Genomic DNA, 57,671 nt, shown 5'->3' on the forward strand with positions numbered 1-57,671 from the left:
TGGTCTACCGGCTCGCCAAGGGTTACTACGTCGTTTGCAACGCGTCCAACCGTGAGCGGGTGGTCGCCCAGTTCCAGGAGCACCGCGAGGGCTTCAAGGCCGCGCTCTCCGACAGGACCGCCGACACGGCCATGATCGCCGTGCAGGGGCCGTCGGCCGCCGCGACGGTCCAGGCGATCTCTTCCGTGACGTTTGACGGCCTCAAGTATTATCACGCGACCGAGGCCAAGTTGCTCGACGGCGTCGCGGCCCTGGTCAGCCGGACCGGCTATACGGGCGAGGACGGTTTCGAGCTGATCGTCCCCGCCGCCGACGCCGCGAAGGTCTGGATCGGGCTGATGGACGCGGGGGCCCCGTTCGGCGTCGTCCCCTGCGGGCTGGGTGCGAGGGACACGCTGCGGTTCGAAGCCGCCATGCCCTTGTACGGGCACGAACTGACCGACACCACGAGCCCGTTCGCCGCCGGCGTGGGCTGGGCCGTGAAGCTCGACAAGGGGGACTTCGTGGGTGCCGAGGCCCTCCGCCAGCAGGCGCAAAGCCCGGGCTCGACCCGCGTCGGCCTGAAGCTGGAAGGCAAGCGGATCGCCCGCCAGGGATCGTCGGTGACCTCGGATGACCGCTCCCTGGGACTGGTGACGTCCGGGACGTTCGCCCCCACCCTCCAGGCGAGCCTGGCGATGGCCCTCATCGACCCCGAGTTCGCCGCGCCGGGCAAGAAGGTCGTCGTCGACGTCCGCGGCAAGCCCGAGCCGGCCGAGGTGGTCCCCCTGCCTTTCTACAAGCGTCCCCGGCCGCAGTCCCAGACCTGATCCGGCGAGGCCGGCCGCGTCGCCGCCTTCCCCTTCTCATCGCAGGCGTTCCCCGAAGCCGCAAGGACCCCGAGACATGGACCCCAAGAAGCTCCGCTACTCCCCCACCCACGAATGGGTCGACGTCGAGGGCGGCACCGCCGTCGTGGGCCTCTCGAAGTTCGCCGTCGATCAGCTCACCGACCTGTTGACGATCGAGCTCCCCAAGGTGGGCGACCGCCTGACGGCCGGTAAGAGCTTCGGCGAAGTCGAGAGCGTCAAGTCGGTCAACGACCTCTACGCGCCGGTGAGCGGCGAGGTGGTCGAGGTCAACCAGGCCCTGGCCGACGACGTGCAGATCCTCTCCGAAGACCCCTACGCCAAGGGCTGGCTGGTCAAGATCAAGGTCGACGACCCCGCCGACGCCGAGAAGTTGATGGATCACACCGCGTACGAGACGAAGATCGCCTCGGACGATCACTGAACGCGACCCGCCGAGGATCCGGCCGCGACGCGTTCATCAAGCTGGGAGCAACATGGCTTACATCGCTAACACGCCCGACGACGTGCGCGTCATGCTGGGCGCGATCGGGCTGGACTCGCTCGATCAACTCTTCGACATGATCCCGCCGGAATACCGGCTCGACCGCGACCTCCGGATCCCCCCCGCCCTGACGGAATTCGACCTGACCCGCCGGGTCGGGGCGTTGCTCGCCCGCAACGAGGGCGCCGACCGCCGCGTCTGCTTCCTCGGGGCCGGCAGCTACGACCATTTCATCCCGGCCGTCGTCGACAGCCTCGCCTCGCGCGGGGAGTTCTACACGGCTTACACCCCCTACCAGGCCGAGGCCAGCCAGGGCACGCTCCAGGCGACGTTCGAGTACCAGACGCTCATGACCCAACTGACGGGCATGGACGTCTCGAACGCAAGCCTCTACGACGGCGGCTCGGCCGTGACCGAGGCCGTCCTGATGGCCCTGGCGACCAACCGTCGCGCGGGGCGGGTGGTGGTCGCCGGGACCGTGCATCCCGAGTATCGGAAGATCCTGGAGACCTACCTGACGCACCTGGACTCCGAGGTCGTCACGGTCCCGCCCCAGAACGGCGGAGTCGACCCGAGTGCGTTCGCGGCGGCGATCACCCCCGATACGGCGGCCGTCGTCATCCAGCACCCGAACTTCTTCGGCCGCCTCGAAGACGTCGCCGCGCTGGTCGACGCCGCCCACGCGCACGGCGCGACCGCGATCGTCAGCGTCGACCCGATCTCGCTCGGGGTTCTCCGGCGTCCCGACGCCTACGGCGCGGACGTGGTCGTGGCGGAGGGCCAGGGCCTGGGGAACCCGATGTCGTTCGGCGGCCCCTATCTCGGCATCCTCGCCTGCCGCCAGGATTACCTCCGCAAGCTGCCCGGGCGGATCGTCGGCCAGACGGCCGACCGCAACGGCAAGCGATCGTGGGTGCTGACGCTCCAGACCCGTGAGCAGCACATCCGCCGCGAGAAGGCGACCTCGAACATCTGCACCAACCAGGGTCTGCTGGCCCTGCGTTCGAGCATCTATCTCGCGGCCATGGGCCCGCGCGGGCTGCGCGAGGCCGCCGAGCTGAGCACTCGCAAGGCCCACTACGCGGCCGAGGCTCTCGCGAAGGTGGACGGCCTCTCGCTCGCCTTCCCCGGGCCGTTCTTCAAGGAGTTCGCGATCCGCTGCGACAAGGACCCGAGAGCCGTGCTGGAGAAGGTCGGCGCCGCCGGCTTCCACGGCGGCGTAGGCCTGGGTCGCTGGTATCCCGAACTGGCCGACCACATCCTGGTCGCCGTGACCGAGAAGCGGACGAAGGACGAGATCGACGGCCTCGCCGACGCCTACCGGGACGCGCTCGCCGCGTCCTGAGAGCCGGGGGCCGCCGACGTCGCAGCGAACGACACCTCAATCGCAAGAATTTTCATGTATAAACTCGACCAACCCCCGCTGCTGTTCGAAGCGAGTCGACCCGGCCGGAGCACCGCGATCCTGCCGCCGTGCGACGTGCCCGTCGTCCCGCTGGATTCGCTGATCCCCGCCGAGCATCTCCAGAAATCGGCCGTCCCGCTCCCCGAGCTGAGCGAGCTGGACGTGGTCCGTCACTACACGAACCTCTCGTCTCTCAACATGTCGATCGACGGGAATTTCTACCCGCTCGGATCGTGCACGATGAAGTACAACCCCAAGCGGAACGAGCGGCTTGCGGCGCTCCCCGGACTGGGGGCCCAGCATCCCTACCAGGACGACTCGACGCTCCAGGGGATGCTGGCGATCCTCCACGAACTTCAAAACGACCTGGCCGAGATCGCCGGGCTCGACGCGGTGAGCCTCCAGCCCGCCGCCGGCGCCCAGGGCGAGCTGACCGCCCTGTTCGTCGCCGCCGCCTACTTCCGCGATCAGGAGCCGGATCGGAAGCGGACGCAGGTCCTGATCCCCGACAGCGCCCACGGCACGAATCCGGCCTCTGCCCACCTGGCCGGCTTCGAAACCGTCACCGTCAAGAGCGACTCCCGCGGCCTCGTCGACATCGAGGACTTCAAGTCCAAGCTCAGCGACGACGTCGCCGTCTTCATGATCACGAACCCGAACACCGTGGGGCTGTTCGACCCCCAGATCGGCGAGATCGCCGGGCTGCTCCACGAGCGCGGCGCCCTGCTCTACCTGGACGGCGCGAACATGAACGCGATCCTCGGCGTCGTCCGCCCCGGCGACATGGGGGTCGACCTGATGCACTACAACCCGCACAAGACCTTCTCCGGCCCGCACGGCGGCGGCGGCCCCGGCGCCGGCCCGATCGCCGTCCGCGCCAAGCTCGCCCCTTATCTCCCCTCGCCGATGGTCGGCCGCCGCGAGGACGGCACCTACTTCCTGGACGAGGACCGCCCGCTGTCGATTGGCCGGGTCCGGGCCTTCTTCGGCAACACGGGCGTCCTCTTCCGCGCGTACTGTTACATCCGCAGCCAGGGGCCCGACGGCCTGAAGCGGGTGGCGCAGCATGCGGTCCTCAACGCCAACTACCTGCTGAGCCTCGTCCGCGACGTCTATCCCGTCCCATGCGGGCCGCGCTGCATGCACGAGTTCGTCGCGTCCTGCCGGACGCTGGCGAAAGATCGAGGTATCCGGGCGATGGACGTCGGCAAGCGCCTGATCGATTACAATTTCCACGCGCCCACGGTGTACTTCCCGCTGATCGTGTCGGAAGCCCTGATGATCGAGCCGACCGAGACCGAGAGCCGCGACACGCTCGAAGCCTTCGCCGCGGCCCTCCGTGCGATCGCCGCGGAAGACGCCGATTCGCTGCACGACGCCCCTTTCACCACGCCGGTCAGCCGGCTCGACGAGGTCAAGGCCGCCAAGACGCCCGTCCTGCGCTGGACGCCCTGATCCGGCCGGCCCCGTCGAGCCTCGGATCGCGGAGCCTCTCCATGAGTCACGACCCGGACGACCTCGATCCGAACCAGCCGAGAAAGCCCCGAGCGCGACGCGACGCGGACCCGGGGGGCCGACCGCCCCGCAAGCCCCCCGAGCACCCGCCCCGCGCCGGTTATGGAGAATCCGTCTTCCGGCCCAGCCCCGGCGGCGATCTCGATCCGGTCCGGCCGGGCTCGTCCCAGAGCGCCCGGAAGTCGGGCGATCCGACCAGCCGGATCGAGGCCGTCGAGCCCGGTCCCAAGTGGTACGAACGCATCCTCTTCGGCAGGGTCAGCTCAGGCCAGCTCTCCCAGTTCTGCCGCCAGTTCGCCTCCTATCTTAACGCCGGCGTCGACTACGACCGCGCCTTGTCGAGCCTCGGCCGTCAATTCCAGGGCACGGGGCTCGGGCCGGTGCTTGAGCGGATGCGGGGCCGGATCAGGGCCGGCTCAACCCTTGAGGAAGCCACCGCGCCCGAGAAGGCCGTGTTCGGCTCGATCTTCCAGAGCATGATCCGCGTGGGCGAGGCCCGGGGCGGCGTCCCCGAGACGCTCCGGATGCTCAGCAAGAGCTTCGAATCCCGCCAACGCCTGATCCGCCAGGCGCGCTCGGCGATGATCTACCCGGCGATCGTCCTGTTCCTAGCCTCGGCGGTCGCCTGCTTGATGGCGATCTTCATCCTGCCGATGTTCGCCTCGCTGCTGGCCGACATTAGCAAGAAGTCCCAACTCCCCTGGGCCAGCCGGGGGCTCATGGCGTTCAGCGGGTTCATCTCCTCGGGCGGCTGGTGGATCCTGCCCCTGGCCCTCTTCGGCGTGCCTTTCGGTCTCGTCCAGTGGTACAAGACCTCGGTGGGGAAGAACATCCTCGACCGGATCCTCCTGCGGATCCCGGTGTTCGGTTCGATCCTCCGGAAGCTCGACGTAAGCCGGTTCGCCCGGACCCTCGCCAGCCTGCTCGACGCCGGAGTGGACATCGGCGGCTCGATCGAGCTGACGGCCCAGGCCCTGGCCATGACGCCCATGCGGAACGCCGTCGAGTCGACGAGGCTCCCGGTCATGCAGGGCCGCGAGCTGAGCGCGGCCCTGGCACCCACCCGGCAGTTCGGCCCGGACGTGATCGCGATCCTGGAGTCGGGCGAGGAGACGGGCAAGCTTCCCGAGACGCTGGCCCACCTCGCCGACGAGTACGAGGAACAGGTGGCCTTCATGGTCAAGAACCTCGGCCACCTGATCCAGCCCCTGCTCGTGATCATCATCGCCGGGTTCGTCCTCTTCATCATCCTGGCGGTCTTCCTGCCCTACATCCAGCTCATCACGTCGCTGGCCGGCGGCTGACCGATCCAAGCAAGAACGCTTGGGGCCGGACCTCTCGGTCCGGCCTCCCGAATTCAACCCGAGTTCGAAACGAACCCGGGAGGTCGGATCTGACGATCCGACCTCCCGGGTCGTGGTTTCGCTCAGGGTCGTCGCGACGGCTCAGTTACCGGCGGCGAACCGGGGCGGGGTCCGCCGCAGGGTCGCGAGCCGGGGCCCGGCCAGCTCGGCGCCCGGCTGCACGCGGACGACCGGCTGGCGGACGCTGGCCTGGCGAGCGGCCCGCTGGGCGGCCATCTTGGCGGCGGCGGCCGCCCGGGCGGCGGCCCGGCTGTTGACGGCCACCGGGGTCGGCGCGGGGGCCGGCTCGGGGGTGGTCGGGGCCGGGGCGACGATCGGGGTCACCGGGGTCGCCGGGGTCTCGACGGCCGTCGCGGGGGCGGTCGCCGGCGCCACGCTGGTGGAGACGCCGACCGGAGTCGTCCGAGGGGGCGAGGTCCGGGGGGGCGTGGTCGGCGTGGTCGGGGTTGTGGGCGTCGTGGTGCCGGTCGGGATGTACTCGAAGGCTCCGACGTCGCGGGGGCCGAACCCGGGGAGCTTGAGCCCGCGGGTCGTGGGGTTGACGTTCTGGAAGTTGCCGAGGAAGTCGGTCTGCACGGCGATCGACGCCAGGGCGTTGTTGATGGCGGCCGAGTTGGCCGCGAGGCCGAAGTCGGCGCTCAGGTAGAAGGTCGCCGGGCCGTCCGACCCGGGGCGGGGGTCGATCGGCGAGATGAACGCCGGCCATCCCGTGAAGTTGCCCAGGTTCGCGGCGGCGTTGGAGGCGTTCGGCCCGAGTTTCGTCAGGTCGAAGCCGTTCCCGACGTTGTAGGCGGCCCACCAGTGCAGGCTGTCGCTCTGGCCGTTGCCGGAGAACATGTTGTTGTTGAGGATGAGGTGGTTCGGCGTCGCCGAGTACACCCCGAGGCCGTTGCGGCTGGCAGTCTGGTCGTGGTTCTGCCAGAAGATGTTGTTCGACAGGTTCGCCTGATTCGAACCCGTCGAGCCGCTGTTCTGGGCCCAGAGGCCGTAGGTGTTGAAGGCGAACGTATTGTTGATCAGGGAGTGGGTCGAGGTGGTCGGCGTGCCGCCCAGGTCGTTCAGGTAGACGCCGGTCGTGTTGCCGATGAACCCGTTGTTGGCGAACGTCGAGGCCCCCGGGCCGGAGGACGAGGTCTGGGCCAGCACGCCGATGCCGGAATTGATGAAGTAGTTCCGGTCGACGAGCATGGTCGAGTTGGTGAGGAGCAGGCCGACCGAGTTCAGGTTCTGGGACCCGAAGGCCGGGTCGCCGAGGAGCGACGAGGCGATCGTGAACCCGGCGAGTTCGGTCTGCAGGGCCGCCCCGGTGGTGGGGTCGAGATAGGCCGTGAGGCCGTCGGCGACCACGCTCATCGCGTTGGTCGCGGCGGGGGGCCGGATGATCGTCGTGAGGGCGTTCCCCCGCACCAGCGAGGCGTCGGTGCTGGAGACGCCGGCCGAGACCAGGCTGACCTGATTCCTCATGATCACGGACTCTGTGTAGAGTCCGGGCAGGACCGCCACCCGGTCGCCGAAGCCCGCCGCGAGGACCGCTTCGGAGATGGTGGCGTAGGGGTTGGCACGAGTGCCGATCGTCGCGGTCGGATCCGTCGCGTACCCGGCGCCCACGAAGACGCTCGTGGCGGTCGAGGGGCTGAAGACCGCGAACTGAGAGACCACGTCCGCCCCCGGCAGGTTGCCGGCGATGTCGCGGACGCCGTTGGCGCCCGTCCCCAGGATGGTCAGCTGGTAGAGGCCGTTGGTCAGGGTCGTGGAGGGCCGGAAGGTGATGCGTTCGCGGCCCTTGCCGCCGCCGCCGCCCTGGGCCGCCGAGTCGAGGAAGAGGACCTGGATGCTCGCGGGGTCGATCGTGATCGTCGTCCCGTTGGCGAACGTGCCGTCCGCCCCGGCCCGCACGAGCTGGATCTGCGAGGCCGTGAGGCGCGTCAGGTCCAGGTTCTTGTTGGCAGACAGCTGGAACCCGAAGTTCGCCGACGGGTTCGACACGACCGAGCCGTTGGTCGGCGAGTCGATGGTGACGACGAGCGGCGTCCCGGCCGAGGTCGGCTGGGCGTTGTCGACCACGAGGGTCGTCTGGGCGCCGGGCAGCGTGTTGTTGGAGATGTTCCCGCTCTGGTCGACGATCCGGACTCGGGCCACGTAGTAGCCGCCGACCGTGCCCGGGATCGGGATCAGGTTGCCGCTCGACCCGACGTTGTACGGCGAGGAGAGCAGCCCGGCGGTCGTCGGCACGAAGCCGGTGCGGGCGCCGTCCTGGCCCACCGTGACCGCGAACGACCCGTTGGCCTGGGTCAGCGCGGTCCCGGCGTTGGGACGGATGAACGCGGCCAGGTTCGCCGGGGCGGTGGCGGCGCTCCAGTAGGTCGTCGTGTTGCCGTTGCCGGCCAGGGCGACGACGCCGATGTCCACGATGGCGGTCTGGCCGCCGAGCGGGACCAGGGCGGTGTTGGGGTTGGTGATGGTGCCGGTGAAGGTCGGGTTCACGACGTTGGTGACCCGGTCGCCGACGATGTTGCTGTCGCTGGCCGCGGCCAGCTGGAAGCTCCCGGGGGCCAGCCCCGAAGGCACCGTGTTGATGATGAAGCTGCTGAAGAAGTCGCCGCCGGGGTAGCCGTCGCCCGAGGGGAGCGGGCGCTGGACGCCGGTGGCCGGGTTGTTGTTGTTGGTCAGGTTCTCGCCGTCGAGCGTGATCCCTTCCGGGTTCGCCAGGACGTTGGAGCCGTCGCCGACCAGCACGAAGCGATAGGCGTCGGTCCCGAGGTTGATGCCGGCGGCCGCGAGGCTGACCCGGATGAAGCGGCCCTGGACGTTGTAGCTGAGCAGGCCGGCGAGGCTGATGAACGTCCCCGCGACGTTGTTGCTCGTCACACCCAGGGCCTGGAGGCGCACCGTGTCGGCGTTGACGGTGTTCGGGTCGATGGGGCTGCTGAAGTTGAACTGGACGTAGTCGGGCGTCCGGTTCGACCCGGCGGTCCCGCCGACCGAGTAGAAGTTGCGGGTCTCCCAGACCCCCGCGGCGGCGGCGTAGATCGCGGTGACCGCCGTCACCTGGGGCGGGAAGAGGTTGACGTACTCATAGGCTCCGATGTCCGTGAACGGGTCGCTGCCCGTGCCGGCGTCCGGCGTCGTCGGCTCGTCAGCCCGGATGAACCCGAGCAGGTCGCGACGGCCCAGGAACTGGCCGCGGAGCGCCTCGTACTGCAGCGAGCCCGGGACGAAAGAAGGCCCGTTCGTCGCCCCGGCGGGGAGGACCAGGGTCGGCACGTAGAGGTCGGGGAAGCTGTAGGCGCCCGAGCCGGGGAGGGTCAGGATCTGGCGGGTGTCGAAGATGTTGCCGAATCCACCGGACACGTTCGAGGCGCCTGCCTGCTGGTTGCCGGTGAGCGTCCCCGGGTCGGTCCGGGGGCCGTAGGAGAGGCCGTTCGCCGGCGGCGTGACGGTCGGGTAGACCGCGTTGCCGGCCGGGTTGGGGCCGATCTCGCTGCGGCCGGCGTCGATCGCCGCCGACCCCGCACTCAGGGCGAAGTTGCGGTTGGCCGCGTCGACGAACCGCGGATCGCCGAACCGGGGGCTGACGTTCCCGCCGAAGCCGCCGTTCGCGTTCGTCGAGAGGACGTTCTGGACGTTGCCGAAGAACAGGTTGTTCTGCAGCTGGCTGTTCCACTGCATGCCCAGCAGGTTGACCGCCGTGTCGCTCGAATTGACGAAGATGTTGTTCATCGCCATCGTGTAGACGTGCGACAGCGAGTTCTGGCCGTTGAACGTCGGGGCGACGGTCGCGACCGCCGTCTGGGTGTTGTAGAACGTGTTGTTCAGCAACACCAGCATCATCGGCGAGGGGCTGGCGTCGTTGTTGACGGTCTCGGCGTTGACCCGGACGCCGACGGGCGTGTTCGAGATCGTGTTGTTGTAGAGGTAGAGCGTCACGCCCTGGCCGCGGAAGTCGGAGCGGACGCCGCCGACGATCGCGTTCGCCGAGGCCGGATGGGCGAACACCGCAGCGTCCGCGAACGAGTCGATGCGAGTCCCCGAGATCCGCAGGGCCATGCGGGCGTTCAGCTGGACCGAGGGGTCGAAGACGCCCGGCGCGGTCTGGACGTACCCGGACTTGACCTGGTTCGGGGCACCCGGGCCGGCGTCGACGATGCCGCCTCCCTGGACCTCGATCCGGGTCATGTACCGGAGGTCGGCGTTGTCGATCAGGCTCCCCTGACGCGGGTCGGTCAGGTTGTACGTGGTCGACGAGTTGCCGCCGATGTAGATGTAGCCGCCGTCGCCGGGCTGCGGCGTCGTCAGGCTCTGGCCCTGGTACCGCCCGAAGGGTCCGACCGGATAGCTGTTGAGGATGGTGTTGTTCACCACCCCTCGGGCCGACGTGCCGACCGTGGTGTCGCGGAGCGACGTGACGATGACGGGCACGCGCTGCTGCCCGGTGCTCTGGTTGCCCGGGATGCCGAGGATCCGGAGCTGCGTCCAGACGCCCGGGTCGACGAGCGGGCTGGCGTCGGGGTCGGCACCGTCGTCGACGCCGGCGATGAAGCCGGCACCGGCCTGCAGGGAGGCCGCAGCCCCGGTCGAGCCGAAGCCCTCGAGGCTCCCGGCCCCGTTGACGTTGTTCTCGGTCAGCAGTTTGACGACCACCGAGGCGCCCGGGCTGGCGATCCGCGTGCCGTCCGCCAGGAGCGTGTTCGGCAGCGCGGACTGGATCGTCAGGGAGGAGCGCGGGGGCGGCGGCGTGACGAACTGGGTATCGCTGACGTTGGGCCGGGAGTTCTGGAAGGAATCCAGCACGATCGTCCCGCGGAGGACGTACGTGATGTCCGTCAGGTCCCAAACCGTATTGAAGAACTGGTTGCCCGAACTGCCCGGGAGCAGGCTCGCCTCGATCGGCCCGACGACGGAGTAGTTCGTCGAGGCGTTCGAGAGGTACGCCCGCGTCGCGAGGACCGCCAGGCCGTCGATGCCGTTGCCCTGCATCACGTTGCCGCGGAGGAACGGATGGCCCGAGAGCAGCGGGCGGAGCGGATCGCCCGCCAGCAGGCCGTCGGCCTCCACCTGCATCGCCGCGTCGAAGTTGTTGTAGAAGTTGTTGTTCGTGACGTAGACCCGGGAACCCGACCCGAACTGGAACGGCACCGAGAAGTTCGTCTGGTCGATGATGAAGGACAGCACCGACTGCGTGGGGAGCGTGATGTTCGGCGTGTTCACGGCGCCGCCGCCGTATCGGAAGGTGGCCGCGTTGACCACCGCGCGGGCGCCGCTCTGGATGCCGACGCTTCCCCACATCGCGGGGCCGAGCGTCACCGGGGTGGTATTCCCGGTCACGTTGATCGGCGTGGGGACCAGGGTGGTCGTCGCCGTGTTGTCGAACAGCGAGGTGAAGAGCACCTGCGGGTCGTTGGCGCTCAGGGCCTTGAAGTTCGCGCTCTCGGGGCTGTAGTTCGGGTCGAGGTCGAACTTCCGGATGTAGTCCCGGGATCCGACGTTCAGGCTGGAGGCGGGGTTGATCACGCTCAGCGACGAGTTCTGGCCGAACCGGAGCATCGAGCCCGAGTCGACGTACAGGCGGTCGCCGACGAAACGGGTGCTGCCGCCCGAGTTGACCTGGAACTGCTGGCCGACGATGAGCTGGGCCAGCACGATCAGCGGCAGCGGCTGGAACAGGGCGTAGCTCGCCGGAGTGACCTGACCCCCGCCCGTCGGGACGCGGGTCGCGTCGGTCGGCTGGATGAAGCCGTTGTTCTGGGCGAGCATCCAGATGCCGTTGAGGCTGTTGTTCTGGACCGTGGCCCGCCGGACGACCGGCCCGCGGGCCGCGACGTCATCCTGCAGGAACGAGTCCATGTCGGCCCCGATGGCCCCTTGCGTGCCGCCGGACGTGCCGGTGTCGGTGACGCGGGTGTTGGTGATCGACGGCCGGGTGTTGTACAGGGTGAGGCCGCTGTACGTCGTGCCGGAGCTGCGCGGAACCGAGCCGCCGCCGTAGCGGAGGACGGCGTAGTTGATCCGCGACATCAGCTCGTCGGCCCCGCCGATCGCCGGGCGGGCGGCGGATGCGCTCGTCGTGCCGACCCCGAGGAGGACGCCGTCGACCGGGAAGCGGGCGTCGTTGGCGCGGGTCCCGACACGCTGGTTGTAGTTGCGGAAGACCACGCCGCCCCAGTCGCCGGCCCGCGGGGTGGTGTTGGGGTTGCCGTTGGTCTGGCCGCCGATCGAAGCGTCGTTGTAGGACGTGAAGTTGACCTGCTGCGAGGCGACCGAGTTGCCCTGGATCTGGAGCGCCGAGCCCTGGTTCTGGACGAAGAGCGACGCGTTCTGGGACTTGAGGGTCGTCCCCGGCGTGAACACCAGGGTGGTGTTGAACGGCACGGACGCGCTGGCGTCGTTGTAGGAGTTCGGCCCGGCCGGGGCCTGGAGCACGAACGGCTGCTGGGTGACGACGCCCGAGACCGGATTCCGCTGGGGCGTGCCGGGGATGGCGACGATCACCACGGGCCCGTTGTAGGCGAGCTGCTGGGCCGCGTAGAGCACCGACCGGTCGAACCGGCCGTTGCCGTTGCGGTCGTAGTTCGGGTCGAAGCCCGACAGGAAGTTCGAGGAGTCGTTGAGCCCCCCGTTCGGGTTGCGGAACGGGTTGGCCGGCGAGGTGAGCGGGTCGCCTTCGGGGGCGAGCGTCGAGTAGGGCCGGGCCAGGCTGCCGTCGGGCGTGGTGGACGAGTCGAGCGGATCTTCCTGGTAGTCGGGGCGGGTGTAAAGGATGTTGCTGGACGCCGCGACCACGAAGCCCGTCATGAAGGCGCCGCCGCCCTCGCCGTCGCCGGTCATCCGGCTGATCGGGGCCGGGCTGGCGTAGCCGGTGGAGAGCAGGGTCTCGTAGTTGTAGATCGAGCGGTCGCCGGGGAACTGGCGGGTCGGGTCGGACGTGAACGGGTGGAACTGGGTGCTGATCGTGCTGGTCGGGTTGCCCAGGAATTCGCCGTCGAGCTGGTTCCGGTAGATGTCGAAGATCCGGGTGTCGTTACCGAGGGAGTCGACCTGGTTGGGGATGTAGACGCGGTAGTAGTCGGGCGTCGCCAGGCCCCCCGGGGCGACCATCACCAGGCGGGTGCCGCTGGGGTGGCTGGCGTCGGCCATCTGCCAGTTGCCGGTGCCCGGATTCTGCCAATAGAGGGCGACCATCGTGCCGGCGACGCGGGTGAAGCCCGAGCCGGTGTCGGCCAGGCCGCTCTGGCCGAGGTTGCCGAAGTTGCCGTCGGCCGGCGAGCCGATCTGGTCGGCGGACCGGACCAGGCGGATCAGGTCGGAGTAGTCGATCGCCTGCCCGTTGCCGTTCCTGAGAGGCAGCGGGTTGGAAAAGTCGAACATCCAGGCCGTGGGCGGGGCCTGGGCACGCGTCCCGGAAACGTCGAAGTAGGCCCCGGGCCCGCCGACCGAGTTGTAGTTGTTCTGGTTGGCGGTGTCGGTCATCGCCATGTTGGTGATGTATGCCGGCGCCCGCTGGAGGCGGAAGTACAGGGCGTAGTTCGGCGTGTTGTCGCCGGCGTTCCGCAGCGGGTTGCCGGCGGCGTCGAGCAGGCCGCTCCGGTAGACGCCGTCCGTGGTCCCCTGGCTGAACGCCCGGAGCCGGTAGGTGCCCGCCGGCAGGCCGGGGGCCAGTGAGAGGTCGATCCGGCCCTGGTAGGTGCCGATGAAGTTGCCCGAGGCGTCATACGTCGGGGCCCGGTCGACGTAGGTCGCCCGGGTGATGAACTGGCTGACGTCCAGCACCGTCCCGTTGTCGAGCACGACCTGGAGCTGGTAGTTGCTCAGGTTCACGGCCGAGGACGGGTCGAGGGCCGGGAAAACCACGTTCCGCGGCGTCGCCAGGTAAGGAGCAGCCTGGGCGGAGACGTCCTGGACGTACAGCGAGAGCCCGGGCAGGTCGGAGACGAAGAACGGGAACGGCGACTGATCGAGCTGGGCCGCCCCGGTGACCGAGGGCGCGGTCAGGTCGACCCGGAACGAACGGTCAAGGGACGAGGACAGGCCGGGGAGCGGCGGCTGATCGCTCTGGCCCACGACCACGACCCGGGCCCGCTGGAAGCCCTCGGGGAGGGCGATCGGCGCGGTGAACGTGAAGGTGCCGTTGGCGTCGGTCAAGCCCTGCACGTTGAAGCCGCCCGCGAACCCGCGGCCGTTGGCCCCTACGCTGAGGTCGATGTTGCCGCCGTTCAGCGAGTTGAACTGGACGTAATAGTTGAGGTTCGCGACCGTCCCGGGGAACGTGTTGTACACCTGGCCGATGAACCGAGGCCGCGAGTTCCGGGTGTTGGAGTCGGAGCTGATCCCCGTGTCGTTGGCGGCGGTCGGGTCGAGCGCGAACGAGGTGATGACCGGGGCCTGCACCAGCAGGACGCCCAGGTCCTGGAGGAAGTTCCCGCCCGCGGTGCCGTTGCCCGACGGGAACGACCCGCTGAACTCGCCGTCGAGCTGGTTGCCGACGGCGTCCCTCACGCCGTTCGGCCCGTTCATCACCACGATGGCGTAGCGATCCGACGGCAGCGCCGTCTGGGGGAGGGCGGAGAAGTCCAGCGTGGCCGTGTTGGTCGCCGCGTTGTAGCTGATCGTGACCCGGGGGTCGAGGCCCAGGTTGATGACGCCCGGCCCGTTCCAGGCGGTGGCGCCGTTGCGACGGGCGACGAGGATGTTGTTCTTGGTGATCGTCGACGGGTCCATCGGCTTCGAGAACTGGACCGTCACCTGGCGGCCGAGCGTACTGGTCGCCGCGACGGTCGGCGAGGTCACGTCCTGGAGCCGGAACGAGATCAGGCCCGACTGCTCCAGCACGCGGCCGTCGGTCGAGGTCACCGGGCCGGCGACGACGTAGGTGTAGACGCCGTTCGCCGTCGAGGCGACCGCCTTGTCGTAGGTGAACGAGTAGGGATACGCGACCATCGTCGGATTGGTCGGATCGTCCAGCGGGATCGGGGTGCCGATCGACGTGGTGACGCCGTTGGGCCTGTTGATGAACTGGATGTTGCCGGCCGACAGGCTCGAGGCCCGGACCGGCTTGCTGAAGGTCACGACGATGTAATTGGGGATGGTCGTGACCACCGTGCTGTTCGCCGGGGTCGTCGAGGCCACCGTCAGGACGTCGACCGCGGCGATCGCCGCGGGGGCGTTGATCAGGCCGTAGCCCGACTGCGGGTTCCAGGTGCCGGCCCCCTGGCCGTTCATCGGCTGCGCCGAAGCGATCAGGCCGCTGCGGATCTCGGCGGGGGTCGAGTTCGGCGCCTTCTGGAGCATCAACGCGGCGACGGCCGCGGCGTTCGGGGCGGCCGAAGAGGTGCCGAAGAAGCTCGGCAGATCCTGCGAGAGGTTCGTCGTCGTGGCCGGGTTGCCCGGGTACGGCGGGTTATTCGTCTGCATGACGAAGCCGAAGAACGTCGTGTTGCCGCCGTCGGGCGCGGTGATCACCGGGTTCTGGGGGATCACCGGCGTCGCCAGCGGGTTGCCTCTGGCGTCGCGGACGTAGATCGACGGCCCGAAGGAGCTGAACGGCTCGTTGGCCAGCGGGTTCTGGTTGAGGAACGGCGAGGGCGCCCACCAGGGCGTGGCGCCGACCCCGATCGTGTCGACGGCCGTCGAGTGGCCGGCGCTGGTCGCGTAGTAGGTCCCGCCCGCGGTGCCGAACTGCTGGGAGAAGTTGATGTCGCCGCCCCACTCCACCATCTGGACGTGGCCGGGGTCGGACCCGCTCACGACCTGGATGACGACGGTGTAGCTGCCGGCGTTGGGGACGGTGACGAACTGGAACGGCTGCTGGGTGGCCGTGTTGTCGTCGTTGCCCTGGGCGACGATGGCGCCGGTGGAGTCCAGGACGTAGATGTTGAGGTGCGACGTGACCGTGTTGCCCGAGCCGACCGGCTGCTGGGTGGCGAACGGCTGATCGAACTGGAAGATGATCGAGGCGTTGGCCGAGTTGGTCGTGATCGGCAGCTGGGTGGCGGCGGCCCCACCCCCGCCGTTGAAGTTCATGAACCGGGTGGCATTGCCGCCGTTGATCGCCGGGATGGTCCCCTGGACGCCGCGGAAGGTCGACAGATAGCCGTTGTCGGCCGAGTTGCGGGCCGCCGCGAAATAGGGTACGCCCCGGTTCGTCACCGCGGTGACGGACTGGGCGATGATGCCGTCCTGGAAGAAGGGCTCGTTGGCATAGCCCACGTCGTCGACGATGATGTCCGAGCCGGCGTCGGCGAGGGCGACGATGTTCTGCGCGTAATTCAGGTCGTCGATGAACGCGGTCGCGAACTGCAGGCTCGCCCCGGGGGCGATGTCGTAGATGTTCTGCAGCATCGCCCGGCCTTCATCCGAGCCCTGCCCCGCGGGGAGGTCCGAGAGGACGCGGATGCCGGCCGGAAGGTCGCCCGTGTTGATGTCGGTCTGGTAGCCGCCCAGCGAGTCGAAGCTGTCGCTCAGGACGCCCACCGTCACCCCCGCCCCGGTGACGCCGTACTGCGCCGCGGCGACGTCCGAGAACGTCGACTGCTGCGCCTGGTTGTTGGCGAGCCCCTCGAAAGCGGTCTCCGGCTTGTAGATCGGCCGGCCGCTGACGAGGCTGGGGAGCTGCGAAACGGTGTATAGCTGGCTGATAGGCATCCAGCCGTTGATCATGCCGTAGGTCGCGCTGGACGACGTGACCTGCATGCCCAGGTTGACGGCCGTGGACCGCAGGGCGTTCAGGTCGCCCCAGGTCGTCAGGCCGATCATCACCGAGCCGTTGCGGATCTGAAGGGCGGGGAAGGCGGCGGCCAGGGCGTTCGAGCTGAGCCCGGACTGCTGCTTCTGGTACAGGTTGATCAGCTGCCCGCCCAGCGGGGCCATGGGGCCGTTCTGGACGTCCGCGATGTTCGCCGATCGGGCGTTCCAGATCGGGTTGCCGCCCTGGAGGGGATCGCTCGCCATCAGGATGCGGCCTTCGAGCCACTCCAGCTTGGGGAGGCCCTGTCGCTTGGCCTGCTTCTTGTCGCGACGCCGATCGGGCCCCTTGTCACCACCACCCAGCTTGAAGCTCCCCATCGACAGACTCCCCCGGTTTGCGTTGAAAGTCCCGGCCCGGGTCGACCGACGCGTTCCACCGCGTCGACTCGCCCCACTCGGGCTCTCCCCCGTCAAGGTGACCCAATCCGAACTCGCGGTCCCGGCGTCGGCGAGGATACCCCTCGCCCCTCGCCCGCCGGCCGCGCGGCCATCGCGACCGCCCTCTCGCGAGGCCGCTCGCTCTCGATTTCGCGTCCATCGGGAGCCGCTCGGGGCGGCTCCCTCGACCGTCACAATCCCGGCCCAGGCCCGGCGCCCCGGCGTCCGGCCCCCCTCAGGGCCTTCGCCGCGCGACCGGTGCGCCTACGCCCGCGATCCCTCGACCGCCCCGCACCCGCGACCGCCGAACGGCGCTCCGAAGGGTGACTCGGCGGACTCTTTGTGATTGGCTCCATGCATGCAGTCAATGATTGTCTTGAAGATTCCGTTCGTCAAGCCCCGGGTCCGCGAAAATGGGCGGGATGTGATTCAAGGGGAGTGTCGTCGAGCGTACCGGGGCCGGCGCCATGTTGGAGATGGCGACTCATACGACAGTCTGGCCCACGGAACGGGGTTGTCAAAGCATGGGGGAGGCCGAAAGACCGGGCGGGGTGGGGCCTTCATCGGTCGGAGCGAGGAGAACGATCGGGTCGTGGGAGCGCAAGTCGCGGGAGGGGCCGATCGCGCCGATCTCGGGCGGATCGAGCCCCGAAATGGGCGGAATCGGCTCAAGTCGAGGCCGGTCGCGTTGGAGGCAGTTCGACGCCGTGCTCCCGGAGTTCGCGCGCGAGCTGGTCGGCGTCGCGATAGACGACCCCGATGAGCCCGGCGTCGCGCGCGCCTTGTATGTTCTCCTCGACGTCGTCGATGAAGAGGCAGGACCCGGCGGGCGCCCCGACGGCTCGGGTGCAAGCGTCGAAGAACTCGCGCGAGGGCTTCATCGCCTGGACCTCGTGCGAGAGCACGAAGTGCTCGAAGTGGTCGAGGGTCTCGCGGAACTCCCGCCGGTAGAAGGCCGCGTGGATCGCGTTGGTGTTCGAGCCCAGCAACAACGTATATCCGGCGGCCTTCAGGTCGACCGCCAGCCCGGCGACCGGCGCGTTCAGCTCGAAGATGTCCTGCCAGGACTCGGCGAATTCTTCGAAGCTCATCTCAAGTCCGACCTCACGCTGGACGACGGCCGCGAAAGCCTCGGGGGTCAGGCGACCCGACTCGAAATCGGCGAGCAGCGCATTGAGGCCGCGTTCTTCGGCGAGCGTCTGGAATTCGTCGGCTGAAAGTCCCAGTCGCTCGCCGAACCTGGAATAGATGAGGCGGTAGTCGAAGAAGGCGAGGACGTTTCCAAAGTCGAACATGACGACCGGCGAACGCATTTTCTCAGTTCCTAGGTGCCTGGGGCGGGTCCGATTCGGATGGCGTGGACGTCTGGGGTCCGATCGTGCCGTAAGCCTGCCAGACCTCGTGCGAGATCGTCGGGGCGACGAGTTTCGCCGAACCGTCCAGCATGAGCATGTTCACGCCCCGGACGTGGGCGCTCGACGCGCCCATCGCGGCCGATCGTCCGTCGGGCGACACGCCCGAAAACGGCGAGGCCGGCGGTGAGGTGTGGTTGTAGAGCGTGTATCGAAAGTCGGCCGGTCTCCAGGTCATCCCGGCGTCGCCTCGGTAATCCAGCGGCTGGGGCGCCTGCACTGTCACGCGGCCGATCGGCCGGTCGAACCAATGTTCGGCGACGACATAGTTCTCCGGAGCGTCCACCGGTCGATCGTTCCCGATAAGGCGTTCCGCGAAGGCGGCCGTGAAGCTCGTCCCATCGCGACGTTCCACCTCGGCGAGCGTGGTCCGTCGGCCGATCGCGAACGGCCCGTCGCTCCCCCGAGGATCGCCCCCGGTCGCGGCTCGATAGCTGACCGGCGAAGGGAAAAGCCCCGCCATGGCCCTCCCGTCGCTGGGGCAGAGGAAACCCGCGACGGGGATGGCCTCGGGCGTCGGCGCCCGCAAGGCGGGGAGGTTCGACCCGTCGGGGTCGAGCCCGAGGAAGCTTGCGACCCCCAACGTCTCCAGCATCGCCCGAAGCGGCCCCGGGGGGGCGCCGTCGATCGGCGAATCGATCGCGACGGGGACGCCGACCGCGGGAAGCCCGGCGTACGCGTCGTCGTAGTACGCCAGCGCCTTGCCGATCTGCGCCAGGTTATTCTGGCACATCGCGAGCCGGGCCGACTCGCGGGCGCGAGTGAGACCCATGATGACGAAGAGCAGGACCACCAGGACGACGAAGAAGACGACGACCACGTCGGCCGGCGTCAGCCCGCTTCGGGATGCTTGCGACCGCCTCACGAATCAGTCCTTCACCGTCAGGAGTGCATCGCCCGAGCCGACGTTCCCGGCGGCGTCCGTGACGCGGATCATCAGCAGGTGGACGCCCGGTTTTAGATCGGGGAGCTTGAGGGAGAGCTTTTCCGTCGTGCCGTCGAACAGGCCGTCGGCGGGGAATATCGACGACCAGGCCCCGCCGTCGACCGCATACTCGGCCTTCACCAGCCGAGTCAAATCGTCGGCGAGATTAACGGCGGCCGAGCGGCCTTCGGGTGTGATCGTGACCTTCGGGGCCTCGTGGTCGACGAGGAAGCTCCGGCTCTCGCGTTCGCGGCCGAGGGCCTCCTCGGGGCTGTTCGAGGGACGATCGCTGGCGACGACCTTGACCTGATACCGACCCGAGGGGAAGCCCGAGGCGTCCCACGAATAGGTCTTCTCGGTGATCGGCGACTCCGTGAGGTCGATCCAGCCAGGCCAGCCCTCCTTGCGAACCTGGATCCGATAGTTCATCGAGTCGTCGTTGGGGTCGGCCACTTCCCATTTGAGGGCTAGCTTCGCCTGCTTCGCCGCCCCGTCCGCCGTGGACACGTCGGGCGTCTCCAGCTTCTCGATCTCGGGAGGGAGGTTCAAGGAGCGATAGGAGACGACCACCGATCGCAGATCCGGCGATCGTCTCGGGTCGCGGGTCGCGAGCTTCGCCCGATACTGGACGAACCGGCCGGTGGGAGCGTTCGCCTGCGCGGCCTTGGGGTCGGTCTGCTCGGCGGACCAGTCCGACCACGTACCGTCGGGTTCACCCACGTTGCCGGTCCGGACCTGGATCGCGATCGAGGCCCCTTCGGAGGTTTCGCCTTGCCACTCCAGCGAGCCGAATCGGCTGGGGAGCTTGGCGTCGAAGACGTCGGACACCAGTTCGCCCCGCTCCACGAAACTGGACGAGAGCCGGACCACGGCCCCCGGATCGCCGGCGCCCAGCAGCAGGCCGCCGTCGGGCTCGGCCAGCAGGGCGAGGATCTGGCCGTTGTCGAGCTTGGCCAGCGGGGTGTGCTCCCCGTCCCCTTCACGGACCTCGTAAAGCACGCCCTCGGGCCCGGTGCCGATGAGGAGACGGTCCTCGACCACGGCGAGGGCGAAAAAGAGCGCCTTGGCCCGGAAGACCTCGCGCACGACGCCGGCCGGGTCGATGCGATAGACGGCGTTCTCGCCCGGGGCGGCCGGCTTGGGAGCCGCCGAGCCGCCTCCCGTGGAATCCTTCGCCGGTTCGGCCGGCGGCGTCTGCACCGCCACCGCTGCCACGGCGACGGCCTGCGACCTTGAAACCGTCGCGTCGGAGCCCGCGTCCGGTTCATTCCGCGAGAAGAGGTTCAGCCCGCGAAGGGGACCGCCCCCCGCCTCGGCCGCCGTCCCCGCGTAGAGCGAGCCTCCCGGTCCGGCCAGGAGGCAGCGGACCTCCGACTGGGGCGCGTCGTAGACGACGGTCGTTTTGCCGTCCGGGGCGATGCGGTAGATCAAGCCTTCGCCGTCGCTGCCGGCGTAGACCGAGCCGTCTGGGCCGACCGCCGTCGACAGCAGATGGGACGGCTTGGCGTCGTAAAGGATCGACCAGGCCCCCTCGACGCTCCGCTTCCAGAGCTGGCCGTCGGGCCCGGTGGCGGCGAGGAGGTTCCCATTCGCGTCGACGGCGAGGTCCCAGATGTAGAGGACGCCCGGATCGGGCCGCGACGCGGGACGCTTCGGATCGGTCAGCTCGACGACCTTGCCCGAAGGGCCGGTGCCCGCGAAGACCTTGCCGTCGGGCGTGGCGACCAGGCTGAGGACCTGGCCGTCGGAGTCGTCGAGGACTTGCTCCCAGGCCGCGGGCTTCTGGGGGTCCAGGCGGAAGACCTGGCCCGAGTCGCCCGTCGCCGCATAGATCGAGCCGTCGGCGGAGCGGGCGAGGTCCCAGACCCGCTCGGCGTTCAGCGGGGCCGTCGGGACGAGGGCCCGTCCCAGGCGGACGCGGCCCTGATCGGACACGACGACGCCCTCGCGGCGGTGCTTGGCGAAGGCCGATGCCGACTCCTGCCGCCAGGTTTCGAGCTTCGCGGAAAGCTCGATCGCGCCGGCCGCGGCGAGAAACGCCGCGAGCGACGCGATCGTGAGGAGCCTGCCGAAAGGTCGCCGACGCCGCGGGGGACAGAGATCCGTCATGTCGATCCTCGTCGTTCGTGAAGTCGGGCGTCCGGCCCGGTCACTTCAACGATAACGAGAGCCCGGCGTCCTTGACCACGGTGAACTGGAGAGTCTGGCTCCCCTCGATCACCCAGGGGGTCGTCGCGGCCTGGATCAGGTCCGAGCGGATCGCCGAGGCTGGGGCCTGCCGCTTCGAGCCGAAAGCGGCCCGGGCGCTGGCGGGAAGGTTCGGGAGCGCCACACCGTTGACGGCCAGGCCTCGCTCCGGGGTCTCGACGTGCAGGTAGACCTCGGTCCGCTTCGGCTCGGTCTGAATCTTCAGCGACTCGAGGATGCCGTCCAGGTCGCGCGGCTCGGCCAGGACCGGATCGTTGCGGAATCGTCGCTTGGCGCTCGTGTTCAGGTCGCAGACCACGGCCTCGTGGCTCCCCTCGGGGAAGTCGTCCGGGATGAGGATCGAGGCTTCGACGACCCGCCGCTCGCCCTTATAGGGCTTGAGGGTCGCGAGCGCCTTGAGCGTGCCGCCGGGCGCGACCTCGACCGACTGGAGCCGCACCGACTCGATCGTCGCGACCCGCCGACCGTCCTCGATCTCGACGTCGCAGTCGATCGACGCGATCCGTACCGGCCCCATCGGGTTCTTGACGAGGATGTTGACGATCGACGCCAGGGGGCCGAAGAGCGCCGAGGCGCCGGTCTGACCCGTGTAGCGGGGCCCGCTGAACGTATCTTGCAGGGTGATCGTCTCACGCCCCTCGATGTGGACGTCGGCCCGGAGTCGGGCGGTGAGCTCCTCGGGAAGATTCCCCTCGGTGTCGATCGCGCTGGTGAGGACCGACATGAGCAGTGCGGAGGTCAGCGAGGGCTCGCGGACCATCTGCACCTTGTAAGTCCGAGCGTCGGAGTACTTGCTCGTCTTGACCCGCACGGAGACCGGCAGCATGTCGGGCTTGGCCCCGATCCGGCCGGCGACGCCCGTGCTGACGTCGGCGTCCACCACGCCCACGACCTTCAACGGCGAGCCCATCTTCATGCTGACGCTGGCGCGGGGATACACCGTGTGGATGTAGCCGGTCATCATCGGGAACTGGCAGTTGCCCAGGCTGAACATCGGGTGGCCGAAGCCGTAGACCCGGTCCCCCTCGACGTGCGTCACCGTGCCGATGCCCGACAGGTCGAAGTCCCCCATCACCATGGCGATGCTCAGCGGCGAGCCCGGCTGGAAGGGCCGATCGCCCTCGGCCTCGACGACCTCGTCGGACGCGCGACCGCCGGACATGGGAGCCATCCCCAGCGGTCGAAGCCTCTCGTCCAGCATCGAGAGCGCCCGGGGGCTGAAGCCCGACGCCGCCAGCGGCGTGGCGATCGGAATCATCCCGGCGCCGCCGCCCGAGACCCGCAGCGGCATCTCGGAGCGATGGGCCGCGGGCTCCTCGCCCGTCAGGCCCTCGATCTCCCTGAGGTAGGAGAGCGAGAGCGACGCCTGCATCGGCGCATCCCCCTTGTCGAGGGCCTCGGCGGCGAGCTTCCGGTCGCTGGCGCGGACGTACTTGACCATCTGCTCGAACGGCGTGACGCCGGCGATCGGATCCTTGGCGAACTCCCAGGCGAAGGCCACCGCGCCGACCAGCTTCCCTTCGATGTAGATCGGGCTGCCGCTCATCCCCTGGATGATGCCGGCGTGCTCCAGATTGCAGCCGGTCAGGCGGCAAAGGACCATGTCCCTCCCCGGGCTGACGTCGCGCATGACGCCCAGGACCTCGGCCCCGAACTCCTCGAGCTTGGTGCCCACCATCACGGTCTGGCCCACGCCCTTCATGCCGGGCCGAAGATCCTTCACGTCCCAGTACATCTTGGCATCGGGCTCGCCGGCCGCGGCCGAGGCCGCGAGCATCGCCGAGATCCATCCAAGCCCCAACACGATCGCAACTCGCCGGACCGTCATGGATCGCATGGCACGGGTTCTCCCTGGGACAGGGGCGGCCGAATGGTCACATCGTCGCGGGATCGAGCAAGGAGAGGGGAGACCCGGAATCGGGAGCGCAGGAGTCGCGAGAGGCGTCCATGATCCTGGCCGGGCCGCTTCGACCCGACCGCCACATCACAGACATCGACGTCCGGACGCTCGCCAGCTTGCAGATCGGAAAGGTTGCTCCATCCTGGATTCGTTCATAGGAACTTTACGAATCCTGAATCATCGAGTCAACGAATACTCCCCGTTTCCTTTCATCGGCTTTTCCGATCATCAGTGCCACCGGCGGCGAGGCTTCAAGGCGACGCGGAGCGATCCGAACGGCACAATCGGACGCGTCTCGAAGGTGCATCAATCGACGCGGGGGCTTGCAAATTGTTGGAGCAAGGTTAAACTCCCGGTGATCGTGGGAGTCTTTCGTGACGATCGCCGGGCGAAGGAGCCACCAGAGATGTTGAACCACACGGCATCGGCATGCGGCCTGGGGACGGGGCTGTCGCGGCGGGCCCTCCTGCGGGCGGGGACGTTGGGCCTCTCTGGGCTCACGCTGGCGGACTTGCTCCGGGTCAAGGCGAGCGGTGGCGTCACAAGGCGCGGCGGCGACGACCCCTCGATCATCCTCATCTGGCTCGACGGCGGCCCCCCCCAGCACGAGACCTACGACCCCAAGCCCGACGCCACCGCCGAGGTGCGAGGGCCGATCGGCTCGATCGCGACCGCAGTCCCCGGCATCCGGATCTCGGAACTCCTGCCCAGGCACGCGGCGATCCAGGACAAGATCGCCCTGCTCCGCTCGGTGCACCACGACAACGACGACCACTTCACGGCCGCGCACTGGATGCTGACCGGCTACGGCGGCCCCAACGGGATCAACCAGACGCCGATCAACCCCTCATTCGGCTCGATCATCTCGCGGGTGAAGGGGGTGAAGCGTTCGGGCATGCCTTCGTACGTCGGCCTGCCGAACACGCACACCGTCGGCCTGCCGATCGGCTACCACGGCGCGGCGTATCTCGGTCGGACCTTCGACCCGTTCAACGCCGACGGCGATCCCAACAACGAGGCCTACCACGCGACGAGCCTGGACCTCCCCCCCGGCGTCGACGCCGGCCGCCTGGGCTCGCGTCGCGACCTGCTCTCCCGGTTCGACGCCGCTCGGGCCGGCCTCGACCGCACCGCGGCGAGCGGGGACCTCGACGCATTCCAGGATGCGGCGCTGTCCATGATCAGCGGGCCGGAAGCCCGCGCGGCGTTCGACCTGGCCCGCGAGCCGAACCACCTCCGCGACCGCTACGGCCGCCACACCTGGGGCCAGAGCGCCTTGCTGGCGAGGAGGCTGGTCGAGGCCGGCGTCCGTTTCGTCACGCTGACCTTCGGTGGATGGGACTGGCACGCGAGCATCGAGAAGGGCATGAAGTCGGTCCTCCCCGTGCTCGACGCCGCCGTGGCGACCCTCATCGAGGACCTGAATCAGCGCGGATTGTTGGAGTCCACGATCGTCATGGTCATGGGCGAATTCGGCCGAACGCCCCGGCTCAATCAGGGCCTGCCGCAGGATCCGATCCCGGGCCGGGACCACAACGGCCGCGTGATGAGCGTTCTGATGGCCGGCGGCGGCTTCCAGGGGGGCCAGACGATCGGGGCTTCGGACGCCCGAGGCGGCGCACCGGCCGAGCGTCCCATCCGCCCGCAGGACATCATCGTCACGCTCTACGACCGGCTCGGGATCGACCCGGAGACCACGTTCCAGGACCGGAGCGGGCGGCCGATCACGGTCGGCTCGACCGGACTGATCATCCCCGAGCTGGGCGGGCGGATGGGCCTGGCCTGAGCGGATCTTCAGTCGGACCCGTCGTTGGAAATCTCGAAGGACGGATCCTCTCCGTTTCTGTCGGGCCGCTTTGCGGCGGCCGCGATGACCCGGAGGTGGTGCGCCAGTTCGTCGACGTGATCCTTCATGAGGGCTCGACGCTTCTCGCGCGCAAACCGCCAGGTCGCAACCCAGTCCCACAAGGCGACGGCGAGCGTCGCCACCACCAGACCGAGCACGACCAGCCAGACGATGACGAAAGCCGGATTCCCCCGGCCCTCGACGCGGGGATGGACCCACGATCCGAAGAACACGACCGCGGCGAGCGTCGCCAGCACGGCGACGCCGATCCACCGTCGGACCTCCTGGCCGCCATAGAAGGTCTGGTCCTCGGCATCCCGATCCAGTCGACCCTGGCGATGGTACCACACGCTCAGGCCGAGGAAGGTCGCGATCATCGCGACGCCGATGGCGAGCCCCTGGCTCGCCGACTGCAGGTCGGTCGCCCCCATGTCGCGAACTCCTGGATCCTTGGGGTCTCGGCGGGCGTCTCGACTCGTAACCAGGGGGGAAGGCGGGTCGGGCCGACGCCCGTCCCCGCGTTCAGTAGAGATCGAGCCGGGTCATCTTGGCCTCGATCCGGTCCGCGTTGTGGGCGATCTCCAGGATGGCGTCTCGAAGTTCGCCGATCCGCATCCGGTCGCGCACGAACGTCCTCGACATGACGAGCATCGGCGAGCCGAGCACGTAGCGGATCGAGAGGCTGCCGTAGGTCAGTCGACTGTTGAGGGCCAGGGCGTAGCCGTAATAGGAGGGCTCGGCCGGGCCGCAGACGGAGAAGACGGAGAGGTAGCGTTCGCCCTTCCCCTCCTCGCCGTCGTTGACCTCGATCATGACCTCCTGCAGGCGATCACCGGGCTGGGGCATGATCACGCGGAAGGTGTCGCGACTCCCCTGGATGAACGAGACCACCCCCTGCAGGCTCTCGCGGACGATGCTCTCGGTGTCGCGAAGCTGGTGGATCAGCAGGTCCAGTTGCTCGACCATCTCCTCGGCCGAGGCGAACCGTTCGGCCGGCGACTTGGCCAGGCAGCGGCCGATCAGCTCGGCCAGCCGGGGGTGGAGGCCGGGGATCAGGTCGCGGAGATCCGGGGCCGCCTCGCTCTGATGGAGGTTGATCAACGCCCCGATGCGGTCGGCCGTGAACGGGAGACGCCCCGTGAGCAGGTAATAGAACATGACGCCGACGGCGTAGATGTCGGACTGGGGGCTCGCCGGGGTGCCGTTGAACAGCTCCGGGGCCATGAACGTCGGCGTCCCGGCGAGAGGCTGGTTGGCGCCGGTGAGCTTGGCCCGAGTCTGGGCCAGGCCGAAGTCCGCCAGCTTGGCGTTCCCTTCGGCCGTCATGAGGACGTTCGCGGGCTTCACGTCGCGGTGAATGATCCCCGCGTGGTGGGCCGCCCCGAGGGCGAGCAGGACCTGCCGGACCAACCTTGCGGCGCGCTGCGGCTCGAACGGCCCGTCCTTGACGAGCGAGTCGCGCAGGCTCACGCTGCCGGGGACGAACTCCATCTCGATGAAGTGGAAGCCGGCGTCCGATCCCAGGTTGTGGATGGTGACCACCTGAGGGTGCACCAGGTTGGCGGCGGCCCGCGCCTCGGCCCAGAACTGATCCCGGAGCATGGGCCGCCGGGTCACCAGTTCGGGATCGATGATTTTCAATGCGCAGGTGCGCTCCAGGCCCAGGTGCCAGGCCTTGTAGACGCGAGCCATCGAGCCGCGTCCCAGATCTTCCAGGATCCGGTACTGGGAGAGCTTCCGACCGATGAGGTCGTCGTGCCACTCCCGCTCCGAAGCGGGTTCGACCGGCCTCATCACCGGTCGGGAGCCCTTGTGCGGCACGTGAAGCCGCGTGGCTTCCATGTCGAAGGGATTAAGACCCTCGTTCGAGATGGGATCGTCCTCCGGAGACGATGACGAAGCGTCGTCGATCGCGGCCTCGGCCACGGCCGAAGCGGCGAGCACGCGGGGGTCCAGGACCGGCGCGGCGAGGTCCGCACGGGGGCCTTGGTTCATGAGTCCTATCAACCTATTAGCATTCCAAAGGCCTGCAAGGGCAGGCGAACCTATCGCGACGGCCAGGATGAAGTCGAGAACTTCCCTGAAATGCCGACGGGCCTTCCCGTCGACGCCGACCATCGACCCGAGCCTGTCGAGTGCGGACGGTGCGAACTTTTCTTCGCCGTACGGACTTGAATCGAATCAGTGCGTGTAGCGTCTACAACTCATATTGTATTCATGAGTCGGCGTTTTTTCCAGTTCACTCCACAATTCCTATTTTTTCGTCGGATGCGTCGGACTCTGCGCGGCCCGTCGGGATCCGACGCATGGCCTTGCCACCGACGCCGACGGGGCGCCCGCGACGCAATTCACGCCGCGGACGCCCCGCCATGGACGATCGCCGGACTCGCCCCGGAATTCAGGCGTTGTAAGTCGTGGAAGCCGTGGTGCCGCCGCGGCCGGTCCAGTTGGTATGGAAGAACTCGCCGCGCGGCTTGTCGATGCGCTCGTAGGTGTGCGCCCCGAAGTAGTCGCGCTGAGCCTGGAGCAGGTTGGCGGGGAGGTCGGCGGTCCGGTAGCCGTCGAAATATGAGAGGGCCGAGGTCATCGCCGGGACGGGGATACCGTGCAGGATCGCGGCGGCGCAGACCCGGCGCCAGCCTTCCTCGGCGCGGGCGACTTCCTGGCTGAAGAAGGGGTCGATGAGGAGGTTCGTCAGGTTCGGGTCGCGGTCGAACGCCTCCTTGATCCGGCCGAGGAACGCGCTGCGGATGATGCAGCCCCCCCGCCACATCATGGCGACGGCCCCGTTGTTGATCTCCCAGCCCGAATCCTTCGCCATCGCCCGCATCAGGGCGAAGCCCTGTGCGTACGAGATGATCTTGCTGGCGTAGAGCGCCTGCTCGATGTCGTCGACCATCGTCTGGCGGTTGCCGGTGAACGAGGTCGGGTGGACCTTGAGGATCTTCGAGGCCGCGACTCGCTCATCCTTCTGGGAGGAGAGGATTCGGGCGAAGACGGCCTCGGTGATCAGGGTCAGGGGCACCCCCAGGTCGCAGGCCGAGACGACCGTCCACTTACCGGTCCCCTTCTGGCCGGCGGCGTCGAGGATGACGTCGACGGTGGCCTTGCCGGTCTCCTCGTCCTTGTGGGCGAGGATGTCGCGGGTGATCTCGATCAGGTAACTGTCCAGCGGGCCCTTGTTCCAGCGGTCGAAGACGGTGTGCAGGGCGGGCGGCTCCATCCCCAGCAGCTTCCGCATGACGAAGTAGGCTTCGCAGATGAGCTGCATGTCGCCGTACTCGATGCCGTTGTGCACCATCTTGACGTAGTGCCCGGCCCCTTCGGGCCCGACCCAGTCGCAGCAGGGGGTGCCGTCGGGGGCCTTGGCGGCGATGGCCTGGAAAATGGGCTTCACAAGCGGCCAGGCGTCGGGGTTGCCGCCGGGCATGATCGAGGGGCCCTTGAGCGCCCCCTCCTCGCCGCCCGAGACGCCGGCGCCGACGAACAGGATCCCCTTCTCCTTCAGGGCCCGGGTCCGACGGGTCGAGTCGGGGTAGTGCGAGTTGCCGCCGTCGATCAGGACGTCGCCCGGCTCCAGCAAGGGGACCAGCTCGTCGATGACCTGGTCGACCGGCGGGCCCGCCTTGACCATGATCATGATCTTGCGAGGCCGCTTCAGACGAGCGACGAGTTCCTCCACCGAGTGTGCGCCGACGATCGGATGGCCCTGGGCCCGATCGGCGAGGAAGGCGTCGACCTTCGCGGTCGTCCGGTTGTAGACGGCGACCGTGTACCCGTGGCTGGCCATGTTCAGCACGAGGTTCTCGCCCATCACGGCGAGGCCCACGAGGCCGATATCGGCGGTCGGTTGGATGGAGGCCATGTGCGTCGATTCCCAGGGTCTTGCGGACGGCCTTGCGGCCGGGCGGGCGATCAGTCAGGAGAGTTACGGACGTGATTCTACCACAGGCCGCGAGGGTGGCCACCGGCCGCCCCCAACGGCCCGGGGGTCACTTGCGGTAGGTCTGCGGAGTGTAGGCGGGCAGCTTCCGCTCCGCGAGGACGGGGGCGATCCGGGCGAACCGGGGGAGGCCGCCGACGGTCGGCACGCTCGCCCAGTCCTCGCCGATCAGGGGCCGGGCGTAATCCAGGAAGGCGTCGGTCACGTCGATTCGGTTCGGGGCGAGCCATTCCTTCGGGAAGAACCGCTCCGAGTTCGCGACCTTCTCCAGCGGGGCCTTGTCGAACCGGACGTTGTACGCCGAGCCGGACCGGTCCCGCAGGATCGTCGCCATCCAGCCGTTCCCCTCCTTGAGCGCGATCTCGACCGCGTGGCAGCCCACGCCGTAGGCCTCGTCGAGGTCGACCACGCTGGCGTAGGCGATCGCGTTGCGCTGGTCCGTCCCCGGGACCTGCCCGCGAGCCTTGCCGGGGACCGGGAACTTCAGGGTGTTCAGGTAGTTGACCACGATCTGCGCCACCGTCTGCTGGCTGGAGCTGAACTGCACGTGGCCGAAGTTATCGCGGATCGTCCCCAACTCGCCGACGTCGAACCCCTCGCTGACGACGACGATGCAGCGGCCGTCGGACTCCAGCTGGCGGATCACGTTCTCGCCCAGCTGTTCGAGGGTCAGGCCCGACTCGGTGAGATAGATCTGCAGCGGCATCTTCCGCTCGGGGTCGGCCAGTCGGGCGGCGGCGGGGATGTAGCCGATCTTCCGGCCCATCGCCTGAATCACCAGGACCGGGTCGGCGGGCGACGATCCGGCGTTCTCCTCGTTCGCCTGGCTGACGTAATGCGCGAAGTAGCGGGCGACCGAGCCGTAGCCGGGCGAGTGGTCCAGCAGCTGGAACTCGGCGTCGCCCAGGTCATTGTCGATCGTCTTGGGGACGCCGACCGCCACGAGGTCCAGGCCGGCATCGCCCGCCAGGACGCTGATCTTGTGGGCCGTGTCCTGGGAGTCGTTGCCGCCGATGTAGAAGAACGTGCCGACGTCATGGGCCTTGAAGACCTCGACGACGCGGGCGAAGTCCTCGTCCTGCCCCTTCTTGAGCTTGTACCGGCAGGTGCCGATGCTCCCTGCGGCCGGCGAGGTCCGCAGCAGGGCGATCTCCTCGGCGGGCGTCGCCGAGAGGTCGATCAGCTCCTCCTTGAGCACGCCCTCGATGCCGAACCGCCCGCCGTAGACCTTGCCGAAGACCTCGGGACGGCGGCGGCAGGACTCGATAATCCCCCGCAGCGAGTTGTTGATGACGCAGGTCGGCCCGCCGGACTGGGCCACGACGACGTTGCGGGGAGGCATGGCGCGTACGATCCTCTCTCGGGGCGACGGATCCAGGACACCTGCCCGATCGTCGCCCGAACCGATTCCCTCCCGATTCCAACACGCGAATCCCAGATCCACAAGGCCTCGGCGCATCGCCCTCCCGGTTCGCGACCCCGGCCGTTCGTCGCCCGACGGCTCGCGGCCCCTCGCATTCTCGCGTCAGGGGGCCGGGAGAGCGACTCGCGAAACCTCCTCGATCGTCTCGGCGAGGTCGTCCAACTCGGAGGAATCGTCCGGAAGCCTATCGAGATAGGCCCCGACCAGCTCCTCCTCGTCGGCGTGGGGCCGGCCCTTCTCCCGACGGTACAGCTCCCCGGCCAGGGCGATCAGGATCTCCCGATGCCGCCGGCGCTCCGCATGCCGCAACGCCCCCCAGTGCCATCGATCTTCGAGCCGACGGAGGTCCGGCGCCGACAGCATCCATTCCGCAAGCGCCTTCGGGGCGAGCGGTTGCTCCGAGGAAGGCTCGACCGCGTAGAGGAACAGCCCCGAATCCCGGCCCTCGTTCTCAAGCCGTACGCGGACGACGGGCTTCGCGCCGCGACGGTCGGGAGACTCGACGTGGTCGAGCCAGTTCGCGAACGCCAGCCGGAGGATCCGGCGCGTGCGTTCCGGCTCGCGGATCAGGAACCGACGCACCGAATGCGCCCATTGAATCAGGCCGGGCGGCGACGGCTCCCCGAGAATGCGGTCGTTGAAATCGCGATCGTCACCCTGGCCCAGCACGCCATCGGGCCGATCCAGCTCACGCATCGCCAGCAGGTACTCGACCTTGAGCGACGAGGCTTCCCACTCGGGACGAGGTTCGAGGGCGATCGTCTCCTCGATGGCCCGCCGAATGAGTTCGGCGGTCGTCATCCGGTCCGAGGCCCAGGTGGCGATTCGAGCCGGGATCATCCGGCTGTCCTGGTTCGCCACCCCCCGCTCGATCGCCGTCCCGCCCTGCATGAGGTGCGCGAGCATTGCGAGGATCGCCCGATAGCGCTCCCAGGCGCCCCCGCTGTCCCCGGCGTCCTCCAGCCGAGCCGCGTCGAGCATCGCGAGTTGGACGAGCGGCTCCATGTAGAAGCGATCGTAGTGGAAAGTACTCTCGTCCTCGGCCTGGCGAGCCCAGCTCTCGGTCCGCCGGGAGCCCTCCAGGAAAAGGGCGATCGCCTCCCGATTCGACTCCGCCCAGGCGCGCAGCGCCGGGTCGACTTCCGCCCACCGGAGGGTCGGGATCGCGTCGAGCGCCGGCCTCGGGAGCTGCGGTCGCGGGCCTCGACCTTCCATGGCCCGCCGATAGAAGGCGAAGGCGTTCCGGCCGTCAGGGACGCGTCCGGATTCGAACGCCGCGACGTCGAACGGATCGCCCACGTCCGGGAGTCCGATCAGGCAAGTCGCCCGCTTGGCGTAGGCGGCGACCAGCGCCAGGGCGAGCCCCGCGCCGAGCGCCACCGAGACCAGCAGGAGCTGACGCCCACGCCGCATCGCCCATCGTCGCCATCGGGTCGCCACGGCCGGCGGGGACGCCGACCCGCTCTCCGCAGGATCGCCTCTCATGGAATCTCGCTCCGATCACCGGGACCGAGGCCGACAGCCTACGACACTAGTCCAAGGCTATCGCGCCGTTCGTCCCGGGTCGAGGCGTTCGCGTCGACCGAGGCCGATTGCGGCGACGGTCGACGGGGCTGCCCGCCGCGGATGCGGGGCGATCGAGGGCCGGCCGGGCCCCGGGCGAGGCGCCGGCCGACGGGCGGCCCGGCGCGCTTCAGTTGGACTTCCAGGGGGGCTCGCTGGGCAGGAGCGCCTGGAATCGGGCGACCTGGGCGTCCATGTAGGAGCCCGCGTACTCGCCGTTGAGGAACCTGGGGAGCGACTCCTCGAAGAAGCGCTGCCAGGACTCGTCCTCGTGGCCGGGGTCGATCGGGTAGAACAGCACGCCGTTGTCGACGGCCGCCTTCATGTCGCCCGGGGCGTCGCCGATCATGAGGATCTTGTCGAGGTCGTACTTGCCGACGGCCGCGAGCGCCAGGTGTTCCTTCTTGCTCCCCAGCTCCTGGCCGGCGATCAGCCCGACGCAGGATTTCAGGCCGTTCTCCTCCCACTCGCGCTCGAGCGCCTCGCCGGGGGTGGCCGAGACGACCATGACGTCGGCCTTGTCCTGGAGGCATTCCAGGGACTCGCGGACGTAGGGGAACGGCGGGACGTCGTGCACCATCTCGCCGATCGTCCGGTTCACGGCCTCGCTCCAGGCGAGGGCCAGGGCCAGATCGGGGTCGTTCGTCGTCTCGACCTCGTGCTTGAGGGTCGGGTTCGCCAGCTTCGACTCCCGCTGGATCCAGTCGCGGACGCCCTTGAGGGCGGGGACGCGGAACCGTCGGGCGGCGACCTCCGGCCGGGCCGTGACGAGGTCGAACGCCATGACGAGGGCGGGAAAGCGATTGATCCCCCGCCACTTCGAGTAGAGGTTCACGAACTCCGCCGCCTCGCGGACGTACTTCGAGATCGCCGCGAGGTCGTAGGAGTTGATGATATTGGGGATGAAGCATTCCTTGTGCTTCACCTCCATCGTGTCGAAGGCGCACCCGTCGCTGTCCACGCCGACGAAGAACTTGTGCCGCTTCGAGAACTGGCGTAAAGCAAGCTGGGGGTCGCTCGGCGCCGCCATATCCGAATTTCCTTCCGTCCGGGGGACGATGTCTCTAACCGTGTCGCGATGGACGCCCGGCCCCCAGCCTCGCACGCGCGTCGCCGATCTTTGCGGAGAGTTGTAAATCCGCGGCGGACGCGTCGGAACGGGGAGCGGGGCGGCGTATTGTCTTCCACGGATGGTAGCCCCTGAGGGAACGAGCGTCCAGGGGAGCACCGCGTGCCGAACCCGCTTTCAAGACCGAGGTCGTGGCCCGAGCCGAAGGTCGGCGATCGGCCGATTGAGTCAGTGCTGCACGTTTGATACCATAAGACTTACGTTCCATCGAGCGGGCGACGGCTGCGGACGGCAGGCCTCCACGGAGGTCGCCAGGATGGACGAGTCCCTGGGGGGTGGACATCGGCGATGGCGAGCCCTGACAAGATCCGATCGGAAGGCAAGACCCCTGCGGACCTCCTCCCGGTCCTGCAAAGCTCGGGCGTGCTCAGCGATCGCCTGTTCGAGGAGATCGCCAGCCGCGTCGAGCGCGGCGAGTATCCCGCCGAGCCCGCCTCGCTCGCCGAGCGGCTGGTCCGCGATCGCCTGATCACCGCCTACCAGGCGAAACGCCTGTTGGCCAACAAGTCGTACGGCATGCTCGTCGGCCGCTACGTCATCCTCGACCGGATCGGGTCGGGGTCCATGGGACGCGTCTATAAGGCCCACCACCAGATGATGGACCGCGTGGTCGCGCTCAAGATCATCGCCCCGGAGATCGCCAGCAACGAGCGCGTGGTCGCCCGGTTCCAGCGCGAGATGAAGCTGGTGGGGCGGCTGGACCACCCCAATGTCGTCCGGGCCTATGACGCCGATCGGGCCAACCGCGTGCTCTACATCGTGATGGAGTACGTCAACGGCGAGAGCCTCGGCGACCGCCTGCGACGCGGGCCGATCCCGGCGGCCGAGATGATCGAATACGCGGCCCAGGCCGCCCTCGGTCTGGCCCACGCCCACGATCAGGGGATGGTGCATCGGGATATCAAGCCGTCGAACATCCTCCTGAGCGAGGACAAGAAGGTCAAGATCCTCGACCTCGGCCTCGGGGTGCTGATGGAGGCGGACGACGGCGCCACGTTCGCCACGGCCGACGGGATCGCGGTGGGGACCGTCGACTACATGTCCCCCGAACAGGCCCTCGGCCGCGACGTCGACGGCCGCAGCGACCTGTTCAGCCTCGGCTGCTCCATGTACCACCTCATCACCGGCAAACTGGCCTTCCCCGGAGAGTCTCCCATCGACCGCCTCGGGCGTCGGATCAACAACCGGCACGTCCCGATCACCGACCACATCCCCGACTTCCCGGCGAGCGCCCAGCGCGTCCTCGACAAGCTGATGGCCTACAAGCCGCAGGACCGTTTCCAGAACGCCGCCGAGGCCGCCGAGGCGCTCCAGGCCCTCGTCCGCCCTCGTTCCCGCAAGCCCGCGCCCGCCGCCCCCCCCACCCCTCCGGTCCAGCCCGCCGAGGTCCCGGTAGAGGCTGTCGCCGCCCGTCCGCTGGTGAACCTCGCCCCCCTCGCCCCGGCGAAGCCGAGCTACCCGGGATGGTTCGCCCCCCTCGCCTCCGTCGCGGCCGACAGCCCCAATATGCTGCTGACGATGACGCTCGCCGCCTTCGCCCTCACGTTCGCGGCCGGGGCCGTCGCCGGCTATCTGCTGAAGTAGTCGCGTCCCTGCGCCCGAGTTCGACGATCCGGGACCATTGTCCAACTGGCGGATTCCGTCCGTCGGCCTCGTTTCGCGCCTTCATGGAGTTGGGACGGGTGAGACAATCCACAACCGCACGCGGAAAGCGCGCCGAACGAAGCCAATCGCCAGCCAGGATTAACCGTGACATGGCAAGGACTTACGCCAAGAAAATTGGGTTCGCACGCCGCGAACGAACCCAATTCGAGGCTTCAGCGGCCGGCTTCCTTCCGGGCGGCTTCGGGACGCTGGGAGCTGGCGTCGGGAGGATTCTGAAAGAGCGAGGCGAGGGCTTTCGTCAGCTCGGGGTGACGAAAATCATAGCCGAGCTGGAGGGCCTTCCGGGGCACGACCCGCTGGCCCTTGGCGATGACGTCGGCGACCTCGCCGAGGGTCAGGCGGAGCAGGATGTCGGGTGGGCCGAACGGGAGGAAGATCCGCCACGGGGCGTAAGGCTTCCAGAGGGCCCGAGAGAGGGCCCGCGAGAAATCGGCGTTCCGGACGGGGTTCGGGGCGACTCCATTGATCGGGCCGCGCGCCTCCGGATTGCGGAGGGCCAGGTCCAGGATGCCGACGATGTCCTCGATGTGGATCCAGCTCATCCATTGGCGGCCTCGCGCGGGGGCGAGGCCGCCGTTCCCCCCCACCGGGACCCCGGGCCCGATCTTGAACAGGGGCGTCATGATCTTCAACGCCCCGTCGCCGGGCGCCAGGACGACGCCGATCCTCACGACGGCCCGGCGGACGCCCAGGCCGTCGACCGGCGCCGAGGCGTCCTCCCACTCGCGGCAGACGACCGCCAGGAAATCGGACCCGGACGGCGCCCCTTCATCGAGTTCCTGATCCTCGCAGGGCCCGTAGTAGCCGATCGCCGATCCCTGCACCAGCACGCGGGGCCGGACCTTCGCGGCCGCGATCGCCGCGACGACGTGCTCCGTGCCGTAGACCCGGCTGTCGCGGATCTTTCGCTTCACCCCCGCGTTCCAACGCTCGGCGAACACGTTGTGGCCGACGAGGTTGACCACCGCGTCGCAGCCGTCGACCGCCTCTTGCCAGTGCCCGGTGGTGGTCGGGTCGCCCTGGACGACTTCGTACTCGCGAGTCGCCGGGTCGCGGCGCAGCGCATCGGCGCGGCGGGAGACGACGACGGGCGTGTCTCCCGCCGCCAGGAGCCGACGCACCAGATGGCCACCGATGAGCCCGGAACCTCCCGTGATCAAGACGCGCATGGGGATCCTACTCGCAGTCTCGGCCGATGGATTGAACCTGGTACCTGGAGTTCATCGTTCCGGCGCCGGCCGGCGCGGTCAAGCGCCGGAGCCTCGGCGCGTGGGGATTTCCTCGCCGTGAGCATCGCGCGAATTCGCGGTGAACGAGGCCCTGTCCGTGTTGGCCTCAGCACGGGGTTCGTGTTAGGTTCGACGCAGACGACCCCGATGGATCCCCTGGAGTCCTCCCCCGCCATGCCCCGCCGCGTGCTCAAGTGGCTCGACCTCCCCCGCGTTCGCCCCCGCCTCGGCGGCGAGGGCCGCAAGCCCTTGATCCTGGTCAACGGCCTGGCCGAGCAATCCGAGAGCTGGTTCGCCAACGAGCGGAGCCTGGGCCGTCGATTCGACGTCAAGCTGCCGGAGATCCTCGTCTACGGCGGCGACGCCCTCCACCGATGGATCGACGCCGGCCACGACGTCACGGTCGGCTACCTCGCCCGTCGACTCGAATCCTACCTGGACGAGTTCGTCCAGCGCCCCCCATACCACTTCGCGGCGTCGAGCCTGGGCTGCCAGGTCGTGCTGACCTACGCCGTCGCCAATCCGGGGAAGGTGGACCGGCTCGTCCTGATCTGCCCGTCGGGCTTCCACGGCGACGAGAACCTGCCGATGATCGACGGCGTGAGGCGCAGCCGGTACGACAGCCTGGTCGGCTCCGTCTTCCACGAGGCCCGGTTCGCGGACGAACGCCTGGTCGGGGCCTTCGAGCGCAAATTCCAGGACCGTCGCTGGAAGAAGGGGGTCCTGCGGACGCTTCGCGGGACGGTGGGCCATTCCGTGGAACACCTGCTGCACCGGGTCGACGTACCGACCCTCCTGATCTGGGGCGCCGAGGACCAGGTGATCTCGGACGTCCCCGGCTCGATCCGCGCCGGCTCGCGGATCCCGGACGTCCGCCAGGTCGTGATCCCTCGATGCGGACACGCGCCGCAGATCGAAAAATCGAGACTCGTGAATCAGTTGATCGACCGCTTCCTGATCGATCGGCTCCACGCCCTCCCCCGGGCCCTCGACGTGGGACGCTTCCTGAACGCGGCCGCGGGGACTTCCGCGACCCCGCGTCTCGCCGCGACTTCCCCCGCCCTCCCCTCCTGATCGATCCGGCGGACCATGAGCGACTTCACCCTGTTCCTCGGCAAGTTCCTGCGGCAAGGGACCGCGATCGCGAGCCTCGCCCCCAGCAGCCGTTGGCTCTCGCGGGCGACCGTCTCGAACATCGACTGGACGCGCCCCAACGTGGTCGTGGAGCTTGGCGCCGGCACCGGGCCGATCACCCGCGTCCTGGCCGAGCGGGCCGCCGGCCGCAGCCGCATCCTGGTGGTGGAGCGCGACCCCGATTTCGCGAGGATCCTCCGCGATCGGCACGGCGACCATCCCGACGTCGAGGTGGTCGAGGGGGACGTGCGCGACCTGGATGCGATGCTCCGAGATCGGGGCGTCGCGCAGGTCGACCACATCGTCTCCGGGCTGCCGACCCCGTCGTTCCCGAAGGAATCGCAGCTCGACCTCTTCCGGGTCGTGCGGCGGGTCTTGAAACCCGAGGGGTCGTTCAATCAGATCACGGAGATGCCGCTCGTGTATCGGGGGCTCTATCGCCGCTTCTTCGAAGAGGTGCGATTCGTCTTCGAGCCCCGCAACTTCCCCCCGGCCGGGGTCTACCTCTGTCGACGGATCAAGCCGGCGGCCGACCGGTCATGATCGGGGAGTCCTGGCTCCCGGCCCTCGCCGGCTCGGCCCCGGCTAGACGACTGGTCAACGCCGGCTTTCATCTGCATGCAAAGCGTCGTATGGGGCGGCTCGCGAGCCTCGACCCGGTCCGCGAACAGCAGCGGATCCTGCGGCGCCTGGTCGACCACGCTCGGGGCACGCGCTTCGGCCGGGACCATGGGTTCGACGCCATCCGGACGGTCGAGAACTACCAACGACGCGTCCCGATCCGCACCTATGAGTCTCTCTGGGACGAATACCTGCGCGACCGATATCCCGTCTTCGAGGACCTGACCTGGCCCGGCCGAATCCCCTACCTCGCGCTGACGAGCGGAACCACGCAGGGGGCGACCAAGTACATCCCGGTCTCGCGCGAGATGGTCCGCTCGAACCGCAAGGCCGCCCAGACGGTGACGGCCGCCCATCTGGCCTCCCGGCCCGATTCGAAGCTCTTCCTGGGTCGGGTGTTCTTCCTCGGCGGGACGATCAGGCAGGAGGAGCCCGCCCCCGGCGTGCGGCAAGGCGACCTGAGCGGCGTGGCGGCGATCGAGCTTCCTCCGGCGCTCAGGCCCTACACGTTCCCGCCCCTCGACCTGGCGTTGGAGTCGGACTGGGACCGGAAGCTGGCGCGACTGGCCGAACGCAGCCTCGATCGCCGGATCACGCTGGTCAGCGGCGTGCCGAGCTGGCTGCTCATGCTCTTCCGGCGCGTGCTGGAGTTGGCCGACAAATCGACGATCGCCGAGGTCTGGCCGCACCTGGAGATGGTCGTACACGGCGGGGTCAAGTTCGACCCCTACGAGGCCGCTTTCCGCGAGGCGATCGGCTCGGACGCGGTGCGACTCCAGGAGACCTACCCCTGCTCCGAGGGCTTCATCGCGTTCGGAGACGCCGAGACGGGATTGCTCCGGCTCCTCGTCGACCACGGGATCTTTTACGAATTCGTCCCGATCGCCGATTACGACGCGAACCCTGACGCCGCCGACCGCTGCTGGCTGGGCGACGCGAAGATCGGAGTGGACTACGTGCTCGTCGTCTCGACCTGCGCGGGCATGTGGTCCCACGTCATCGGCGACACGATCCGCTTCGAGTCGCTCGACCCTCCCCTGCTCCGCTTCACGGGACGCACCAAGTACTCGCTCTCGGCGTTCGGTGAGCACCTGATTCAGGAGGAAGTCGAGGCCGCGCTCGCCGCAGCCGCCGAGGCCACCGGCTCATCGATCCGGGAATGGCACGTCGGCCCGACGTTCAGCGGAACGCTGGGGTTCCATCAATATGTGATCGAATTCCAGCAGCTTGCGCCGGACCTGTCGCGGTACCGCTCTCTCCTCGACGAGGTCCTGCGGCGACGCAACGCCGACTACGACGCCCACCGCAATCCCGGCTCCGGCATCCCCGCACCGGCGATCCTCGCGGCCCGCCCGGGGGCTTTCGAGGGCTGGATGCGGCGGCGCGGAAAGCTCGGCGGCCAGAACAAGGTCCCGCGCATGGACGCGGGGGGCGCCGCGACGCGGGACCTCGTCGACTACCTCCGCGGCGCGGAACTGGTCGTCGACGAGGTTCGGCCGGGCGATCCCCCCTGATCCCTCACGCGGCGTCCCGGCCCGTCAGGCGGCCTGCTTCTTGTCGGCCACGAGGTCGGCGATCTGGCGGATGGAATCCAGGTGCTCGACGCCCGCCTCGTGGGCCTCGACGGTGATCCCGAACCGCTCCTCAAGGTAGACGACCAGCTTCAGGGTCGTGATCGAGTCGAGGATGCCGCCGGTGATGAGCGGGGTGGAATCGGTCAGCTCGGAGGGATCCTCGCCGGGGAGGAACTCGTTCAGGATGAACGAGTGGACGTCCTTCTGGATATCTTCCATGAAATCCTCTTGTTGAGTCGGGGTGCGGGGAACTTACGGGACGGGGGATTCCTTCGCGGGTCTTCACTCGACGCCCGCCGCGACGACGTCGCCGACGGGCTCGGCCTCGGTCGCGATGCGGGGCGGCGTCTCGGAGCGATGAACGATGATGGTCGTCTCGAAGGCCTCCTGGAGGACCCGGCCTTCCATGTATCGGGGGACGTCCAGGCCGAGCAACGCCAGCGACGTCGGCGCCAGGTCCGGAAGCTGGGCTTCGAGGCGACGGCCCGGCTGGACGCCCGGCGCGTCGATCGCGACGACGCCGTTGAGCCAGTGGGTCGCCGGGAGTCCGGGATCGGGCCGGAGGATCGTGTTGCGGTAACGCTCCGACCACTTGGCCTGGGCCTGATAACCGTCGGCGGAGAGCGCGAAGACGTCGGGCATGCCCTCGCGGGCCGGGTCCACGTCGAGGCGATCGGCCGTCGCGTAGACGTCCGCAAACAGCCTCTCGCCGCGCTCGGGGTCTCGGGCGTCTCGCAGGAGGGCGACGACCTCGTCGAGGGCGCGGTCGGCCGACGCGCCGGAGACGGCGTCGCGGTTCAGGAAGACGTTGCCGCAAAGCTGGCCGAAGGGGGCGAAGGCGAGGGTGCGGCCCCAGTCGCACGAGATCTGGCCGTCGATCGGGCGCACCTTCGCTGGGGCCGACGCGCCCGGCTCGCGCAGGGCCCGCCATCGGCGGAGCCGCTCCAGGACCCGGATCGCGCGATAGCGGAACCGCGTCCCATAGACTCTCGTCCGCTGGAGGCCCGCGGCCCGGAGCATCCCGTTGACGTTGACCAGGGAGCGGCAGGGGCCGAAGCCGTGGTCGGAGGCCACGACGACCGCCGCGTCGCGATCCGCGGCCAGTTCCAGGAGCCGGCCGATCGAGTCGTCGAGCGCCCGGACGCAGCGCTCGACCGCGTCGGTGAAACCGGCCTCACGGAGCCCGGTGTCGTCCACGTCGAAGTAGGGCCACATCCGATGCTGGAGGCTGTCCAGGTTGTGATAGTGGACCATCATCGCGGTCCAGTCGACCTGCTGATCGGCCTTGCCGGCCGCGTCGGCCTGGGCCCGGAAGATCCTCGCGCAGCGGTCGGCCTGCTCGGCGGCCTCCTCGGCCGTGCGAGGGCGTCGCTTCCAAACGAGCTTGTTCGTGTAGTCCGGGACTTCCAGTCGGAGCCGACGGCCGAACTCGGGGCACTGGTCGAAGGCCCGGACGGGGTCGGGGGCGTCGGCACCGGCGACGAACAGGCCGCGGACCGGCGGCGCGGGATAGGTGAGCGGCAGCCCCAGGCTGACCACCGAGCCCCCCAGGCCGCTGACGATCTCCCAGAGGGTCGGCACCCGGACGGTCGTCGCGTCGTGCTCGCGGACCGTCCGGTCCGAGTGGTCCAGGTAGTTGAAGTCGTGGACGCCGTGGGTGAGGGGCGTGCACCCGGTGCTGAACGAAGTCCAGGCCACCGGCGTCACCATGGGGTCGGTCGACCTCAGGTCGCCGACGGCGCAACGTCGCCAGAGGCTCGCCAGGTTCGGCGCCCACCCGCGATCGAAGAGCGGATCGAGGATGGCGCGCGTCCCCCCGTCGAGTCCTACGAAGAGCACGCGCGATGGAATCGTCGCCATGGGCAAGCGCCTCTGCCGCCTCGTCATCCCGCCCGGCATGGTCCCAAGGAATCCGCCGAAATCGCCGTCCTTGCCGATTCGACGGGCCGGAATACGGAATCGAGGCGACGGGACACTAGCTTTTGGGGAATCTTTGGTCAATCTCGACTTTCCATCGAGACCCGCGTCGTTTTCTGCCGATTCCGAAGTCTAGTGTCGCTCGACCGCCGGCATCGGGATCCTCCGTGCGCCGTCGGGCGAGGTCGGACCCGTGTCCCCGTGTCCCCGAGGTGCCAGGCTCATGACCGCACGGACGCCGACAGCCGCCTCCTGCTCGCGCAGGACGATGATGCTCGCGGGGCTGTCCTCCGCCCTCCTGATGGCGGGGCCGGGTTGCGCGGGGAAGCGCCTGCGCAGGGAGGCCGACCGCGTCCCCGTCCGCGGCATGATCGACCCCGAGCAGGCTCGCGAGCTGGACAAGACCACGATGCCGAAATACGTGGTCGAACCGCCCGACGAGCTGGACGTCGCGATCAAGCCCGTGCCGGCCGACTGGAGCCCGGCGTCCTTCGTCGTCCAGTCCGACGGCCTGGTCGACCTTGGCCTCTACGGCGACGTCTACGTGGTCGGCCTGACGCTCGACCAGGTGGAGGAGAAGATCGCCCAGCAGCTCACGCTCGACGCGCTCCGGCGCGGTCAGAAGCCGTCGGAGCCCTATCGGGTGTCGGTCCGCCTGAGCAACTCCCAGAGCAAATACTATTACGTCCTCGGGACGGTGGGCACCGAGGGAAAGTTCCCGATCAAGGGGAATGAGACGGCGCTCGACGCCATCCTTCAGGCGGGGCTCAAGTCCAACAGCTTGCCGGAGAAAGCCTACCTCGTCCGGCCCCACCCGGCCGGCGAGCCCGACCAGGTCCTCCGCATCGATTGGTGCGCGATCAAGGAACGGGGCGACACGCTCACCAACTACCAGCTCTTCCCCGGCGACCGCATCGTGGTCCCCGGCACCCGCCCGCCCAGCCTGATCGCGACCTTGCTGGGCCGCTGAGCGCATGCGAAAGGGCCGGAGGAGCAATCTCCCCCGGCCCTTGAACGTTCAGATCCCGCGCGACGCCGAGTCGACGATCAGACGTCGATCCGCTGCGGCATGTGGAGCACGGCCGTCTTCAGGCCCGCCTTGTACAAGAGGGCGTAGAGCACGAAGCCGACGACGTACGCGGCCACGGGGGCGGCGGGGATCGCCGGGATCGAGGCGAGGGCGGGGAACCGGTCGCCGAGGGCGTTCAATTGGGGCGTTACGCCGACGAGAAAGCCCACGGCCCAGGACACCCAACCGGCCGGGTTGAAGCCGGCGCGCGGACCGCTCCAGCGACGGCCATTCAGCAGGTAGTCGGCGGTCATGGCCCCGCAAATCGGCCCGAAGGACGCCCCGATGATCCCGAAGACGCTGGCTAGCTGACCGGCGTAGCCACTAACGGCAAGGATGATGCTAACGACCGTGCCCACGCCGACCGAGATGACCGGATTGATCCTCGGCATGACCGTCTTGAAGCTGTTGGCCGCGATGAACGAGGAGAAGCAGGCCGACGGAAATGCGGCGATCGGCAGGCCGATCATGATTGCGCGATAGAGGTTCGTTGGAAGCTTGGCCTTGAGGGCGTCGGTCGCCAGGACGATATCTTCGCCGATCGCTCCCGAGGCCCTCGCACCGGCCACGATCAGCAAGGAGGCCGAGGCTGTGATGAGGATCGCGATGATCACTCCCACGACGCCCCCCATCTTGACGTCCCGTGCGTCCCGGCTGTTCGTGCCAAAGTCGACGCCCGCCGCTCCAGCTGTCCCGAAGAATCCGACGATCGCCCCGATGATCCCGAAGAAAGCCGCCTGGGCCCCGCCGGCCGCGGTGACGTCGACCTTGGGCGTATAGCTGAACGCTGAGGCTCCAAAGTAGTAGAGGCCGATCAGCAAGACGGCCAGAGGAATGATCGGCAGGTAGGTGGCGATCCCCGCGACATACTGGATCCCCTTCAGGCCGACGAAAGCCGCAGCGACCGCCCAGAGAACGGCCAGGATGTAGAACATCGTCTCGTCGCCCGCGAATGCCTCGCGGAGTGCCTGCGCCGACCCATAGGCGTTGACGCCCAGCCAGCCGAACTGCAGCGCCCCCATCAGAAACCCCGGCATGATGAGGCCGCCGGTCGAGCCGAAGGTCGACGTTCCCACCACATAGAGGGGCATCCCCGTCTTCATCCCGAGCAGGCCGGGCGACAGGTAGAACAGGAAGTGACAGATTAGCGCCCCGACCGCAATTCCGGCCAGGCTCGCCATGAGCCCACCGACCCCCAGCGTGTTCTTGGACATCTCGTTCCAAAAGATGAACCAGAGGAAGATGCCGGCGAACGTCGGCGCGGTGTTCTTGTACCAGGGCGCCCGATTCGCCATCGGGTTGGGGGTCGCGCTGGCGAGGTAGTCCGGGAGCGGGCTGGAAGCCGGGATCGTTTGTGTGCTCATGGCGTCGTTGGGATCGTCTGGCGAGGAGAGGCGGACGGGGTTGGGACGACGCTGCAGTAGACGACGCCCGGAAAGCGCTGTCAAGGGACTACCCGACGCCCGCCACGATCCCGCGGAGCGGCTGCGGAAAGGCTTAAAATCCCGGCGAGACGCCGCGTTCGAGGGCTCGACGGCACCCTCTGTTCGGCGGCTCCAGACCCCGCTTGAAACGATCCGTCGTCGGGGAACCGGCCCCTTTTCAGGCTCCAGGCCCCTCGACCTGGCCGGAACGGGCGCGGGCGTCGCGTTCGAACCAGTTGTCGTGATAGTAGTGCCCGCCGGCCCGCCAGGCCAGGACGCTCGCGGCGAGGTAGGCCGGCAGGAATGCGATCCCCCAGCGCTCGACCTGGCGAACGTGGACCTGCTCGTGAGGGCGAAGCTCGTCGAGCCACCAGGCGTCATATCCCACGATCACGTGGCCCAGCGTCATGGCGCCGAAGCCGACGCGTCGGGCCATCCAGGTCGCGAAGCCGCCGTGGAACTCCAACGCCCCTTCTCGGATGCGGCCCCGGCCCCCCGTGGCCAAGGTGAGCGCCCCGGCGAGGAGGCCGACGGACGTCGTCGGCGAGGCCCACGCATAGACCACGATTCGGGACGCCAGGCTGCGGGACCTTCTCATCGTCGTGACTCCGGCCGTGTCGGCGGACATGGTAGACTATGGTCCTTCGAACGCGACGACTCAAGGCCCCGCACGCATCGGATTGCGAACCAACGTGAGCCCTCCTCCCACGATCGACGCGAATGCCGCCGCGCTCCCCCCCGTGGTGCGAGCCCAGTCGGACGCCGCAATCCCCCCGCCCCGCAGCTGGGCGGCGACGATCGCCCCGGCGTACCTCGGCGTCCTCGCCTGGTTCCCCCTGCTCGATCGACTGCCGGCCGCGGCGCCGACGGGTGCCGGCGTGCTCGCCCGCTTCGCGAGCGCGTGCCTGGGTCTGATCGGCTGCTACGGGCTGCTCTACCTCCCGCAGGCGATGCTCGGGCTGCGAACGCGTCGGCGGCTGGGGACCCTCGCCGCGGAGGTTTTCGGAGCCGATGGCTCGGAATGGATCGCCGGCATCCTCTACGGGGCTTTCGCGGCCGTCTGGGGATCGGTCGCGATCGCCTATTCGGTCCGGCTGACGCTCGACGGCCTGGTGGTTTGGGGGCTCCTGGGCGCGGATACGTTGCGATCGACGTCCTTGGGCGGGCTCGCCCTGGAAGGGCCGCTCGCCCTCGTCGCGCTGGCATTCTGGACGTTCATCATCGCGTCGGCCAACGGGCTCGGGTTGATGGGGGTTATCACGGCGATGATGAAGGTGTACTCGCCGTTCGCCGCGTGCTTGCTGGTGGGAGCCGCGTTTTGGTCCTGGCTGGCTCCGCACCCCGGGATCGGGCCGGGCGTTCGAGGAGCGTCGATGAGCCTGGAGCCGAGGACCTTCCAGTACGTCTTCTCGGCCTTCGCCTTCGCGGGGGTGTTGGGAGTCGAGTGGGGAGGCGTAGTCCGCGATCGCCGCGACGTGAGGCTCGGCGGCTGGATGGGGATCCTCGTACCGGGAGCGGCGACATGCCTCTCTGCACTGGTGCTGGCTGCCTCGGGGCCTTACGGCTCGATTCGCGACGCCCTCCGCGACGGTCTGGGCGGGGCGATCGGGCCTCGCCCGGCCGGCGGCCTGTTGCTGCTGTTCGGGCTCGCCTCGCTCGCCCCGGCTTGCTACGCCGCGCCGGTGTTCACCGAACGGTTTCGAGGTCACTGGCCCGCGTTGTCGCGATGGAAGGGCGTGGGCGTGGGCTCGCTGCTCCTCTTCCTGCCCGGGGCGACCGGCCTGGCCTGGCGAGTGGAATCGATCGCCACGATCTCAGGAGCGGTTTTCGCGTCGCTGGCCGGCGTCTTGACGGTACTCGGGATACGTCGACGAGGGTCGCGGCCGCTCGCCCGAGGCTTGAAGTGTCCGGGGGTCGCGGCCTGGGGTCTCGGCGTGCTGGTCGGACTCGCCCCCTTGGCGGGTGAGATCGCCGAGGTCGCCTGGTTGCAGACGCTCCAGCCCGCGGCGCTATTGGCCTACCTGACCTCGGGGCTCGCTTCCCTGGCAGCGATCCCGTTCAGCCCGGAGGGATCCTCGATCGGGTCGAGCCCGGCCGCGGTCGCTGAGACGCCTTCATGACGACCGATGGCTTGCCGGGAGAAACTCGGGGCGGCCCGGACGGGGGCACCTTCCGATCGCTCTCGAACCGGAACTACCGGTTGTACATCAGCGGCCAGGGCGTCAGCCTGATCGGCACCTGGCTCCAGGCTGCGGCCGTGCGGTGGCTGGTGTACGAGCAGACGGGGTCGGCCGAACGGCTCGGCGTCATCGAGATGGCGAACCTGATGCCGGGGCTGGTCGTGGGCCTCTTCGCCGGCGCGATCTCGGACCGGGTCGCGCCCCGGGCGATGATCCTGGCGATGGAGGTGGGGCAGATGGCCTGCGCCTTCGTCTTGGCCGGACTGGTCGCGACGGGTGTCATCCAGTTCTGGCAGATGGCCGTGATCCTGGCGACCGCTCGCGTCTGCGTGACGTTCGAGCTGCCCAGCCGCCAGGTGTTTCTCTACGAATTGGTGGGCCCCGAGAGCCTGACCAACGCCATCGCCCTGAACGCCGGGCTGTTCAACGCCACGCGCGTGATCGGCCCGGCGCTGGCGGGGCTGGGATTCGCGATCCTGGGGGCGGCGGGGTGCTTCGCCCTCAACGCCGTCAGCTACCTCGCGGCGATCGGTACCGTCCTGGCGATTCGGATCCCGACGCGGGCCCAGTCGGTATCGGGCCGGGGGGCGGCGCTCGGCGACCTGCTGGCCGGTCTGGATTATCTGCGGAGCGAGCGGGGCCTCTCGGGACACCTGGCCCTGATGGGATTCTTCGGCCTGATGGGGATGGGCTACGAGGCCATGACGCCTGTCTTCGCCAGGACGGTTCTCGGCGTGGGGGTCGGGGGATACAGCCTGCTGCTCGCCAGCGGCGGCGCGGGCGCGACCTTCGGGGCGCTGATGGTGGCGCGGCTGGGGGACGGCGTCCGCAAGGAGCGGATGGTGATCTACGGGATGCTCTGCTTCTCGACGTTCCTGCTGACCGCCTCGCTCTTCCCTCTCTGGTCGTCTCCGGAGTGGCCGTCGCTCGTGAGGCTCGGCCTCGGCGCGGTTTGCCTGTTCGGGGCCTGGTTCGGAGCGGCGTTCTTCTACTCGTCCACCCAAACGCTGATCCAGCTCCGGATCCCGGCACGCCTGCGGGGCCGGATCATGGGGGTCTGGATGGTCGTCTTCTCGGGCTCGGTGCCGCTCGGCGCCCTGTGGACTGGTCGGGCGGCGACGGTCTGGGGCGTCTGTCCCGTCATGGCCTTCTCGGCCGTAGTCTGCCTCGTCGCGGGATTCCTCCTCATCCTGGCCCAGGGGCCGGGACGTCCCGCGTCGGAGGCTGCGTCGGCCTGAGAAACGAAAAACCCCGGGGGTCGCCCGGGGTTCATTCGACTCGTCGCGAGCTTCCGGTCTTTCCGACCGGCGGCCCTGGGCGTCAGCTTCGCTTGCGGCTCTTGTCGCAGGACTCGGCTTCGAGAGCGTCCTTCTTTTCGTTGATGTTCGGGCTCTGCGGCGACATCTCGGCGTTCAGGGCGGTGAAGTCCTTCCACTCCTCGGGGAGGTTGTCCTCGAGGAAGATCGCCTCGACCGGACATTCGGGGACGCAGGCCTCGCAGTCGATGCATTCGTCCGGATGGATGTAAAGCATCTGGGCGCCCTCGTAGAAGCAGTCGACGGGGCAGACCACGACGCAATCCGTGTACTTGCAATCGAAGCAGGGCTCTGCGACGACGTGAGCCATGACCAGACTCCTCAAACGTTCGATCGTATCGATCCAGCCAGGAGTACGCCGGCCGCGCAGCCGCAACCCCTGAAGCGAAGAAAGCAATCTTAGGGTCGTCTCATCGAGGGGTCAAGGGAAGGTGAGGGGGGCACCGGGGCCGAGTCCGCCCCGCCACCTCCGCGATCGCCCCAGCCCTCAAGACTTGACGCGCTTGATGGCCTTGATCGTGATCGGCTTGACCGGGACGTTCTGGAGACCGCCGCGGTCCTGGACCGGCGTCTTGGCGATGGCGTCCACGACGTCCATGCCCTCGACGACCTTGCCGAAGACCGTGTAGCCGCCGCCGTAGGTGTCGAGCGGGGCGTTGTCGGCGTGGTTGATGTAGAACTGGCAGGTGGCCGAGTTCGGGTCGTTCTTCCGGGCCATGGCGACGGTGCCTCGCTTGTTGGAGAGGCCGTTGCTCGACTCGTTCTTGATCGAGGCCCGGACGCCTTCCGACTTCTCGCGGAGCGTGGCGTCGTGGCCGCCGCCCTGGATCATGAAGCCGGAGATGACACGATGGAAGACGAGGCCGTTGTAGAAGCCGTCGTCGGCGTACTTGAGGAAGTTCTCGACGGTGATCGGAGCCTTGGCGGGGTCGAGTTCGAGGACGATGTTGCCCTCGGTGGTCTCGATCTCCACGCGGGGGTTCGCCCCTCCGTCCTGGGCGCCGGCCGGCGTGCTGAACGCCAGGCAGGCCCCGAGGCCGAGGAACATCCCGCAAAGCAAGCTCGTCGAAATCATGGTGCGTCCTGACGTCGTCACGTCGTTCTCTCCGTGTCTGCCTGCACGAAAACGTCGCTCGAGGGCCGGGTCGAGGCCCGAACCTCGCGCGTGAAAAATTCATCACGACACCCTAACACGGCGGCTAACGGCTGTCGAGCGACCGCGAGCCTTCGCGAAAATGCCTCCATCGGCGTCTCGATCGGTGACTACGAAACGCCGGGGGGCGGCGGGGGGAGTCCCCCCGCCGCCCCCCGGGCGACGATCGCGACGATCCGGACGGCCGACTCAGCGGCCGTCGTCGATCTGGTTGACCAGCCGGACGGCCTCCTCGGCCATCACCGGGCTGAGCTGATCCTTCGAGGCGATGGCCCTCGACAGGTGGTCCTTGGCCCGGGTGCCTCGGGACTTGTCGGCGGCGATCAGCTTGCCGTAGTGGTAGTGGAGCACGGCGAGGTCCGGCGCCCGCTTCAGGCCTTCCTGGTAGGACTGCTCGGCGTCGTCGGCGCGGCCGACCGACTCCTGGATCGCGCCCAGGGTGTCATAGAACTCGCCGGGGAGGGCGGCGGAATTGGCCCGGGCGACGAGGTCCTGGGCCAGTTCCAGCGCCTCCTGGCTCCGTCCGAGCGAGCTGTGGAGGACCCAGGCCTTGTTGTTGACGGCCTCGATCGACCCGGGCTGGAGCGTGAGCACGCGGTCGTACTCGGCGACCGCCCGCTCGAAATGGGGACGGGCTTTTTCGGGGTCGGGCTGGCTCTCGGCGATCGAGAGCAGCAGGTCGCCCAGGTTGAGGTGCGCGACCGGAGAGTCGAGCATCCCGGCGGCCTTCTCGGAGAGCGGCAGGGCCAGCTCGAGGCGGCGGGCCTTGTGGAACCCGACGGCGACGGCGAGGATCGTGGAGCCCTTCTGGTCGCGGGCGAGGATCTCGGTCGCGAGCCGCTTGGCCTCGTCGAGGCCCGCCGGGCGCGAGGCCGGGCTCGCCGGATCGGGCTCGGACAGGAGCTGGACGTACTGGGCGACGATCGAGGCGTCGGACGGGTCGGCGGCGAGCCCGCGCTTGAGGGCGGCGATGGCGGCCGGGCGACGGTTCCGCTTCAGCTCGATGTCGGCCATCGCCTGGAAGGCGTCGGCGAACGCGGGGTCGGCCGCGACGGCCGCCTCGAGCTGGGCGACGGCCTTCGACCGGGCGGCCTCGCGCTGGGCGTCGCTGACGCCCGAGGCGTCGAGGGCTCGGGCCTGAAGGAGGACGCCCTCGCGGCTCTTCTTCTCGACGTTCAGGACGTAGCTCGCCTGCTGGAGGGCCTCGTCGACCTGGCCGACCTTGAGCGCCGCCTTGCCGTGCGAGACGCGGACGTCGAGGCGGCGGGGCTCACGCTCGACCGCCTCGGCGTAGGCCTTGGCGACGTCGACCGGCCGGTTCTGGGCGGCGAACAGCCGGGCCCGGAGCAGAGGGCCGACCGACGAATTCTTGGCGACCTTGTCGATCTCCTCGGTGATGCCGACGGCCTGGGTGTAGTCGCCGCGTCGGGCGGCCTGGTCGCACTCGGCCTGGAGGATCGCCAGGTTCGTGGGAAACTTGGTGCGGTACTCGCGGATCAGGCTCGAGGCCTTCTCGTCGAGCGAGCGGAGCTTGGCCGCATCGCCCGCGGACATCGCGTCGGCCGTCGCGAGGGAGACGACCTCGACCAGCCCGGCCGCCAGGTTGCCGTCTTCCGGCGACTCCGCGACGAGGCTTCGGAGGAGCCGCTCGGCGCCTTCGTAGTTTTTCTGGTGCCGATAGACGTCGACCAGCATCCGCCGGTAGACGCCCGTCGTGTCATCCTTGGCCTTCGACTCGACGAACTCCAACGCCCTGGCCGGGTCCCCCCCCTTGGCGAGGATGAGATACTTCGCCTGGACCAGAGGGATCGAGGCGGGCTGGGCCTGGAGCCCCTGATCGACGACGTCGAGGGTGCGATCGGCGGCGGTCTCCAGCGGCGGGGTCTCATTCTCGACCGCGGCCATCATCAAGAAGAAGACCTCGGGGGCCTTCTGGCCCTCGGCCCCGATCAGCTCGACGGCCTTTTTCAGCAAGGCCGAGGCCTCCGCGAAGTGCTTGTCCTGCATGTGCAGGAAGGCGCGGGTGACGACGGCCGAGGCGTTGGTAGGATTGCTCTGGAGCACGAGGTCGAGTTGCTGAAGGGCGGCGGCGACCTCGCCGTTCTCCCGGAAGAGGTTCGCGGCCCGGACGCGCTCGTCCGGGTTGGGCGGGTTCTTCTCGTCGGCCAGCAGGGCGGCCATCTCGGCCTTGGCGACTGGCCACTGCTTCTTGGCGACGTGGGCCGTGATGAGCTGCCAGCGGTCGCCGCGCGTCAGGGCCCCGGCCTCGTTGTTCCGCTTCAGCTCCTCGAAGCGGCGGATCGCGTCGTCGACGTTGCCGCTCTGGAGCGAGAGGTTCGCGAGCGCGGACTGGGCGGCCGACATCAGCGTGACGCCCGTCTCGACCTCCTTGCTCGGCCGGTCGCGGACGATGTCTTCCAGCGCCTTGGCGGCCTCGGCGACCGAGCCCGAGCGGCCGTCGAGCTGGGCCTTCCAGAAGGCGACGATCTTGTTCTCCGGGTCCTTCTTGAGGGCCTCGTCGAAGTGGGCGATGGCCGCGGGGACCTCGCCCCGCTTGAGCGCGAGCTGACCTTCGAGGATGTCGCCGGTGGCGCCTTCCTTCCAGCGGCTCCGGACCTTGGCGACGACGGCGGCGGCGCCTTCCAGGTTGTTCCGAGCCATCTCCAGCTGGGCGAGCTGCACCCAGGGGGCGGAGCTTTCGGTCCGCTCGCCCAGCTCGGCGAGGACCTTGCGGGCGTCGTCGGGGCGGTCGAGCGAATCGTTGAGGATTTGGGCCCGCATCATCGCCATCGTGACGTCGTCGGGCTGCTCGGCGAGGAACTCGGCCAGGATCTTCTCGGCGGCGGCGGGGTCGCCGTCCTTGGTGCGGAAGGCGGCGTCGAGCCCCACGATCTCGGAGGCGCGCGGGAACTTCTGGCGGGCCGCGGCCAGTTGCTTGCGGGCTTCTTCCTTCTTGCCCTGCTGCTCTAGGATCAGCACGGCCAGGTTCTCGGCCGCCGGGGGCGCCTGGCCGGTATTGCGGAGCGCGTCGACCCGGGCCAGGGCGTCGTCGAGCTTGCCCCGCTGGACGTCGATCTGGGCGAGGCGGAGCGCCGAGCCGCCGTCGGACTTGTCGCCGAGCTTGGCGACCTTCTCGAACTCCTGGGCGGCGAGGTCGAGGTCGCCGGGGCCCCGGCGGGCCTGGTACAGCTCGCCGGTGAGCTGGTGGAGGACGACCTTCATCTCCCCGGGGATGGTCCCCTGGGCGAGCTGCTGCGAGAGCGACTCGATGATCGGCGCGGCCTCTTCCGGATAGCCGGCCTGGAGGATCGTCCAGGCGGCCCAGAACTCGTATTGCGGGTCGAGGCTGGACATCCGGAGGGCGTTCTGGAGGTACTGGCGGCCCAGCCCCTGCTCCTGGTTGAGCACCAGGGCCACGCCGTAGCGGGCCTGGGCCTCGGCGACCTCGGGGAGCTGCTGGGCGGCGGCCTTGAGGTGGGCGAGGGCGCTGGCGCGGAGCTTGGGCTGCGAATTGGCCGGCGCGTCGGACTTCTCGGGCTTGCGGGTGACCGAGGTGATGACGCCGGCCTCCTCAAGCTCGACGGCGCCCTGGAACAGGTGGCCGAGTCCCTGGTAGCGAGGCTCGGCGGCGGCCAGCAACGCCTGGATGTGCGGCGAGGCCTTCGGGAGCCGGGCCGAGTCGTCGGTCTGGGCCAGGGCCATCTCGGCCCCGACGGTGTGGAGGCCCAGGACGATCAGCGAGGAGCTGGGACGCGTCGCAAGGGGCGAGGCCAGGGCCTCGTTGACGACCTGGAGGCAGCGATCGCGCTGGCGACGGAACCGCAGGTGGTCGGCGTAAGTGAGGAAGATCTGGTAATCGACGTGCTCGCCGGCCTGGCGGCTCTTCTCGAAGAGGCTCGCGAGCTGCTCCTCGATCGTCTCGATGAGCGCGTCCGTCGCCGGGTCGCCTCCGGCCTGCGACTGCCGGATGAGCGAGCGCTGGGTCTGTTCGAGCAGGTAGCTCAGGCGGGTCGCCCGCTGCGAGCCGGGCTCGGCCGAGGCCAGGAAGCGGTCGGAGAGGCCGACCATGCCCTTGACGATCTCGGCGCGTCGGGCCGGGTCGGTCTGGTTCTCCACGTCGAGAGCGTCGAGTCGGAGCTTGGCCATGAGGTCGGTCGGGTCGGCGTCGTCCGCCGGGGCGATCTTGCGACCGGCTTCCAGGGCGGCGTCGCGGCCGGGATCGTCGTTGGTCGCGATCGCCAGGCGCGCCTGGATGAGCAGCCGGCGGACCTCGGGGGCGGCGCCGGCGACCAGGCGGTCGTGCAGCTTGCGGACCTCGGCCAGGTTGGGCGTGCGGGACTCCAGGCCGTGGAAGGCCAGGACGTAGGCGGCGTCGAGGTTCTCGGGGTCGATGGTCGAGACCTCTTTCGCCCAGTAGACCGCGTCCGGGGCCACGTCGTCGGCCATGGCCTGGCGGAGCAGCCGGAGGCGGGGGCCCTTCAGGTTCTTATCGAACTTGACGGCCTTGATCAGGTGGTCGGTGCGCTCGGTCCGCAGGGCGTCGCGGCGCTCGGCGGGCGCGGACTTGAGCATGTCGTCGTAGAGGCCCGCGAACTCCTCGTGGATCGCGGCGTCGCGGCTCTCGGCCTGGAGGGCCTGCTTGTAGTAGATCTCGGCGTCGGCCAGCCGCCCGGCGTCGCGCGACGCCCGAGCCTGCTTCAGCACGCTCTGCGCGGAGGGAGGCGCCAGGGTGGACGAGATCGCGATCACGCCGACCACGGCGACCGCGACGAAGAGTCCCGAGAGGATCAACAGAGGCTTCCAGCGGACGGTCATCGGGCCATTCTCCTTCAGCTCGAGATGCCGAGCCGGCCCGCGGGCTTGATCCACGACGCGGAACCTTCCGGGTTCGCGCGTGGCGCCGTGCGGGACGGGTGTTGTAGTTCAGAGGAGATCGAGATCGGCGTCTTCAGGGCGACGCGAGATCCGCCCGCCGGCGGGACGGGGGCGAGGTGCGATGTGGGGCGAGGGGAGGGTGGCGATGCCGCGAGCCCTTCCTGGTCTCAAAGTCGCAATCCATTGCCGCATCGTCCTGCATTCAGGCAATGGACAAAATAGGGCTTCTTCGCCCCGAGGACAAGGCGATTTTCCTCAAGCCGAGCACTCATGAACCCGCGTCGACCGGCTCGGCCCCATTCGGCCCCGGCTCGCCGGCGCGATCTTGCTTCGCGACGGGATCGGCGTTGGACTTCCCGGGTGCGAGGATGGGCGAACGCATCCGGCCCGCGGGCTCCTTGAGCGGGCCGCGCTTGAAGAACGCCCGCAGGTAACCCGCCGCCCGCGCCCGCGTGCCGGGGCCCTCGCGTCGCTCGCCGTAATCCTTCCCGTACGGCGAGGCGTCCTCGATCACCTTGTTGAACTCGGCCGCGACGAGCAGTTCCACGGAACAGAGCCAGATCCAGGACATCAGGACCACGACCCCCGCGAGCGAGCCGTACGTCGCGCTGTAGTCCCCGAACCGCTGGACGTAAAACCGGAACAGGTAGCTCACGGAGACCAGCAGGAGGGCGCCCAGGAGGCTCCCGGGCGTGATCCACTCCCAGCGCTGTTCGGCGTCGGGCGCGAAGTACATCGCCGCCGCGAAACTCACCAGGATCAGGGCGAACACGGAGAGCCCGTGCGCGATCGTCACGAAAAACGCCGTCACACCCTCCAATCCCAGGAGGCCCATGATCTGGGGCCAAAGCAAGGTGCTGGCCAGGACCAGGATCAGCAGCATCGCCTCCAGAACGGCCATGAACAGGGCGACCAGCCGCTGCTTCCAGTACGGCCGACGCTCCGCGACGCCCATGATCTGGTTCACCGCGTCCATGACCGACATGAACAGGCTGGAATTCAGCCAGAGCAACGCGATGGTGCCGAACGAGACAAGACCCGTGCTGGGTCGACTGCGAACGTTGTCCAACTCGCCGATCAGCAGAGAAGCGGCTTCTGCGGGGAGGATGTCTCCCAGCACCTGCATCGGGTCGACGTTCTTGGAGCTGGAAATCCAGGGGAGGACATGCGCGGCGATCTGCACGACCAGGGCGAGGAACGGCACGAGAGACGCAACCGCGTAGAACGTGATCGCCGCCGCGCGGGTCATCAGCTCATGTTCATTTAGCTTGATCCAGGTCCTGTGGAGCGCCTCGCGGAGCGTCAGGCCTCCGAGATCCATCGCAGACAGGAACCTTCGCTTCGATGCTTCCATCGTCGACCGCCTCGTCGTCTTGCGTACAGACTTTAACCAGCTTCTCCGCACGCAAACGCGATGCCCATGGCTCGCCTCAGCGGCGGATCGTCTGGGAGGGGGCCAGCGACATGAAGGCGTCGCGGTGGGATTCATCGGGGAACCAGTAGCGGCGGCCGCCTTGGGTCAGGCTGAAGCGCGGGTCCCCAGGCACGGCCAGCCCCTCGGCGTCGAGACAGTGCGGGCAGTTCCCCTGGGCCTCCACCCCGACGGTCGAATACCGCTCGGGATCCTGGACGAACCGGAGACGATCCTCGACCGACGCGCACAGGTAAAGCCGGCCTTTGTAGAGGGCGCCGTAGCGCGGATCGCCGGGGGCCTCTCGCCCTTGCTCAAGCTGCTCGACGGGGCATCGGCCGTCGTTCGCCGGGACGTAACGCTCGGGATCGCGTCGGAAGAGATTGAACGTCACGAGATTGGCGAACTTGTAGACACGCCCCTCATGGGAGACCGCGTATTCCGCCTGGCCCTCGACGAGCTTCTTCTCCGCGACGAGGCTGACCGGGCAGTAGCCCGACAACTCGACGTGGTCCTCCCTCTTCAGCGGCCTGGCGACGTCCGCCGTGCGATCGCGGGCGAGTTGGGGAGGGCCGACCGGCTCCGACGCGATTCGAGTGTCGTCGACGAGGTCCTCCGGGTTGAAACGGGGCGTGCGCGCGGCGACGGCTCGCCCGAGCACGCCGTCGAGGTCGTCCGGGCCCAGATAACCCTGGTGGACCGCCAGCACCGTGCGCGAGGGGTCGACGAGCACGGTCGCGGGCAGCCCGGTCAGGTTGAAGCCCAGGGCCAGTTCCTCGTCGACGTCGGCGCGAAGCTTGACGGCGACGAAGTCCGAGCGGGTGCGAGCCACCACGTCCGGGGCCGGGAAACTCTCCTGCTCCATCCGCAGGCAATTCGGGCACCACGGTCCGGTGAACTGGATCCAGAGCAGGCGATCCGCCGCTCGGGCCTCTTCCAGGGCCGAGGCGTAATCGGTGCGCCAGGGGACCCCGGGTTCCGGCGAGGGTTCGTCGCACCGGGCGGCGACGGATTGAGACGTCCCGGCCAGGGCGAGCAGCAGGCACCGATGGACGAAGCGCATGGCGGATCGTTGGGGAGTCATCGCATCTCCTCGTCGACGGGCGATTCGCAATGGTGTCGTGATTGAGTGAACGTCCGGGAACCGGACGCACTCCATCCGTGGAGATGCCGCTCAGCTATTCGAGAGGCGCCATGCCTTTGGCGACGGACCCGGTCTCTCTCCGAGTCCAGGGTCGATTATCGACTCGACGGCAGCCCGGCTGGAGCGGTTTTCCGCCGATACGGGGGTCGCGTCGAACCTCGCCCGGCGCGACGCTTACAGGCCGAGTGACGCGCGAGGGCCGCACATCCCGAACCGGACCGGGGTCGGACCGAGGGCGAGCCTCAGCGACCACGCCTCGACTGGCGAAGGCTGAGGGGGGGCTGGAGGAGTTCGGTCAGCAGGGCCATCTCTCGGAGACGGGGCGTGTCGGCGAACATATCCCGGACCTGGGTCGCCGAGAGGGCGGGCGGGGCGATCGACGAGGCGACGGTGGCCGCCGTCGAGGTCGCGTTGCGCAGGGAGGCGCCGCCCAGAGAGGTGAGTTTCGAGGTCAGCGGCGCGAGGTCCAGGGGCTGGCCGCGGTTCAGCGACATGGACTGGCCGACCTGCTCCGAGAGCACGCGCTGGGTCCCAGGATCTTCATGGCGCTCCCGACCCCCAGGGTGTTCCGAGCGTCGTCCTCGGGCGGGCTTCCTCGCGACCTGGCGCGAGGGGTTTCGGGCCCCCCCCAATCCGGGGGCGGGCGCGGAACCGATCTGCATCCGGCTGACGGGGTCGACGAAGATCAGCTCGTCGTCGATGACGTAGACGTCGGCCTCGGCCATGCCGTCTCCGGCCGGCCGGCGTCCCAGCCGGAGGCCGGGGGGCTGCGCCGGCCGCTCCTGAGGCCTGGACGCGACCGGACTCGGAGTCGACTCGGTCCCAAGCCGCCTGGGCGGCGGGGCGGAGGCGGCGGCCACTTCGCGTTCGCGAATGGCGCCGGTGGCCGCCTGCCCCCGCGCGGCGGGGCCGAGGGCGTTCGGCCCGGGCCGGTTTCCCGGCCGGGCGGGACGTTGCGGCAACGGCTGGGCGTCGCGGTTCAGGATCGAGGTCAGCGCCCAGATCGCCAGGAAGATCAGGGGCACGATGAACTGAGAGAGGGCTTCGATCCGGCCCATGGGCGACTCCTGCGATCACGAGGGGACGAGACGGCCGCTGGGAGTTCGGCTCAGGGGGTCGAGACCACGGGCTGACGCGTGTTGCTGCCGGTGCCGGCGATGGCCGAACGCATCTCGGTGTCGGCCTGGACGTTCCGCAAGTTGTAGTAGTCGGTGATCCCCAGGTGGCCCTGCCGAAACGCCTCGGCGATCGCCAGCGGCACCTCGGCCTCGGCCTCGACCACCTTGGCCCGGTTCTCCTGGACGGCCGCCTGCATCTCCTGCTCCTTGGCGACGGCGAAGGCCCGGCGCTCCTCGGCCTTGGCCCGGGCGACGCGGGTGTCCGCCTCGGCCTGGAGCGCCTGGAGGTTGGCGCCGATGTTGTCGCCCACGTCGATGTCGGCGATGTCGATCGACAGGATCTCATACGCCGTGCCGGCGTCGAGCCCCTTCTCCAGCACTCGCTTGGAGATCGAGTCCGGCTTGCCGAGGACCTGGAGGTGGGTCTCGGCCGATCCGATGGCGTTGACGATGCCCTCGCCGACGCGGGCGATGATCGTCTCATCGGTCGCCCCGCCGACCAGGCGGTCGAGGTTCGTCCGCACGGTCACCTTGGCCTTCACCTTGAGCTGGATGCCGTTGCGCGCTACACCGTCGATGGTGTTGCGGCCCTGGGTCGGGTCCGGGCAGGGGATGACCTTCGGATTCACGCTCGTCTGGACGGCCTCCAGCACGTTGCGGCCCGCCAGGTCGATGGCGGTCGCCTGCTTGTACGAGAGCGGGATGTCGGCGCGGTTGGCGGCGATCAGGGCGCGGACCACGTTCGGGACGTTGCCGCC

Annotated in this window: 36 protein-coding genes (2 of these 36 only partly in view); 13 read left to right on the forward strand and 23 right to left on the reverse strand. The window is 68.8% G+C overall.

Translation table 11 applies throughout. The features are described from left to right. The 5 genes from gcvT to G6O68_RS06130 form a co-directional block, all read left to right on the forward strand. Nucleotides 1-809, forward strand: the 3' portion of a protein-coding gene (gene gcvT / locus G6O68_RS06110) for a glycine cleavage system aminomethyltransferase GcvT (RefSeq protein ID WP_165245910.1). It extends 307 nt beyond the left edge of the window; 809 of the gene's 1,116 nt are visible here — the last part of the coding sequence; its start codon lies beyond the left edge, outside the window; the stop codon is at nt 807-809. 76 nt (nt 810-885) lie between these two features. Further along, nucleotides 886-1,272, forward strand: coding sequence for a glycine cleavage system protein GcvH (gene gcvH, locus G6O68_RS06115; protein WP_165245912.1), 387 nt, complete (start codon nt 886-888; stop codon nt 1,270-1,272). Between the two features lie 52 nt (nt 1,273-1,324). After that, entirely contained in the window at nt 1,325-2,677 is a 1,353-nt protein-coding gene (gene gcvPA, locus G6O68_RS06120; RefSeq protein ID WP_165245914.1) for an aminomethyl-transferring glycine dehydrogenase subunit GcvPA, read from the forward strand. A gap of 54 nt (nt 2,678-2,731) precedes the next feature. After that, nucleotides 2,732-4,192, forward strand: coding sequence for an aminomethyl-transferring glycine dehydrogenase subunit GcvPB (gcvPB, locus tag G6O68_RS06125; RefSeq protein WP_165245916.1), 1,461 nt, complete (start codon nt 2,732-2,734; stop codon nt 4,190-4,192). 41 nt (nt 4,193-4,233) lie between these two features. Then, complete coding sequence (locus tag G6O68_RS06130; protein WP_165245918.1) at nt 4,234-5,556, forward strand: type II secretion system F family protein; 1,323 nt, start codon at nt 4,234-4,236, stop codon at nt 5,554-5,556. A 141-nt stretch (nt 5,557-5,697) separates the two neighbouring features. Here G6O68_RS06130 and G6O68_RS06135 read toward each other — a convergent pair whose 3' ends face one another. From G6O68_RS06135 to G6O68_RS06155, 5 genes are all read right to left on the reverse strand, one after another. After that, nucleotides 5,698-16,674: an Ig-like domain-containing protein gene (locus tag G6O68_RS06135; RefSeq protein WP_165245920.1), complete on the reverse strand. Its 10,977-nt coding sequence runs from the start codon at nt 16,672-16,674 to the stop codon at nt 5,698-5,700. Between the two features lie 728 nt (nt 16,675-17,402). Further along, the gene (locus tag G6O68_RS06140) at nt 17,403-18,047 is read right to left on the reverse strand and encodes an HAD family hydrolase (RefSeq protein ID WP_165245922.1); all 645 of its coding nucleotides are present in this window, start codon (nt 18,045-18,047) and stop codon (nt 17,403-17,405) included. 4 nt (nt 18,048-18,051) lie between these two features. Beyond that, on the reverse strand, nt 18,052-19,011 hold the full coding sequence (locus G6O68_RS06145; protein WP_165245924.1) for a DUF1559 family PulG-like putative transporter: 960 nt from the start codon (nt 19,009-19,011) through the stop codon (nt 18,052-18,054). Between the two features lie 3 nt (nt 19,012-19,014). Beyond that, complete coding sequence (locus tag G6O68_RS06150) at nt 19,015-21,180, reverse strand: WD40 repeat domain-containing protein (RefSeq protein ID WP_240911064.1); 2,166 nt, start codon at nt 21,178-21,180, stop codon at nt 19,015-19,017. Between the two features lie 40 nt (nt 21,181-21,220). Next, nucleotides 21,221-23,116 carry a SpoIVB peptidase S55 domain-containing protein gene (locus tag G6O68_RS06155; protein WP_165245926.1) on the reverse strand — a complete coding sequence of 632 codons (1,896 nt, stop codon included), beginning with the start codon at nt 23,114-23,116 and terminating at the stop codon, nt 21,221-21,223. 469 nt (nt 23,117-23,585) lie between these two features. Between G6O68_RS06155 and G6O68_RS06160 the strand changes: the two genes are divergently transcribed. Next, entirely contained in the window at nt 23,586-24,965 is a 1,380-nt protein-coding gene (locus tag G6O68_RS06160; protein ID WP_165245928.1) for a DUF1501 domain-containing protein, read from the forward strand. Between the two features lie 8 nt (nt 24,966-24,973). Here G6O68_RS06160 and G6O68_RS06165 read toward each other — a convergent pair whose 3' ends face one another. From G6O68_RS06165 to G6O68_RS06190, 6 genes are all read right to left on the reverse strand, one after another. Further along, nucleotides 24,974-25,456 carry a hypothetical protein gene (locus tag G6O68_RS06165; RefSeq protein WP_165245930.1) on the reverse strand — a complete coding sequence of 161 codons (483 nt, stop codon included), beginning with the start codon at nt 25,454-25,456 and terminating at the stop codon, nt 24,974-24,976. 91 nt (nt 25,457-25,547) lie between these two features. Then, entirely contained in the window at nt 25,548-27,020 is a 1,473-nt protein-coding gene (locus G6O68_RS06170; RefSeq protein ID WP_165245932.1) for a serine/threonine-protein kinase, read from the reverse strand. A gap of 403 nt (nt 27,021-27,423) precedes the next feature. Next, nucleotides 27,424-28,890, reverse strand: a complete 1,467-nt coding sequence (gene gnd, locus G6O68_RS06175; protein ID WP_206108027.1) for a decarboxylating NADP(+)-dependent phosphogluconate dehydrogenase — start codon at nt 28,888-28,890, stop codon at nt 27,424-27,426. 127 nt (nt 28,891-29,017) lie between these two features. Further along, on the reverse strand, nt 29,018-30,310 hold the full coding sequence (locus G6O68_RS06180) for a diphosphate--fructose-6-phosphate 1-phosphotransferase (RefSeq protein ID WP_165245934.1): 1,293 nt from the start codon (nt 30,308-30,310) through the stop codon (nt 29,018-29,020). A 183-nt stretch (nt 30,311-30,493) separates the two neighbouring features. Then, complete coding sequence (locus G6O68_RS06185; RefSeq protein ID WP_165245936.1) at nt 30,494-31,804, reverse strand: hypothetical protein; 1,311 nt, start codon at nt 31,802-31,804, stop codon at nt 30,494-30,496. A gap of 280 nt (nt 31,805-32,084) precedes the next feature. Beyond that, nucleotides 32,085-32,984, reverse strand: a complete 900-nt coding sequence (locus G6O68_RS06190) for an HAD family hydrolase (protein ID WP_165245938.1) — start codon at nt 32,982-32,984, stop codon at nt 32,085-32,087. Between the two features lie 387 nt (nt 32,985-33,371). Between G6O68_RS06190 and G6O68_RS33185 the strand changes: the two genes are divergently transcribed. After that, nucleotides 33,372-34,667: a serine/threonine-protein kinase gene (locus G6O68_RS33185; protein WP_165245940.1), complete on the forward strand. Its 1,296-nt coding sequence runs from the start codon at nt 33,372-33,374 to the stop codon at nt 34,665-34,667. Nucleotides 34,668-34,900: 233 nt separating this feature from the next. On the opposite strand, the gene G6O68_RS06200 is transcribed toward G6O68_RS33185, so the two are convergent. Continuing rightward, complete coding sequence (locus G6O68_RS06200; RefSeq protein WP_165245942.1) at nt 34,901-35,917, reverse strand: TIGR01777 family oxidoreductase; 1,017 nt, start codon at nt 35,915-35,917, stop codon at nt 34,901-34,903. A 207-nt stretch (nt 35,918-36,124) separates the two neighbouring features. On the opposite strand from G6O68_RS06200, the gene G6O68_RS06205 reads away from it, so the two are divergent. The 3 genes from G6O68_RS06205 to G6O68_RS06215 are packed head-to-tail and all read left to right on the forward strand — an operon-like array spanning nt 36,125 to nt 39,246. Beyond that, complete coding sequence (locus G6O68_RS06205) at nt 36,125-37,051, forward strand: alpha/beta fold hydrolase (protein ID WP_240911065.1); 927 nt, start codon at nt 36,125-36,127, stop codon at nt 37,049-37,051. A gap of 15 nt (nt 37,052-37,066) precedes the next feature. Further along, complete coding sequence (olsG, locus tag G6O68_RS06210; protein ID WP_165245944.1) at nt 37,067-37,654, forward strand: ornithine lipid N-methyltransferase; 588 nt, start codon at nt 37,067-37,069, stop codon at nt 37,652-37,654. Then, nucleotides 37,651-39,246 (forward strand): GH3 family domain-containing protein, encoded by a 1,596-nt coding sequence (locus G6O68_RS06215; RefSeq protein ID WP_165245946.1) that lies wholly within the window; start codon nt 37,651-37,653, stop codon nt 39,244-39,246. Before olsG ends, G6O68_RS06215 begins: the two co-directional genes overlap by 4 nt. A gap of 24 nt (nt 39,247-39,270) precedes the next feature. On the opposite strand, the gene G6O68_RS06220 is transcribed toward G6O68_RS06215, so the two are convergent. Next, nucleotides 39,271-39,525 (reverse strand): acyl carrier protein, encoded by a 255-nt coding sequence (locus tag G6O68_RS06220; protein WP_165245948.1) that lies wholly within the window; start codon nt 39,523-39,525, stop codon nt 39,271-39,273. A 63-nt stretch (nt 39,526-39,588) separates the two neighbouring features. Then, nucleotides 39,589-41,166, reverse strand: a complete 1,578-nt coding sequence (locus G6O68_RS06225; protein WP_165245951.1) for an alkaline phosphatase family protein — start codon at nt 41,164-41,166, stop codon at nt 39,589-39,591. A gap of 280 nt (nt 41,167-41,446) precedes the next feature. Between G6O68_RS06225 and G6O68_RS06230 the strand changes: the two genes are divergently transcribed. After that, entirely contained in the window at nt 41,447-42,193 is a 747-nt protein-coding gene (locus G6O68_RS06230) for a polysaccharide biosynthesis/export family protein (protein ID WP_240911066.1), read from the forward strand. A gap of 77 nt (nt 42,194-42,270) precedes the next feature. Here G6O68_RS06230 and G6O68_RS06235 read toward each other — a convergent pair whose 3' ends face one another. Beyond that, nucleotides 42,271-43,656, reverse strand: coding sequence for a cytosine permease (locus G6O68_RS06235; protein ID WP_165245953.1), 1,386 nt, complete (start codon nt 43,654-43,656; stop codon nt 42,271-42,273). Between the two features lie 238 nt (nt 43,657-43,894). Continuing rightward, nucleotides 43,895-44,314: a hypothetical protein gene (locus G6O68_RS06240; protein WP_165245955.1), complete on the reverse strand. Its 420-nt coding sequence runs from the start codon at nt 44,312-44,314 to the stop codon at nt 43,895-43,897. Nucleotides 44,315-44,408: 94 nt separating this feature from the next. Here G6O68_RS06240 and G6O68_RS06245 point away from each other — a divergent pair, with 94 nt between their 5' ends. Together G6O68_RS06245 and G6O68_RS06250 are read left to right on the forward strand one after the other, a co-directional pair. Then, a complete protein-coding gene (locus G6O68_RS06245) occupies nt 44,409-45,836 on the forward strand; it encodes a hypothetical protein (RefSeq protein WP_165245957.1) in 1,428 nt (475 codons plus the stop codon). A gap of 11 nt (nt 45,837-45,847) precedes the next feature. After that, nucleotides 45,848-47,134, forward strand: a complete 1,287-nt coding sequence (locus tag G6O68_RS06250) for an MFS transporter (RefSeq protein WP_165245959.1) — start codon at nt 45,848-45,850, stop codon at nt 47,132-47,134. A gap of 82 nt (nt 47,135-47,216) precedes the next feature. On the opposite strand, the gene G6O68_RS06255 is transcribed toward G6O68_RS06250, so the two are convergent. The 7 genes from G6O68_RS06255 to floA form a co-directional block, all read right to left on the reverse strand. Beyond that, nucleotides 47,217-47,522, reverse strand: a complete 306-nt coding sequence (locus tag G6O68_RS06255; RefSeq protein ID WP_165245961.1) for a ferredoxin family protein — start codon at nt 47,520-47,522, stop codon at nt 47,217-47,219. Between the two features lie 177 nt (nt 47,523-47,699). Further along, nucleotides 47,700-48,287 carry a peptidylprolyl isomerase gene (locus G6O68_RS06260; RefSeq protein WP_165245963.1) on the reverse strand — a complete coding sequence of 196 codons (588 nt, stop codon included), beginning with the start codon at nt 48,285-48,287 and terminating at the stop codon, nt 47,700-47,702. Between the two features lie 267 nt (nt 48,288-48,554). Beyond that, nucleotides 48,555-53,180 (reverse strand): tetratricopeptide repeat protein, encoded by a 4,626-nt coding sequence (locus tag G6O68_RS06265; protein ID WP_165245965.1) that lies wholly within the window; start codon nt 53,178-53,180, stop codon nt 48,555-48,557. A 328-nt stretch (nt 53,181-53,508) separates the two neighbouring features. Further along, complete coding sequence (locus G6O68_RS06270) at nt 53,509-54,594, reverse strand: YihY/virulence factor BrkB family protein (RefSeq protein WP_165245967.1); 1,086 nt, start codon at nt 54,592-54,594, stop codon at nt 53,509-53,511. Nucleotides 54,595-54,670: 76 nt separating this feature from the next. Next, nucleotides 54,671-55,735, reverse strand: a complete 1,065-nt coding sequence (locus G6O68_RS06275) for a thioredoxin family protein (RefSeq protein WP_165245969.1) — start codon at nt 55,733-55,735, stop codon at nt 54,671-54,673. Nucleotides 55,736-56,037: 302 nt separating this feature from the next. Then, nucleotides 56,038-56,853 (reverse strand): hypothetical protein, encoded by an 816-nt coding sequence (locus tag G6O68_RS06280; protein ID WP_165245971.1) that lies wholly within the window; start codon nt 56,851-56,853, stop codon nt 56,038-56,040. Nucleotides 56,854-56,903: 50 nt separating this feature from the next. Continuing rightward, a protein-coding gene (gene floA / locus G6O68_RS06285; RefSeq protein ID WP_165245973.1) for a flotillin-like protein FloA crosses the window boundary here: on the reverse strand, nt 56,904-57,671 show its 3' portion. The gene runs 306 nt beyond the window's last position; only the last 768 of its 1,074 coding nucleotides appear in the window; its start codon lies off the right edge, out of view — the gene reads right to left on this strand; its stop codon occupies nt 56,904-56,906.

The organism is Paludisphaera soli, assembly GCF_011064595.1.
Lineage (GTDB): Bacteria > Planctomycetota > Planctomycetia > Isosphaerales > Isosphaeraceae > Paludisphaera > Paludisphaera soli.

Bases quoted from the DNA above. Each gene is read 5' to 3' on its own strand.
- gcvH (WP_165245912.1), top strand. From the start codon at position 886: ATGGACCCCAAGAAGCTCCGCTACTCCCCCACCCACGAATGGGTCGAC.
- gcvPA (WP_165245914.1), top strand. From the start codon at position 1,325: ATGGCTTACATCGCTAACACGCCCGACGACGTGCGCGTCATGCTGGGC.
- gcvPB (WP_165245916.1), top strand. From the start codon at position 2,732: ATGTATAAACTCGACCAACCCCCGCTGCTGTTCGAAGCGAGTCGACCC.
- G6O68_RS06130 (WP_165245918.1), top strand. From the start codon at position 4,234: ATGAGTCACGACCCGGACGACCTCGATCCGAACCAGCCGAGAAAGCCC.
- G6O68_RS06135 (WP_165245920.1), bottom strand. From the start codon at position 16,674: ATGGGGAGCTTCAAGCTGGGTGGTGGTGACAAGGGGCCCGATCGGCGT.
- G6O68_RS06140 (WP_165245922.1), bottom strand. From the start codon at position 18,047: ATGCGTTCGCCGGTCGTCATGTTCGACTTTGGAAACGTCCTCGCCTTC.
- G6O68_RS06150 (WP_240911064.1), bottom strand. From the start codon at position 21,180: ATGACGGATCTCTGTCCCCCGCGGCGTCGGCGACCTTTCGGCAGGCTC.
- G6O68_RS06155 (WP_165245926.1), bottom strand. From the start codon at position 23,116: ATGCGATCCATGACGGTCCGGCGAGTTGCGATCGTGTTGGGGCTTGGA.
- G6O68_RS06160 (WP_165245928.1), top strand. From the start codon at position 23,586: ATGTTGAACCACACGGCATCGGCATGCGGCCTGGGGACGGGGCTGTCG.
- G6O68_RS06165 (WP_165245930.1), bottom strand. From the start codon at position 25,456: ATGGGGGCGACCGACCTGCAGTCGGCGAGCCAGGGGCTCGCCATCGGC.
- G6O68_RS06170 (WP_165245932.1), bottom strand. From the start codon at position 27,020: ATGAACCAAGGCCCCCGTGCGGACCTCGCCGCGCCGGTCCTGGACCCC.
- gnd (WP_206108027.1), bottom strand. From the start codon at position 28,890: ATGGCCTCCATCCAACCGACCGCCGATATCGGCCTCGTGGGCCTCGCC.
- G6O68_RS06180 (WP_165245934.1), bottom strand. From the start codon at position 30,310: ATGCCTCCCCGCAACGTCGTCGTGGCCCAGTCCGGCGGGCCGACCTGC.
- G6O68_RS06185 (WP_165245936.1), bottom strand. From the start codon at position 31,804: ATGCGGCGTGGGCGTCAGCTCCTGCTGGTCTCGGTGGCGCTCGGCGCG.
- G6O68_RS06190 (WP_165245938.1), bottom strand. From the start codon at position 32,984: ATGGCGGCGCCGAGCGACCCCCAGCTTGCTTTACGCCAGTTCTCGAAG.
- G6O68_RS33185 (WP_165245940.1), top strand. From the start codon at position 33,372: ATGGCGAGCCCTGACAAGATCCGATCGGAAGGCAAGACCCCTGCGGAC.
- G6O68_RS06200 (WP_165245942.1), bottom strand. From the start codon at position 35,917: ATGCGCGTCTTGATCACGGGAGGTTCCGGGCTCATCGGTGGCCATCTG.
- G6O68_RS06205 (WP_240911065.1), top strand. From the start codon at position 36,125: ATGGATCCCCTGGAGTCCTCCCCCGCCATGCCCCGCCGCGTGCTCAAG.
- olsG (WP_165245944.1), top strand. From the start codon at position 37,067: ATGAGCGACTTCACCCTGTTCCTCGGCAAGTTCCTGCGGCAAGGGACC.
- G6O68_RS06215 (WP_165245946.1), top strand. From the start codon at position 37,651: ATGATCGGGGAGTCCTGGCTCCCGGCCCTCGCCGGCTCGGCCCCGGCT.
- G6O68_RS06220 (WP_165245948.1), bottom strand. From the start codon at position 39,525: ATGGAAGATATCCAGAAGGACGTCCACTCGTTCATCCTGAACGAGTTC.
- G6O68_RS06225 (WP_165245951.1), bottom strand. From the start codon at position 41,166: ATGGCGACGATTCCATCGCGCGTGCTCTTCGTAGGACTCGACGGGGGG.
- G6O68_RS06230 (WP_240911066.1), top strand. From the start codon at position 41,447: ATGACCGCACGGACGCCGACAGCCGCCTCCTGCTCGCGCAGGACGATG.
- G6O68_RS06235 (WP_165245953.1), bottom strand. From the start codon at position 43,656: ATGAGCACACAAACGATCCCGGCTTCCAGCCCGCTCCCGGACTACCTC.
- G6O68_RS06240 (WP_165245955.1), bottom strand. From the start codon at position 44,314: ATGAGAAGGTCCCGCAGCCTGGCGTCCCGAATCGTGGTCTATGCGTGG.
- G6O68_RS06255 (WP_165245961.1), bottom strand. From the start codon at position 47,522: ATGGCTCACGTCGTCGCAGAGCCCTGCTTCGATTGCAAGTACACGGAT.
- G6O68_RS06260 (WP_165245963.1), bottom strand. From the start codon at position 48,287: ATGATTTCGACGAGCTTGCTTTGCGGGATGTTCCTCGGCCTCGGGGCC.
- G6O68_RS06265 (WP_165245965.1), bottom strand. From the start codon at position 53,180: ATGACCGTCCGCTGGAAGCCTCTGTTGATCCTCTCGGGACTCTTCGTC.
- G6O68_RS06270 (WP_165245967.1), bottom strand. From the start codon at position 54,594: ATGGAAGCATCGAAGCGAAGGTTCCTGTCTGCGATGGATCTCGGAGGC.
- G6O68_RS06275 (WP_165245969.1), bottom strand. From the start codon at position 55,735: ATGACTCCCCAACGATCCGCCATGCGCTTCGTCCATCGGTGCCTGCTG.
- G6O68_RS06280 (WP_165245971.1), bottom strand. From the start codon at position 56,853: ATGGGCCGGATCGAAGCCCTCTCTCAGTTCATCGTGCCCCTGATCTTC.